The organism is Bradyrhizobium sp. USDA 3397 (assembly GCF_054060965.1).
On sequence record NZ_JBSSDS010000001.1, the window covers coordinates 3145478 to 3201943 of the forward strand.

At 59.7% G+C, this 56466-nt stretch carries 55 protein-coding genes and 1 pseudogene (1 of these 56 running past the window's edge); 26 read left to right on the plus strand and 30 right to left on the minus strand.

What is annotated here, in order from left to right:
* From ACVWYQ_RS14815 to ACVWYQ_RS14835, 5 genes are all read left to right on the plus strand, one after another.
* On the plus strand, positions 1-361 hold the final stretch of the coding sequence (locus tag ACVWYQ_RS14815) for a lipopolysaccharide biosynthesis protein (protein ID WP_456725754.1). 1061 nt of this gene lie to the left of the window's left edge; only the last 361 of its 1422 coding nucleotides appear in the window; its start codon lies off the left edge, out of view; its stop codon occupies positions 359-361.
* Positions 362-398: 37 nt separating this feature from the next.
* Positions 399-1271 (plus strand): glycoside hydrolase family 16 protein, encoded by an 873-nt coding sequence (locus ACVWYQ_RS14820; RefSeq protein ID WP_275497455.1) that lies wholly within the window; start codon positions 399-401, stop codon positions 1269-1271.
* Positions 1272-1343: 72 nt separating this feature from the next.
* Positions 1344-2501: a glycosyltransferase gene (locus ACVWYQ_RS14825; protein WP_456725755.1), complete on the plus strand. Its 1158-nt coding sequence runs from the start codon at positions 1344-1346 to the stop codon at positions 2499-2501.
* Between the two features lie 153 nt (positions 2502-2654).
* A complete protein-coding gene (locus tag ACVWYQ_RS14830) occupies positions 2655-4874 on the plus strand; it encodes an AAA family ATPase (RefSeq protein ID WP_456725756.1) in 2220 nt (739 codons plus the stop codon).
* 226 nt (positions 4875-5100) lie between these two features.
* Positions 5101-5793 carry a sugar transferase gene (locus tag ACVWYQ_RS14835; protein ID WP_456725757.1) on the plus strand — a complete coding sequence of 231 codons (693 nt, stop codon included), beginning with the start codon at positions 5101-5103 and terminating at the stop codon, positions 5791-5793.
* A gap of 530 nt (positions 5794-6323) precedes the next feature.
* On the opposite strand, the gene ACVWYQ_RS14840 is transcribed toward ACVWYQ_RS14835, so the two are convergent.
* The 4 genes and pseudogenes from ACVWYQ_RS14840 to ACVWYQ_RS14855 form a co-directional block, all read right to left on the minus strand.
* Positions 6324-6962, minus strand: a complete 639-nt coding sequence (locus tag ACVWYQ_RS14840) for a hypothetical protein (RefSeq protein WP_456725758.1) — start codon at positions 6960-6962, stop codon at positions 6324-6326.
* Positions 6901-7632, minus strand: coding sequence for an NAD(P)-binding protein (locus tag ACVWYQ_RS14845; RefSeq protein WP_456725759.1), 732 nt, complete (start codon positions 7630-7632; stop codon positions 6901-6903). Before ACVWYQ_RS14845 ends, ACVWYQ_RS14840 begins: the two co-directional genes overlap by 62 nt.
* Positions 7633-8673: 1041 nt before the next feature.
* Positions 8674-9002 (minus strand): annotated as a pseudogene (locus tag ACVWYQ_RS14850) (UDP-glucose 6-dehydrogenase); the annotation flags it as partial.
* 24 nt (positions 9003-9026) lie between these two features.
* Positions 9027-10439, minus strand: coding sequence for a mannose-1-phosphate guanylyltransferase/mannose-6-phosphate isomerase (locus ACVWYQ_RS14855; protein ID WP_456725760.1), 1413 nt, complete (start codon positions 10437-10439; stop codon positions 9027-9029).
* Positions 10440-10660: 221 nt separating this feature from the next.
* Between ACVWYQ_RS14855 and gmd the strand changes: the two genes are divergently transcribed.
* Entirely contained in the window at positions 10661-11752 is a 1092-nt protein-coding gene (gene gmd, locus ACVWYQ_RS14860) for a GDP-mannose 4,6-dehydratase (RefSeq protein ID WP_456725761.1), read from the plus strand.
* 97 nt (positions 11753-11849) lie between these two features.
* On the opposite strand, the gene ACVWYQ_RS14865 is transcribed toward gmd, so the two are convergent.
* The 3 genes from ACVWYQ_RS14865 to ACVWYQ_RS14875 form a co-directional block, all read right to left on the minus strand.
* Positions 11850-13157, minus strand: a complete 1308-nt coding sequence (locus ACVWYQ_RS14865) for a WcaI family glycosyltransferase (protein ID WP_456725762.1) — start codon at positions 13155-13157, stop codon at positions 11850-11852.
* A gap of 58 nt (positions 13158-13215) precedes the next feature.
* A complete protein-coding gene (locus tag ACVWYQ_RS14870) occupies positions 13216-14190 on the minus strand; it encodes a GDP-L-fucose synthase family protein (RefSeq protein ID WP_456725763.1) in 975 nt (324 codons plus the stop codon).
* Between the two features lie 767 nt (positions 14191-14957).
* A complete protein-coding gene (locus ACVWYQ_RS14875) occupies positions 14958-15911 on the minus strand; it encodes an ABC transporter substrate-binding protein (protein WP_456727144.1) in 954 nt (317 codons plus the stop codon).
* Between the two features lie 407 nt (positions 15912-16318).
* Here ACVWYQ_RS14875 and ACVWYQ_RS14880 point away from each other — a divergent pair, with 407 nt between their 5' ends.
* The 8 genes from ACVWYQ_RS14880 to ACVWYQ_RS14915 all read left to right on the plus strand — a co-directional run bounded on the left by ACVWYQ_RS14880 (position 16319) and on the right by ACVWYQ_RS14915 (position 23905).
* The gene (locus ACVWYQ_RS14880) at positions 16319-17704 is read left to right on the plus strand and encodes an undecaprenyl-phosphate glucose phosphotransferase (RefSeq protein WP_456727145.1); all 1386 of its coding nucleotides are present in this window, start codon (positions 16319-16321) and stop codon (positions 17702-17704) included.
* 35 nt (positions 17705-17739) lie between these two features.
* The gene (locus ACVWYQ_RS14885) at positions 17740-18945 is read left to right on the plus strand and encodes a polysaccharide pyruvyl transferase family protein (RefSeq protein ID WP_456725764.1); all 1206 of its coding nucleotides are present in this window, start codon (positions 17740-17742) and stop codon (positions 18943-18945) included.
* A 263-nt stretch (positions 18946-19208) separates the two neighbouring features.
* Positions 19209-19538, plus strand: coding sequence for a hypothetical protein (locus tag ACVWYQ_RS14890; RefSeq protein ID WP_456727146.1), 330 nt, complete (start codon positions 19209-19211; stop codon positions 19536-19538).
* Positions 19539-19548: 10 nt separating this feature from the next.
* Complete coding sequence (locus ACVWYQ_RS14895; protein ID WP_456725765.1) at positions 19549-20670, plus strand: glycosyltransferase; 1122 nt, start codon at positions 19549-19551, stop codon at positions 20668-20670.
* On the plus strand, positions 20667-21125 hold the full coding sequence (locus ACVWYQ_RS14900) for a glycosyltransferase family 2 protein (RefSeq protein WP_456725766.1): 459 nt from the start codon (positions 20667-20669) through the stop codon (positions 21123-21125). The genes ACVWYQ_RS14895 and ACVWYQ_RS14900 overlap by 4 nt, the downstream gene beginning before the upstream one ends.
* A gap of 10 nt (positions 21126-21135) precedes the next feature.
* On the plus strand, positions 21136-21606 hold the full coding sequence (locus ACVWYQ_RS14905; RefSeq protein ID WP_456725767.1) for a hypothetical protein: 471 nt from the start codon (positions 21136-21138) through the stop codon (positions 21604-21606).
* Between the two features lie 287 nt (positions 21607-21893).
* Positions 21894-23093 carry an O-antigen ligase family protein gene (locus ACVWYQ_RS14910; RefSeq protein WP_456725768.1) on the plus strand — a complete coding sequence of 400 codons (1200 nt, stop codon included), beginning with the start codon at positions 21894-21896 and terminating at the stop codon, positions 23091-23093.
* Positions 23087-23905, plus strand: a complete 819-nt coding sequence (locus tag ACVWYQ_RS14915; RefSeq protein ID WP_456725769.1) for a hypothetical protein — start codon at positions 23087-23089, stop codon at positions 23903-23905. Before ACVWYQ_RS14910 ends, ACVWYQ_RS14915 begins: the two co-directional genes overlap by 7 nt.
* A 257-nt stretch (positions 23906-24162) precedes the next feature.
* On the opposite strand, the gene ACVWYQ_RS14920 is transcribed toward ACVWYQ_RS14915, so the two are convergent.
* The 11 genes from ACVWYQ_RS14920 to ACVWYQ_RS14970 form a co-directional block, all read right to left on the minus strand.
* A complete protein-coding gene (locus ACVWYQ_RS14920) occupies positions 24163-25122 on the minus strand; it encodes an aldo/keto reductase (RefSeq protein ID WP_456725770.1) in 960 nt (319 codons plus the stop codon).
* Between the two features lie 17 nt (positions 25123-25139).
* Positions 25140-26720 (minus strand): GMC oxidoreductase, encoded by a 1581-nt coding sequence (locus ACVWYQ_RS14925; protein ID WP_456725771.1) that lies wholly within the window; start codon positions 26718-26720, stop codon positions 25140-25142.
* Positions 26717-27994 carry a lipopolysaccharide biosynthesis protein gene (locus tag ACVWYQ_RS14930; RefSeq protein WP_456725772.1) on the minus strand — a complete coding sequence of 426 codons (1278 nt, stop codon included), beginning with the start codon at positions 27992-27994 and terminating at the stop codon, positions 26717-26719. Before ACVWYQ_RS14930 ends, ACVWYQ_RS14925 begins: the two co-directional genes overlap by 4 nt.
* A 24-nt stretch (positions 27995-28018) precedes the next feature.
* The gene (locus ACVWYQ_RS14935; RefSeq protein ID WP_456725773.1) at positions 28019-28957 is read right to left on the minus strand and encodes a nitroreductase family protein; all 939 of its coding nucleotides are present in this window, start codon (positions 28955-28957) and stop codon (positions 28019-28021) included.
* A gap of 65 nt (positions 28958-29022) precedes the next feature.
* Positions 29023-29439 (minus strand): hypothetical protein, encoded by a 417-nt coding sequence (locus tag ACVWYQ_RS14940; protein WP_456725774.1) that lies wholly within the window; start codon positions 29437-29439, stop codon positions 29023-29025.
* Entirely contained in the window at positions 29436-30167 is a 732-nt protein-coding gene (locus ACVWYQ_RS14945) for a hypothetical protein (protein WP_456725775.1), read from the minus strand. The genes ACVWYQ_RS14940 and ACVWYQ_RS14945 overlap by 4 nt, the downstream gene beginning before the upstream one ends.
* A gap of 25 nt (positions 30168-30192) precedes the next feature.
* Positions 30193-32448, minus strand: a complete 2256-nt coding sequence (locus tag ACVWYQ_RS14950) for a polysaccharide biosynthesis tyrosine autokinase (protein ID WP_456725776.1) — start codon at positions 32446-32448, stop codon at positions 30193-30195.
* Between the two features lie 278 nt (positions 32449-32726).
* Positions 32727-33341, minus strand: coding sequence for a hypothetical protein (locus ACVWYQ_RS14955; RefSeq protein ID WP_456725777.1), 615 nt, complete (start codon positions 33339-33341; stop codon positions 32727-32729).
* Between the two features lie 142 nt (positions 33342-33483).
* Entirely contained in the window at positions 33484-34977 is a 1494-nt protein-coding gene (locus ACVWYQ_RS14960) for an O-antigen ligase family protein (protein ID WP_456725778.1), read from the minus strand.
* A gap of 21 nt (positions 34978-34998) precedes the next feature.
* Positions 34999-35580 carry a hypothetical protein gene (locus tag ACVWYQ_RS14965; protein WP_456725779.1) on the minus strand — a complete coding sequence of 194 codons (582 nt, stop codon included), beginning with the start codon at positions 35578-35580 and terminating at the stop codon, positions 34999-35001.
* Between the two features lie 171 nt (positions 35581-35751).
* Positions 35752-36954, minus strand: a complete 1203-nt coding sequence (locus tag ACVWYQ_RS14970; protein ID WP_128262902.1) for a polysaccharide biosynthesis/export family protein — start codon at positions 36952-36954, stop codon at positions 35752-35754.
* Between the two features lie 244 nt (positions 36955-37198).
* Between ACVWYQ_RS14970 and ACVWYQ_RS14975 the strand changes: the two genes are divergently transcribed.
* The 3 genes from ACVWYQ_RS14975 (at position 37199) to ACVWYQ_RS14985 (ending at position 39467) form a co-directional block, all read left to right on the plus strand.
* Entirely contained in the window at positions 37199-37759 is a 561-nt protein-coding gene (locus ACVWYQ_RS14975; protein ID WP_456725780.1) for a hypothetical protein, read from the plus strand.
* Positions 37760-37834: 75 nt separating this feature from the next.
* The gene (locus tag ACVWYQ_RS14980; RefSeq protein WP_157285491.1) at positions 37835-38110 is read left to right on the plus strand and encodes a hypothetical protein; all 276 of its coding nucleotides are present in this window, start codon (positions 37835-37837) and stop codon (positions 38108-38110) included.
* A gap of 178 nt (positions 38111-38288) precedes the next feature.
* The gene (locus ACVWYQ_RS14985; protein ID WP_456725781.1) at positions 38289-39467 is read left to right on the plus strand and encodes a hypothetical protein; all 1179 of its coding nucleotides are present in this window, start codon (positions 38289-38291) and stop codon (positions 39465-39467) included.
* Between the two features lie 11 nt (positions 39468-39478).
* Here the strand turns inward: ACVWYQ_RS14985 and ACVWYQ_RS14990 are convergent, their stop codons facing one another.
* Positions 39479-40105 (minus strand): transglutaminase-like cysteine peptidase, encoded by a 627-nt coding sequence (locus tag ACVWYQ_RS14990; RefSeq protein ID WP_456725782.1) that lies wholly within the window; start codon positions 40103-40105, stop codon positions 39479-39481.
* Positions 40106-40298: 193 nt separating this feature from the next.
* On the opposite strand from ACVWYQ_RS14990, the gene ACVWYQ_RS14995 reads away from it, so the two are divergent.
* Entirely contained in the window at positions 40299-41036 is a 738-nt protein-coding gene (locus tag ACVWYQ_RS14995; protein WP_275497428.1) for a metallophosphoesterase family protein, read from the plus strand.
* Between the two features lie 20 nt (positions 41037-41056).
* The gene (locus ACVWYQ_RS15000; protein ID WP_456725783.1) at positions 41057-41710 is read left to right on the plus strand and encodes a hypothetical protein; all 654 of its coding nucleotides are present in this window, start codon (positions 41057-41059) and stop codon (positions 41708-41710) included.
* A gap of 1 nt (position 41711) precedes the next feature.
* Here ACVWYQ_RS15000 and ACVWYQ_RS15005 read toward each other — a convergent pair whose 3' ends face one another.
* Positions 41712-42089, minus strand: coding sequence for a hypothetical protein (locus ACVWYQ_RS15005; protein WP_456725784.1), 378 nt, complete (start codon positions 42087-42089; stop codon positions 41712-41714).
* A 413-nt stretch (positions 42090-42502) separates the two neighbouring features.
* Here ACVWYQ_RS15005 and ACVWYQ_RS15010 point away from each other — a divergent pair, with 413 nt between their 5' ends.
* Positions 42503-42880 carry a hypothetical protein gene (locus ACVWYQ_RS15010; protein WP_225142431.1) on the plus strand — a complete coding sequence of 126 codons (378 nt, stop codon included), beginning with the start codon at positions 42503-42505 and terminating at the stop codon, positions 42878-42880.
* Between the two features lie 47 nt (positions 42881-42927).
* Here the strand turns inward: ACVWYQ_RS15010 and ACVWYQ_RS15015 are convergent, their stop codons facing one another.
* Positions 42928-43170: a hypothetical protein gene (locus tag ACVWYQ_RS15015; RefSeq protein ID WP_128262894.1), complete on the minus strand. Its 243-nt coding sequence runs from the start codon at positions 43168-43170 to the stop codon at positions 42928-42930.
* A 77-nt stretch (positions 43171-43247) separates the two neighbouring features.
* Positions 43248-43490: a hypothetical protein gene (locus tag ACVWYQ_RS15020; protein WP_036035522.1), complete on the minus strand. Its 243-nt coding sequence runs from the start codon at positions 43488-43490 to the stop codon at positions 43248-43250.
* Positions 43491-43673: 183 nt separating this feature from the next.
* Here ACVWYQ_RS15020 and ACVWYQ_RS15025 point away from each other — a divergent pair, with 183 nt between their 5' ends.
* Positions 43674-44885 (plus strand): hypothetical protein, encoded by a 1212-nt coding sequence (locus ACVWYQ_RS15025; RefSeq protein WP_456725785.1) that lies wholly within the window; start codon positions 43674-43676, stop codon positions 44883-44885.
* A 15-nt stretch (positions 44886-44900) separates the two neighbouring features.
* Here ACVWYQ_RS15025 and ACVWYQ_RS15030 read toward each other — a convergent pair whose 3' ends face one another.
* The 3 genes from ACVWYQ_RS15030 to ACVWYQ_RS15040 form a co-directional block, all read right to left on the minus strand.
* Positions 44901-45122, minus strand: a complete 222-nt coding sequence (locus ACVWYQ_RS15030) for a hypothetical protein (protein ID WP_404655723.1) — start codon at positions 45120-45122, stop codon at positions 44901-44903.
* A 358-nt stretch (positions 45123-45480) separates the two neighbouring features.
* The gene (locus tag ACVWYQ_RS15035) at positions 45481-45897 is read right to left on the minus strand and encodes a hypothetical protein (RefSeq protein ID WP_036011274.1); all 417 of its coding nucleotides are present in this window, start codon (positions 45895-45897) and stop codon (positions 45481-45483) included.
* Between the two features lie 41 nt (positions 45898-45938).
* Positions 45939-46229, minus strand: coding sequence for a hypothetical protein (locus ACVWYQ_RS15040; protein WP_456725786.1), 291 nt, complete (start codon positions 46227-46229; stop codon positions 45939-45941).
* A gap of 906 nt (positions 46230-47135) precedes the next feature.
* On the opposite strand from ACVWYQ_RS15040, the gene ACVWYQ_RS15045 reads away from it, so the two are divergent.
* The 3 genes from ACVWYQ_RS15045 (at position 47136) to ACVWYQ_RS15055 (ending at position 50190) form a co-directional block, all read left to right on the plus strand.
* Positions 47136-47429 carry a hypothetical protein gene (locus tag ACVWYQ_RS15045; protein WP_456727240.1) on the plus strand — a complete coding sequence of 98 codons (294 nt, stop codon included), beginning with the start codon at positions 47136-47138 and terminating at the stop codon, positions 47427-47429.
* Between the two features lie 712 nt (positions 47430-48141).
* Positions 48142-49734, plus strand: coding sequence for an EAL domain-containing protein (locus ACVWYQ_RS15050; protein ID WP_456725787.1), 1593 nt, complete (start codon positions 48142-48144; stop codon positions 49732-49734).
* Positions 49735-49824: 90 nt separating this feature from the next.
* Positions 49825-50190 (plus strand): VanZ family protein, encoded by a 366-nt coding sequence (locus tag ACVWYQ_RS15055; RefSeq protein ID WP_456725788.1) that lies wholly within the window; start codon positions 49825-49827, stop codon positions 50188-50190.
* A 44-nt stretch (positions 50191-50234) separates the two neighbouring features.
* Here ACVWYQ_RS15055 and ACVWYQ_RS15060 read toward each other — a convergent pair whose 3' ends face one another.
* The 4 genes from ACVWYQ_RS15060 to ACVWYQ_RS15075 all read right to left on the minus strand — a co-directional run bounded on the left by ACVWYQ_RS15060 (position 50235) and on the right by ACVWYQ_RS15075 (position 52098).
* The gene (locus tag ACVWYQ_RS15060) at positions 50235-50681 is read right to left on the minus strand and encodes a CHRD domain-containing protein (RefSeq protein WP_157285483.1); all 447 of its coding nucleotides are present in this window, start codon (positions 50679-50681) and stop codon (positions 50235-50237) included.
* Between the two features lie 134 nt (positions 50682-50815).
* The gene (locus ACVWYQ_RS15065) at positions 50816-51100 is read right to left on the minus strand and encodes a hypothetical protein (RefSeq protein WP_036011293.1); all 285 of its coding nucleotides are present in this window, start codon (positions 51098-51100) and stop codon (positions 50816-50818) included.
* Between the two features lie 158 nt (positions 51101-51258).
* Positions 51259-51702, minus strand: a complete 444-nt coding sequence (locus ACVWYQ_RS15070) for a hypothetical protein (RefSeq protein WP_404653505.1) — start codon at positions 51700-51702, stop codon at positions 51259-51261.
* Between the two features lie 144 nt (positions 51703-51846).
* Complete coding sequence (locus tag ACVWYQ_RS15075; protein WP_271538602.1) at positions 51847-52098, minus strand: hypothetical protein; 252 nt, start codon at positions 52096-52098, stop codon at positions 51847-51849.
* Positions 52099-52353: 255 nt separating this feature from the next.
* Here ACVWYQ_RS15075 and ACVWYQ_RS15080 point away from each other — a divergent pair, with 255 nt between their 5' ends.
* Together ACVWYQ_RS15080 and ACVWYQ_RS15085 are read left to right on the plus strand one after the other, a co-directional pair.
* Positions 52354-53022: a hypothetical protein gene (locus ACVWYQ_RS15080; RefSeq protein WP_456725789.1), complete on the plus strand. Its 669-nt coding sequence runs from the start codon at positions 52354-52356 to the stop codon at positions 53020-53022.
* A gap of 20 nt (positions 53023-53042) precedes the next feature.
* A complete protein-coding gene (locus ACVWYQ_RS15085) occupies positions 53043-55193 on the plus strand; it encodes a CHASE2 domain-containing protein (protein ID WP_456725790.1) in 2151 nt (716 codons plus the stop codon).
* A 57-nt stretch (positions 55194-55250) separates the two neighbouring features.
* Here the strand turns inward: ACVWYQ_RS15085 and pobA are convergent, their stop codons facing one another.
* Positions 55251-56423, minus strand: a complete 1173-nt coding sequence (pobA, locus tag ACVWYQ_RS15090) for a 4-hydroxybenzoate 3-monooxygenase (protein WP_404543571.1) — start codon at positions 56421-56423, stop codon at positions 55251-55253.
* Positions 56424-56466 lie beyond the last annotated feature (43 nt).

Consider the following 56466-nt stretch of genomic DNA (forward strand, 5'->3'; position numbering starts at 1 on the left):
CACCCTGGTCGAGCTGTGCGCCAAGATCGTTCTGATGTGTTTTGGCTTCTACTTCTATTCGATTGCAGGCGTGGTCGCGGCACGAGCCGCGGTTTCGTTCATCATGTTCGTTCTCTCCTTGATGGGAGCCCGGCAACTGGTCGGAACAAGCGTCGCGTCGGAGGCGGCCAATCTTTGGCCAATCGCCGCCGCATCTGCGGTGATGACCCTTCTGGTGATGGGCCTGCGATACAAGCTGCCTGAAATCCAGCTGGCTGCCTTTTTCGAACTGGGAGTGATCTCTCTGTTCGGCGCCAGTGTGTATGTCGGCGCGCTGTACGGCTTTGGTGTTCGGGTCAGCAGCCGCGCAGGGGCGGTGTGATGGTCGAAGTGCACGATGCAGGATCAAGGAGAGCGAGATGACCGAGAAGGGGCATGCAACAAGACGCCCGACCTGGGCAGCCACGTCGGTCGTGCTCACGGTCGGGATTTCACTCGGTTCTGCGATCGCAGCCGAGCAGCCTGCATCCTGTGAACTTCATCCCGTCTTGCTTGAAGACTTCAACGACCTCAGTGTCTCAGCGACCCGCCTGGGCGCTGCCCGTTGGACCGCACACACCCCTTGGTCGGGCGATTTCGGCGACGCGGCATTTGCCAATCCGGGACCGAGGGGGCCATTCAAGGTGGAAGACGGAGTTCTCGCCATCACCGCTTCAAAGGATCGGAACGGCAAGTGGACGTCGGGTCTTCTGGCGGCAGCCGATGCTTCCGGCGCCGGGACCGGAACCCGGTACGGCTATTTCGAAGCACGTATGAAGATGCCGCCCGGTCCGGGAACGTGGCCGGCATTCTGGCTTGCCGCTCTGAAGCCCGCCACGGTGACGGAAGGAAACGTCGAACTCGATGTCATCGAGTATTATGGGCAGTTCACATCCGCTTATCAGGCCGCCACGCACATCTGGTACAAGCAACCGCACAAGACCCGTGGCGAGGCGCACAAGGTCACGGTACCGAACGATGCGCTCGTGCAAGACTTCCACACTTTCGGCGTAGATATCTCGCCGCAAGCCGTTGTGTTCTTCTTCGACAGGACCCCGGTCTGGAGCCAACCCACCCCACCTGAACTCGACGGTCCACTCTACCCTCTTGTGAACCTTGCCCTCGGCGGTGGTTGGCCGATCGATCAGACACCCAATCCTTCCACGCTGTTGATCGACTATGTCCACGTGTACGGGCGCGGGCCTGGTCCGGCCGAAGGCTGTCCGCCTGCCCCTGAAGTCCTACCACGCTGAAGCATAGATGTCCGCTCGATCCCAATGCGCAATCACAGCGCATCTTTGATCAATTCGGGAAGGATTGACTGCATGAAAGTCGCGATCATTCACTATTGGCTTGTGGGGATGCGCGGAGGCGAGAAAGTCCTCGAAGCTCTTTGCGAGATGTATCCCGAGGCGGACATCTATACGCACGTCTATGTTCCGGAGATGGTCTCCGAAACTATTCGCAAACACCGCGTTGTTTCGACCTTTATCAATCGGCTACCGCGCGCTCCACGCATGTACAAGACCTATCTCCCGCTCATGCCGCTCGCTCTGGAGCAGCTAGATTTGCGCGACTATGATCTGATTCTCAGCAGCGAATCCGGACCGGCAAAAGGCGTCATTGCTCCTCCTCACGCCCTCCACGTCTGCTATTGCCACACACCCATGCGCTACATCTGGAATATGTTTCACGATTACCGAGCCAGCGCCGGTTCGCTCGCGCGCCTGGCCATGCCCTCGCTTGCGCACTATCTAAGACTGTGGGATGTCGCTTCCGCCGCACGGGTCGATAGCTTCGTTGCCAATTCCGCAACCGTCGCCGGCCGTATCCGTCGCTACTACGGTCTCAACGCCAACGTGATTCATCCTCCAGTGGATACTGCAGCATTCTCGCCGTGCCCCTCCTCCGAACTCGGCGACTACTATCTGATGGCCGGCGAACTCGTGTCCTACAAGCGGCCCGACCTTGCGGTACGCGCGTTCAACGAATTGAAACTGAAGCTGGTGGTCATCGGCGGCGGCGAGATGTTATCCGAGATTCGCCGCCTCGCCGGCCCGACCGTTTCCGTGCTCGGACCGCAGCCGTTCGAGGCACTCAAGCACCATTACGCGCGCTGTCGCGCGCTCATCTTCCCGGGAGAAGAAGACTTCGGCATGGTCCCGGTAGAGGCCATGGCGAGCGGACGTCCGGTGATCGCTTTCGGGCGGGGGGGCGCTACCGAAACAGTCGCAAACGACCTGACTGGTCTCTTCTTCGACGAGCAGACCATTGATGCCATCAGCAATAGCATTGCCCGATTCGAGCGAATGACCTTTGAGCCCGAGGCTATCGTTGCTCACGCCCAGCAGTTTGGCCGCGAGCCATTCATCCGCAAAATGCGTTCGCATATCGATTTCCTTTTCGCCCAACGCGCCAGATCGGAGACAGCAAAGCAAGGAAGCGCTCGGCATGAGCTCAACCCTCAATTGACTGTTTCTTGAGCACAGCCTGCACGGCATTTGGGCTCTGTAACATCAATTTAATGGGCGATACTGCTTTTTGTTTAAATGCCAATTCTTGTTTGCGCGAGCAGATGCGAGCCGCTCCTTTTGGACTGTACGCGTTCATAAAACGAGTTGAGTTGAGGGCGTGGAATGAACATCGCCGGCGAATTTCGGCCCTACGCGACGGCGACAGAAGCCGCCCCTGATCAGGCAAGATCTCTGCTTCTGCTACGCGACTTCTTACGTCGCGAATGGCGTCTTGTTGCCTTGATGACGGCCGCCTCGTTGGCGCTTGGCTCGCTCTACGTCGGGATGGCGCCTCGCAAGTTCACGGCGCAGGCTGACATGTTCGTTGATACCAAGGGAATTACTTCGCCACGAAGTGAGAATGCCCAGGAACATCAAGGCGTAGACGACGCTGTTGTGGAGAGTGAGATCGAGACCACCAGGTCCGAAAAGGTCGGCAAAGCGGTCATAAACAAGTTGCATCTCACGGATGATCCAGAGTTCGTCGCCTCGGGCAATGCAATCACAAGCCGCTTGGCCCGATGGTTGCGGCTAACGAAACCGTCCGAAGAAAGGCCTTCGTCTGCCGAGCTGGAGCGACGCGCGCTTGGCGTTCTCAAGGACAATCTGCGCGTCACCCGTTTGGGCCGCAGCTACGTCGAGCAGATCGCCTATACTTCGCTTGACCCGGACAAGGCTGCACGGATCGCCAATGCTTTCGCCGATGCCTATATCGAATACCGGCTGCAGGCAAAGTACGAGGCTACCCGACGCGCCAGCGTTTGGTTGGAACAGCGGATCAGCGAACTCCGTCAGCAGGCCAGCAATGCCTACAAAGCCGTGCAGGACTTCAAGGCCGAAAACGGCATTATCATTGGCGTCGAAGGCAAATTGGCGAGCGAGGTTGAGCTCGATCAGCTCGGCGTCGCACTGGCCAAAGCTCGCGCCGACACCAGCCAAGCTCGCGCCAAGCTCGAGCGTATACAACGCATTCTCGAACAACGACCCGAGAAGGAGAACTTCACGATCCCAGATCCGGTTGTCACGGATGCGCTTAACAGTCCGGTGATTACCAAGCTACGTCAGAAATACCTGGAGAACCAAAACAAGCAAGCCGAATGGAGCGCGCGCTATGGGGCCGAGCATGAGGCCGCCAGGAATCTGCGATCCGAAATGGCAGCGCTGCAACGGTCGATGTGGGATGAAATCTCCCGTATCGCGGAGAGCTATAAGAGCGAACTCCAGATTGCGAAGTCGCAGGAGGAGGCGATCGATAGGCGAATGATCGAGATCTTCCAGCAATCCGGGGCGACGCGGCAAGCTCAGGTTCACTTGCGGGAGCTGGAAACCGGCGCGAACACCTATCGCGGCATCTACGAGGCCTTCCTGTCTCGATTCACCCAGTCGGTGCAACAGCAATCGTTTCCGTCGACAGAGGCCCGCGTGGTAACGGAAGCGTCGGCACCTGCAAAGCCAAGCTCGCCCAAGCTCGCACTCGCCTTGGCTTTCGCAGCAATGTGCGGACTCGGCCTGGGCACGCTCGCCGCAATAGCCCGAGAGCAATTCATGTACCGGAGGGTCCACACACGGGACCAGCTCGAGAAGCTGTTGAGCACGCCCTGCCTGGCCGCGTTCCCAGCTGTTTCAAGGCTCCGGACGCGATGGCGCGGCGGTCACGCGAGTGCCTTCCATCGAATCAACCAAGCCGCTCCTTTTTCGGCCACGGCCGAGGCGTTGCGTTACATCAAGGTTGCCATCGACCTGCATCCGGCAAAGCCAAAAGTGATCGGCATTACGTCGGCCCTTCCTGGTGAAGGGAAGACAACCGCCACCGCGGCGCTTGCCGCATTTCTTGCCAGAAGCGGAGCCCGCACGCTTCTGATTGATTCCGATCTGCGTAAACCGGCCTTATCCAAAATGCTTGGCTACGAGCGCCGGTTGGGGCTGCAACGGATGGTGGTCGATCGGTTGCGTCTCAAAGACGTCATCATCAACGACCTCAATTTCAACTTCGATGTCGTCCCCTCGCCATCCGGGGCACCGCCCTCGAACAGCTCGGATGTGCTTTGTGCGTCATCGGTCAGGCTGGGACTGGAGCGAGCTCGCGAGGATTACGACTACATCATTTGCGATTTGCCGCCGATCTTGCCCATCGCTGACGTCAGAGCGGTCGCAAGCCTGTTTGACGCTTTTGTGATGGTGGTTGAATGGGGCACGTCCACCAACGAGGTCCTCAAGGCAATCCAGTCATCGCCGCTTGTTTCGGAGCGATTGCTTGGCACCGTTCTCAACAAAACTGATGAAGCGTTTATGCGTCGCTTTGAGGGTTATTCCGATCGGCGCTACTCCTATTATCAGAACTGAAGGAAGCTAGAGGCGCCGTTGCCGCCTTTTCTCAAAATCGCAAAGTCATCACGAGCTAATTCATACGACGCTGAAAAAATCCGCTGGCTCTGCCGAAACTTTAAACTTGTATTAATTTTGCACCGCGTCAGAATTTAATCTGCTCGCATTGGGGGAATGAGACCGAAAGAAAAGAGGGGACGAGCTCGAAGGCTTTCTAGGTATTTTGTTTTATGGAGTTCCCGCAATGGCCAATGTGGTCGATACACGCGGCGAGTTGCCTTTCATTTCCGCGAAGAGACGTTTTCCCGCCCACGTGGCACCGCGTCCCGTGGGTACAGGCGTAAAGAGATCGATTGATCTTGTATTAGCGGCTTTTGGCATTCTGCTGTTTTCTCCTTTGCTGTTGCTCTGTTGTTTGGCCCTGATCTTGTTTTCGCCAGGACCGCTGCTGTTCCGTCACAGACGGGTGGGCTTTAATGGTCAGACCTTCGACTGTCTGAAGTTCCGCACCATGGCGCCTGACGCAGCGGAGCGGCTGCAACGGTTGTTGGAGTCGGATCCTGCGGCCGCTGCCGAGTGGAAGGCCGCTCGCAAGCTACGCGCAGACCCTCGCGTCACGCCGCTGGGCGCAGCGCTACGTCGATCCAGCCTCGACGAATTGCCTCAGTTGTTCAATGTCATTCGAGGTGACATGAGCATCGTCGGTCCTCGGCCTGTCACTGAAGAAGAACTGGCGCGGTACGCGTACAAGATCGACGCCTACCTCGCCTGCCGTCCTGGCATCACCGGCCTTTGGCAAGTGAGCGGTCGCAGCACAACCACCTACCGCCGGCGCGTTGCCTGCGATGCGTTCTACGCGCGCAATTGGTCCATCATGCTGGACGCAAAGATCATGCTGGCGACCATCCCGGCCGTATTCGAGGATGCAGCATATTGAAACCTGACTCGGCGCCCCGAGCGGACATCTCTGAATAGGAGGTCTGATACGCTCTGCGAGTGCAGCAAACCATTTGAACCGAAGATTTGATCGCCGCTCGATGGGGACCCGACTTTAAGCAGTTGCCACATGCTCGAGTTTCGAGATCGATGGTACCATTGAGGGATGATGATGAGAGCAAGCTCCACGCAGGCCACAGCTTTCGAATCCGTTTGCTCGAACTGCGCGACCTTGGCGGTCACGTTTGAGTGTGCTGACGGAGCCCTCGATGACACACCAGTCTTTTGCAGGAACTGCGGTCGCTTGCGCGGCCTCATTGGCGCGGTCAGGAAGATGGCGCATGAGCCCACCGCCCGCACGCCCACCCTGCTCGACCGCCGCTGAGCGACGCCCATTCCCCGCTTCGAAGGCTACTTTGTTGCCCCAGCACACGTTCACCGCGTCTTCAACAGGCCCTGCACAAAGGGTGGCAATCTACCTGATGAAGTCTAGGGCGCGCTCGCATCTGATCTAGACCAGGTCTCACCTGGCTAATCCGAACGAAGTGCGGCTTCTGCTTTCAACGTGGAGTCGCGGGCGGTGGGTTGATAGTCAAATCGACCCTGCCGCCCAATCGATTCGATTCCCAACTGGCGCAGTGCGGCCACCGCCTTTTCGGCGCGCTCGTCGGCCTGATCGGTGTAGATGGGATAGGCATTGTCAAGCGCATGCGCGCCCTCAAGCCGAAGGTCGCCGATAAACAAACCGTTGTCGCAGGTATGAGTTCTAAAATCACAATCTGCCTTATCCCTATCGTGCGCCACATGCTCGGCATTGATTTCAACCGAGAAGAATTCTCGGCCATGGCACTTGCCGTAGAAGTCGGAGTGCATTGTGAGGCGCTTCCAGGCACCTTCTCTTGAAAAATTGTACAAGATTGATTGCGTAAAGCCCCGCTTACCGGAAAAGCTATAGAACAGCGTCAGCAACGTGACAGTTTTCAGCTCTCGCTGGGTTTGCAAGCCGCACAAATCCTGGATGCGCGCGAGCGGAACGGTGGAGACCAGGCGGCGGCCGGAAATCGCGCGCTCGTTTGCCAGCACAATTGAAAAGTCGCCATTGTTCCTTTCAACGCCAGTTATTTTGGCCCCCAGGACGAAGCGTGCGCCTCGAGCTTCGAGCCGCTCCACTGCATTCTGATAAAGAAATGCGAAGCCCTCCCGCGGTCGTACAAGTTGTCGATTGGTGGGCGCGTCGGGGGCGCGCCGCAACGCGCCGCGCAACGTGATTTCGTAACGTCGCATGCTCTTTGATCCAAAGCATTCTCTTCTCGGCAAACTTGACGTCGACCTGGTGGGCCGGAAATCCGTAGAACCGGCTCAAATAGAAGCCGAGTCCTGTGCGCTCCAATAACCGCTCTCCGATCCAGAACGTTGCAAAGTCCTTAGCGCTCCGGATCTTGCGGCGGAACGTTCGGGCAAAAGCGACCGAGCCCGCCATCCTAAGCCACTCCATCGGACCAGCTGAAAGCAGATCATCCGCAATCGATAGCGGATAGTGGCTTACTGCGCCTTGCGGGGTGAGACGCCCCCACGAGGGGTGGATCTCAATGTAGAGCGGCAACAACTCGGGAAAGTGCGCCAATAATGGGGAATCATCCTGAAAGATGTAACTGCCGACGTCGAACGTGTAGTCACCGATCTTGCAATCGATGTGATTTCCACCGCTCTGCGCGTACTCGTCGATGACAATGACATTGCGGGCGCCGTCGCGGAGCAAGATCGATGTGGCCACCAAGCCGCTGATGCCAGCGCCCAGCACCAATGCATCGTAACGCACGTCATCAACGCTGTTCGTCATGAAAAAAACCGTCAAACGATCCGCTGTATGAATACATTCAACCGCATTTCTGAAAGTGCGACCAGCAAAATTAGAAATCAAGGACTCGCCATCTCGTGCGGCTGCTCGGCGCAGGCGCAGCTTGCTGAGCCTCTGAAGACTTTGAGAGACGCCAGGCCAACTCTTGTGCAATCTGCGCCTAATGACCTGGCGCTTCGATGCGCAGCGCGCTGCGAAGGGTTGCGATGATCAGACAGATATTGTCGAGCCGGTGATGCCGTCGGCAAACGAGCCAGTCGATGCCGAGCCTTGGGCTCCGAAGCAGGCGGTGTGAGTTATTCGAACTCACAAGATCACGAGCACCGATCCCAAACCACTGAAGTTCCGAAAATCGCAAGCAGGAAAACGCGAGCCAATTTTCGGTTTCTGCGAACCGATAGCTTCGGGATGGGCATTCGAGTTCTTGAGGGAAATATCGAAGCGGCGATCTTTCGCGCTTGCGATCTACGGCAACGATCCCATCATCGATTCATAGGCCAAGTCGACTGCGCAAGCTGTCACGCTCCTCCCGCAGTTCTCGGATTCGTTGAGCGTTGTCACATTGTATTTCCTGCCACTCGATGCGATCCTCTGCAGTCCAGAGGTAAGACTCGCGATTGAAACGATCTTTCTCGTTGGCATCAAACTCCATGTATAACTTTAGGTCGCGTTCAACCTGGTCCAGTTGTTCTTGGAGAGTCGTTGGCATCAGCCGTTCCTTCGGCTCGCCTCCAGCCCGCTCCCCATCTACGACGCAATCGGCATGGCGATCAATGGGCGTTGTCCCTCACGGCCGATAAATCCATCTTATTTGAAGTTGTCCGCCTCAAAGTGCCCTCGCGTCGGCGCATTTTTACTAAAGTACGTAACTCAGATTGACTGATCTCCCTCCATCAGATTGCAGACGAGCTAACACCCGAAGGGAGCTCAAGAGCTTGGCCGCAGTCATTGAGTCTTTCGTTATCAATCACGGACGAAGTTTGGGAGCACACGAGTAGCAAGACGCTACAGAAGTCGTTATGTCGTTACCACCAGGGTGACGCCCGTGTACGACTGCGCGATCTCATTGTCTGGCGTAGAGGTAGGCAGATAGGCATACCGGCATGGCGGCGGCAGAGCGTGCGAACCGCGATGAACACTGCATCCGCCGCTGCGATCGGCTTGGTCAGATCAGTCGTGAAATTCATTGCTTGGCTTTGGCATTGTTCGCCACGAGCTCGTCGAGCCCGGGTTAGTAGATCAGGATCTCGCCGCGATCCCCTTCTCGTCGTTGTCGACGCAGATCACATGGTGACCGAAATCCGCGAAGGAGTCGCCGGACACCAGTCCTCTCCCATACCCGCGCCGATCATCGCAATGCGCGCTTCGGGTGTTGCTTAGGTTCTTTGATAGTCGTCTTCAATCCGGATGATGTCGTCTTCCCCGAGATAGGAGCCGGTCTGGACCTCGATCAGCTCCAGCTGGATCTTGCCGGGATTCTCCATCCGGTGGACGGCGCCCATCGGGATGTAGATCGACTCGTTCTCGTGCACCGTCTTCACGGTCTCGTTGACGGTGACCTGCGCCGTGCCGCGGACCACGATCCAGTGCTCGGCACGATGATGGTGCTTCTGCAGCGACAGCCGCCCGCCCGGCTTCACCACGATGCGCTTGACCTGGTGGCGCTCGCCATTGTCGACCGACTGATAGCTGCCCCAGGGCCGGTGCACCTTGAGATGCTCCTCGGTGACCTTCGGCGCGACCGATTTCAATTTCGTCACCAGGCGCTTCAGCCCGTTGGCATCCTTCTGCCGCGAGACCAGCACCGCGTCCGCGGTCGCGACCACGACGAGATCGTCGACGCCTTCGAGCGCGACCAACGCGGAGTCCGTGGTGACGTTGCAGTTGCGGGAATCCTCGAACACGGCGGTGCCGTGCGCGGCATTGCCCTGCGCGTCCTTCTCCGACAGCTCCCATACCGCATGCCAGGAGCCGACGTCGGACCAGCCGCACGACACCGGCACGACGGCGGCGCGCGAGGTCTTCTCCATCACCGCATAGTCGATCGAGATCGCCTTGGCCGCGCCGAACGCCTCGGGCTCCAGCGTGACGAAGCCGAGATCGCGGCCGGCATTGTTGACCGCATTGGTGACGGCCTCGACGCTTGCCGCATCGACCTTGCGGTATTCGTCCAGCAGCACGCTCGCCGGGAACATGAAGTTGCCGCTGTTCCAGAGATAGCCCGAATTGACGTAGTCGGAGGCCTTCACCGCATCCGGCTTCTCGACGAAGCGCGCAACCGCCTGCACCTCGCCCGCGATCACCTCGCCCGGATTGATGTAGCCATATTCGGTCGCCGGCCGCTCCGGCTTGACGCCGAAGGTGACGATGCGCCCGGCATTCGCGGCGGTGAGGCCCTCGCGGCAAGCGGCGACGAAGGCGGCATTATTCTGCACGACGTGATCGGCGGCGAGCGCGAGCACGATCGCCTCGCTGGCGCGGTTCTGCGCGAACACCGCGCCGGCGGCGATGGCAGGGCCGGAATCGCGCCGCATCGGCTCGAGGATCACGTCGGCCTCGATGCCGATCTCGGCGAGCTGCTCCAGCACCATGAAGCGGTAGGAGGCGTTGGTGATGACGATTGGCCGGTCGAACAGGGCAGCGTCGGACACGCGCAGCAGCGTGTCCTGGAACGTCGAGCGCGTGCCGAACAGCGGCAGGAACTGCTTGGGGCGCACTTCGCGCGAGGCGGGCCACAGCCGCGTGCCGGCACCGCCGCACATGATCAGGGGGATTATGCGTTTGTCCAAGATCTGAAGCTCCAGGCCAGATTCAATTCACAAATCGTACAACATTCATAAAGCCAGAATTTCACCGTTGGGAACACAAATTCGAAATAGCCTTAGCAGGACTCTGTTGCCTATTGCGCAGACCTCAACGCTGTTAATCTAAGCTTGCTTTTTTGACCCAGCCCATCTCCCTATTCTCTTCGTTTTCGAGTACGAACGGCCTACCGAACCTAGAGATTATTATGACAAAGAAACGAGCACTTATTACGGGCGTCACCGGGCAGGACGGCGCCTATTTGGCCGAACTGCTTCTGCAGAAGGGATACGAGGTTCACGGCATCAAGCGCCGGACCTCCCTCTTCAATACGGACCGCATTGATCATCTTTATCTCGACCCGCACGAGCCCGACCCGCCCTTCCGGCTTCACTACGGCGATCTGACGGATTCCTCGAGCCTGATCCGCATCGTTGGCCAAGTGCAGCCAGACGAAATCTATAATCTCGCGGCACAGAGCCACGTTGCCGTTTCGTTCGAAGAGCCCGAATACACAGCCAATTCCGACGGTCTCGGCACCCTGCGCATCCTCGAGGCCATGCGTATTACCGGCTTGGAAAGGAAGGCGCGCTTCTATCAAGCGTCAACATCCGAGCTTTACGGATTGGTCCAGGAGATCCCGCAGAAGGAGACCACGCCGTTCTATCCGCGTTCACCATACGCGGTCGCCAAGCTCTATGCCTACTGGATCACGGTCAATTACCGCGAAGCCTATGGGATGTATGCCTGCAACGGCATCCTCTTCAACCACGAATCTCCGGTCCGCGGCGAGACCTTCGTGACCAGAAAGATCACGCGTGCTTTGGCGCGCATCCACTTGGGACTGCAGGAAAGGCTTTATCTGGGTAATCTGGATGCCTTGCGCGATTGGGGACACGCGCGCGACTACGTCGAAATGCAATGGCTGATGCTGCAGCAGGACAAGCCCGAGGATTTCGTGATCGCTACTGGCGTGCAACATTCGGTCCGAGATTTTGTCAATGTCGCTGCCAACGAAGTCGGTATGACGGTCCGCTGGGATGGAAGCGGCGTCGAAGAAAAGGGATATGACGCCAAGACCGGCAAGTGTGTCGTATCGGTCGACCCCCGTTATTTCCGCCCCACTGAGGTCGCGACGCTTCTTGGTGACCCATCAAAGGCCAAGCAGAAACTTGGCTGGGAGCCCAAGACGTCGTTCGAAAGCCTGGTTCGAGAAATGATGAAGGAAGATCTCGAGTCCGCAAAGCGCGACGAGCTCATCAAGCAGCACGGGTTTAGATATTATCCGCGCCACGAGTAGTTCTCATAGATCAGCTACCAAGCAACTCAAGCAAGCAAATGAGCGCCCATTGCGGCGCTCATTCTTTTAGGACCGTATCCAACTGCTGTCGAATGCCTCAGGGCGACCGAACGGCATCCTCCACAGGAAGCCCAATATCGTTGGCAGCGCCCGTCGGGCTGGCACTCGTCTGCCCTGTCGCATTGCCCTGCCCTGTCATGGCCTCCGACCACCGGTGGACGATCGTGCGTCGATCCCAGCGATCAAGAGCTCGCCTTCTTCCTTCTTCGCCGTAGTGCTCGCGCAGGGCGGGCGCGTCGCTGAGCTGGCAAATTGCAAGCTCGAGAGCCGACGAATCTCCCGGTGGAATCACGAGGCCCGCATTCGTGACTTCCGCCGCGAGGCCGGTGCCTTCTTCGGCCATCGCAATGACCGGCCGAGCGGATGCGAAGATCGCACCGAGCTTCGAGGGCAACACGAGATCGGCGGCCTCGGCCTTCTGCGGAATCAGATGGAAATCGGCCGTGGCCATCAATTGATTGAAGCTGTCATTGGGCTGGAGCCCCAGGAAATGGATATTGCGATGCCCGGCCGCAAGCTGCTCGAGCCTCATCTTGTGAGGCCCTTCGCCTGCAAGAATGAAGTGGATATGCGGATGACTTCGCTCCAGGCCAATCGCAGCTTCGATCACGAGCTCAAGGCCCTGCTTGTTGGACATCGTGCCGGAATACAGTCCAACGATATCGCCCTCAGCCAGGTTCAGCTGTTGACGGTATTTGGTCGCTCGAGACCCCGGGCAGATCGCAGTGGTGTCGATCCAGTTTCTCACTTCCGCGGTTTTTTCGGGCCGCAGTCCCTTGATCCTCAACCGCTCCACCATCGCTTGAGAGATGGTTGAAACGTTGTCGAACGATTTGAGGATCGCCGCTTCGATTCGAAGCATCCATTTTCGCAGAGAAGGATTGCGCAGCAAACCAAGATCGAATGCCGCATCCACCTCGAAATCCTGCACGTGAAGCCATGATTTGGCGCCGACGCGACGAGCGACGAAAGAGACGAAGGCTGCCGACATCAGCGATGGCGCGACAGCGATCATGACGTCGGGCCGCCAGGACAGCGCCTCAAGAAGAACCGGGGCCGAACTCGTGAGTGCGAAAGAAGCGTGATGAACCAGCCGTCTGACGCCAGAGGGATGTCCGGGCACATAAATCGGCGTACGCGTTACTCGAACACCGTTGACATCTCTCGATCTGAAGTAAGACGATTTGAATGCAGGGGGGATCTTCCAGGCGGGGTAATAGGGCGGCGCCGTAATCACTTTGACTTCATGGCCCTCGGCTGCCAGACTTTCGCAGAGCTCGGCGTTGTATTTCGCCACACCGATCAGATCGGGAGCATAATTGATGCCGACCAAGAGAACACGCATAAAGCCCGCCCCAATTCAAACTTCAGAAAAAAAATCTCTAGCAATCTAACTAGTCTACTCAGCGCGTTGCGCCGACTTCCAGATGACGTCCGTAGCCATGAAGATAATCTGCGTAGGCGGCTGCAAGGCCGGTCTGCAAGGCAACTTTCGGCTGCCAACCAAGTGCTCGGATTCTCGAGCTATCCAGCAGCTTGCGTGGTGTCCCGTCAGGCTTGGATGTATCGAACGCGAGCTTGCCCCCGTAGCCCACCACCTCCGCGACTGTGGTGGCGAATTCGGCAATCGACAATTCGTCGCCCGTGCCGACATTGATCGGCTGGTCACTCGAATAGTTCTTCAGAAGGAAAACGCAGGCATCCGCAAAATCATCGACATTGAGGAATTCGCGGAGCGGCGTGCCGGTGCCCCACACCGAAACGCTAGGTGCATTGGCGAGCTTGGCTTCGTGGAAACGTCGGATCAATGCGGCCGGCACATGACTATGGTCCGGATGATAATTGTCGCCGCGGCCGTAGAGATTGGTCGGCATCACCGAGATGAAATCGTCGCCATATTGCCGACGATACGCCTGGCACATCTTGAGGCCGGCAATCTTGGCGATCGCATACCACTCGTTCGTCGGCTCGAGCGGTCCTGTCAACAATTCGCTTTCAGCGATCGGCTGCTTGGCGTGCTTTGGATAGATGCAGGACGAGCCGAGGAACAGCAGGCGCCGCACACCAACCGCGTGACTTGCCCGAATCACGCTCAATTCCAGCGCAAGGTTGTCGCAGAGAAAGTCGACCGGGAAATTATTGTTGGCTGCGATACCGCCGACCTTTGCCGCGGCATGAACTACGACGTCCGGGCGATTGGCCTCGAGCCACTTTAGCGTGGGCTCTTCCTTTGTCAGGTCCAGCTCACGCCGGTCGGCCGTCAGCACGGTGCAGTTCTCTGACGCAAGCCTGCGGACGACAGCTGATCCCACCATGCCGCGGTGACCCGCGACGAAGACACGTTTGCCCGTGAGATCGCAGGTTGAAACCCCTGTCATCGTTATCCTCTATCAGTATCCGGTTGGCCGGATCACCATTACTCTTGCAAGATCCGGTGATCCGATCACATTACGCAATCACGCTGCCGATGCAGCCGCGCCAACCTGCTAACACAATCTTCACCATGCGACAGCCTGTGCCGGCCTGACAAAGATATTCATGGTGAACCTGCGTTGCGCGCACAAATGATCAGCACACAATGAAACAAAAAAGAGCAAGGCAGCCGCATCAGCTGTGCGACTGCCTTGAAGGACCGTTGAAAAACGGCAGCCGCCGTTTGGTTTACTTCAACCTCAGTACGCCCGGCGCAGAACGGGCCCGACAGGCGCACAAACCCGGTCCATGTACCACCCATACGGCGTCTCGACGCGCACCAACGGGCAACGGCGCCATGGTACATACCGATATGGATACGGCTGCGCCCAGAACGTAACAGGCGTCACTTGGCTCTCGCCGGTGAGTATGGCTGCCGGCGCCGGCATCTGCATTGCGGCGTTCGCCCCGCTCGCTGCACAGCAGGTAACAGTTGCGGCCAAAAGCCCTGCCCGCATGAAGGTCTTGAACATCCAAAAAGCTCCTCGCCCTGCGGATTGATCCCCGACTCGCGCTTGTCAGACCGCGCCGACCAAAGTGATGGTCAGCCACTCCGCGACTAGCCCAAATAGTGAACCGAACTTTACCAAAGCCACCGGCGGAAATGCAACTGATGCCGGCGCGGCCCAGGGCCTTTTGGGACGATATGGCGCGCAAGTGTGGCTTCTTGGTCCTATTTTTCCTCGCTCCAGGCGCCGGGAGCAGCGAGGTCGGGTGAACGGCGGTAAACGTCCCGGACGAACTGGTAGGTGACCGCCCGGGCCAAAGGCACGTCTTCCTCGCCGAGCTTGGCGAACAGGAGGATGTCCCGAAGCGTCCGCCAGCGACTTTCGTCGTAGTCGCCGATGCGGCCGCCGGTCGGCAGCACCAGCGAGCGCTGCTGCTGCAGCTCAAATTTCAGCCGCTCGGTTGGTAGCCCGGTTGAACCGGCAAGAACGGGCACGCTCTGTGCATAGTCCCGATAGGCAAATTGCCATCCTCGAATGATGCCTTGGAGCACGTCGGCGATCAGGGACGGCCGGTCATGGATGAGATCATTGCTTGCGAAATAGACCAAGCCCGGGACGTGGATGCCGTAGTCCTGCGGTTTGATGACGTTCAGCTTCACGAAGGTCGGATTGGAGGGATCAGGCTGCTCGTCGATGGCGGCGATGATCGCATCCACCTCGCCGGCCTCCAGGGCTTCGAAGCTGCCGCGGTCTGGGAGCTTGGTGATCTGGCTTCGGGGAAGCCCGAGCTGCGCCATCATGGCGTCAAAGACGACGTCTCCTTCACTCGCCCTGCGGTAGCCAACCCGTTTTCCGACCAGATCAGCCGGCCGCCGCAAGCCCGAGCTTTCGAGCATGAAAATCGCGACGGAGGTATCGAGGAAGCTTGCTGCGAAGGCGGTCACGGGGACGCCGCGCCAGCTCGCCAGCAAGAACCTCTGGCCGCTCGTCACGCCTATGGCATGTTGGCGTGCGATGGTTTGAACGAAGTCGGGGTCTTCCGGATGGGCCAACACCTCAATTCGGGAGGAGAAATATCCCTGCCTCGACGCGGAGATTTCGCCGGCGAACCGTGCGCCATATGGCCCGTCCAGGAAGAGCTTGGCCGCGGCGGCCCTGGAAGCTATCGGGGTTGGCATGGAGGCGGTGTCGGGACGAAGCAGGAGAAGCACGCTTCCCACCAAAGCGAGGGCCGCAAGCCCGATGGCGAGAAACCACTTTCCTCTCGGCCGGGTCCGCCGCCGGGACTGGATGCGAGGCAACGAGGACTTCCTAACCGGTTGTGAAATTCAGCATATCAGTCGAGGCGAGATGGGCTACAATACAGCTTGTGAGGTAAGGTTAATTTTTCCTTCTCCTTGTTTTAACAGCGATATTGCCCGATAGCACGGCCTATTCGGGTAAATGAATTTGCGTCAATGGGTTTGGCAGGATGACAATTCTTTCGACTCGACCGGTGCCCGTTCCTGATTCTGCTGCGGAAATTCGCGTGGTCGAGCAGCCCGCCGCGACATCTGGAGGGTTTTCGCGAAGCTGGTTGCGGCCTGTGGTTGTGGAGCGCCTGCTGGCCGTGGTCGATGCGGGACTGATCTTGATCAGCGGAATCGGCTGCACGGTCGGCTATCACGTCGTGACCACGGACACGCTCGGCAAGGTGGATGTCTATGCGGCGGCGAGCATGCTGGTCGCGCTCAACTTCATCCTGCTGACGATCGTTCAGCAGGGTTATCGCCTGAAGACGGTCACTAACCTGCCCCGCACGTTGCGGATGACGCTGACGACGTGGACCGGGCTGTTCGGCGCGTTGCTGGCCATCGCCTTCACGATGAAGGTCAGCGACGAGTTCTCCCGTGGCACCACGATCTCGTTCTATCTGGTCGGCCTCGCCGCCCTGCTCGCCTGGAAGACCGTGGCGGCGCGCTGGACCGCGCATGCCTTGCGCACCGGCGCCTTCGCCAACGGACGGGCGCTTCTGATCGCCGAGTTCGGCCTTGCCACCTCGTCCAACGCGGTCGACGAGCTCGGTCGGCACGGCTACCGCCTGTTGCGGCTGATGGAGATCCCGACCAAGGAGCTGGCTTCGCCGCTGCTGCTGTCTTCGCTCGCGCCGCGCTTCGAGGAGCTGATCGCTTACGCGCGCGAGCACCGGATCGAGCACGTCTTCCTGCTGATCAACTGGAGCCGGCGGCATGCGATCGACAGCATCCTGGACGTGCTGAAGATCCTCCCCCTCCCCGTGCATCTGGTGCCGGACCCCAACACGGCGCGTTTCCTGCGATATCCGCTTGTCGGCACCGGCAATACCTTCACCGCCGAGCTGCGCCGCGCCCCGCTCACCTGGCGCGAACGCGCGCTCAAGCGCGCGCTGGACCTTGCCGGCGCCAGCCTGGCGCTGTTCGTGTTCGCGCCGGTGATGCTGGTGACCGCGCTCCTGATCAAGCTGACCTCGCCGGGGCCGGTGTTCTTCCGCCAGACCCGCCACGGCTTTGGTGGGCGCGCGTTCAAGATCTTCAAGTTTCGAACCATGCGCGTGCTTGAGGACGGCCCGACGATCAGGCAGGCGGAGAAGAACGACCCGCGCGTCACCCCGATCGGCAAATGGCTGCGCAAGACCTCGATCGACGAGCTGCCGCAGCTCCTCAACGTGCTCAAGGGCGACATGTCGCTGGTCGGCCCCCGCCCGCACGCGGCCGCCCACAACACCGAATATGAGCAGATCATCGGCAACTACGCCTTCCGCCACCACGTCAAGCCCGGCATCACCGGCTGGGCCCAGGTTAATGGTTATCGCGGGGAAACCCGCACGCTCGACCTGATGCAGAAGCGCGTGGAGTATGACCTGTGGTACATCAATAACTGGGGCTTGTGGCTGGACGTCTCAATTGCGATCCGCACATTGCTAATCGGATTTGGTCAGCGCTCAGCTTATTAGCGCAACACCTCGGCAAGACAGGGACGAGCAGGCATTTGGACCAGGTTGAGACGTACACGGAGGATCCATCCGCGCGACCAAAGTTGCGGATTGGCATCCTTACCTTTCACTTCAGCGACAATTACGGCGCGCTAATGCAAGCCTATGGGCTGAGGGAATGGCTTTTGCGATCAGGTTTCGCAGCAGAGTTCATCAACTATCATCCGACACATGTCGAGCAAGGCGGAGCATTCATCCTTGGCGCCGATCTCAGGACGTTCAAGGCAAATGCGAAAATTGCCTTCCTCAAATTATCAGCGTTACGTCGCCTTCTTTTTGGAAATAGAAGACAAGATCTTTTGTTTGAGGAGTTCAGAAGAAACATGCTGGGTGTGAAGGGCGCCCCCCTACGCACAAAGGTAGACGTCGAATTCTTCTTAAATTCAATGGAAGGACGTTTCGATCTGATCATTTGTGGAAGCGACCAAATTTGGAGTCCGTCTGCGCAGCGGGGACTAGACCCCACCTACTTCGCTTATTTCCCCTCCTTGGTTAAGTCCACGAGACGCATATCCTACGCAGCAAGCTTCGGTCGAAATCTGGCCGGAGATGCAGCAGAACCCCAGTTCCTGGAGTACCTCAGCGCTCTTGATGCGATCTCGGTTCGAGAAAAGAGCGGCGAAGACTTCGTAGTCAAGATCCTGGGCCGCAAACCCAATCGCGCTCCCGATCCTACAATACTCTTGGCCGACTTCAGTGCGCTGTATGAGAATGTTCCGGTTTCGCGCGAGAGTTATGTCTTCTGCTATGCTCTGCGCACAGGGACAAAGATCCGGAGCGTAGCCACCCTAGTCAGCAACGAGCACGGTTGCGGCATCAAATCTCCATACAATCCGCATCGTCGTTGGCGCGAGATCGGCACCACGATCTACTCGTCCCCTGTCGAGTGGCTGGCTGCCATGCGCGACGCGAAGTTCGTCGTGACCAACTCATTTCATGGCGTTGTCTTCAGCGTGCTCTTAAGAAAGCCCTTCGTTGTGGTTGCACTGCCCGGCAGCAAATCGCCTGCGAACGATCGAGCGATGAACCTGCTACAAGAGCTTGGATTAGGATCTAGGCTCGTGTCTGGCGATGATCCGGCGGCGGTAAAGAAGTTGATTAACGAGCCCATCGACTGGGAAGGATGCGCTGGTAAGCTTCTCGAGTTGAAGCGGGTCGGTGAAGACTACCTGCGGCACCAGATCTCCGCGACAGTAAAATGACGACCTGGGAGCGATACAAGTATCGCGATACAATGCCTCGTAGCCTCAAGCTACGCAGGCTAGTGTGGAACATCGTTTGGACGGTCGTGTTCCGGCCAACTCCTCGGGGTTTTCTGAACGGATGGAGAAGAACACTTCTCCGAATGTTCGGAGCCAAGATAGGTGAGGGATCGTTGATAGCTCCCTCCTGCTTTGTTTGGGCTCCATGGAATCTCGAGATGGGACATTATTCCGTTTTAGGTGACCATGTCGATTGCTACACAATGGCAAAGATATCGATCGGTTCGAAGGTGGCCGTAAGCCAGCGCAGCTTCTTGTGCGCCGGCTCACATGACGTGACGAGCCTATTGAGACCGTTGGTGACAGCTCCGATCTCGATCGGAGATCACAGTTGGATTTCTGCAGAGTGTATGGTTCTCCCCGGCGTCAATATAGCAGATGGCGTTGTGGTCGGTGCTCGTTCCCTCGTCACGAAAGACTTGCCCGCTTGGCACATTTGCGCCGGGAATCCGTGCCGTCCGTTGAAGGTTCGCAACATTGTTCAAGGCGAGGAAGCTGCAGCGCCCTCCACCGGACGACAACTTACTGCTTAGAAAATTGACCATGTCCAAGCACTATACAATCTACCTGTGGGAGCCAGAGACGTCACCACACAAGCTGCCTCTGTTCTATGAGCTCTTAGGTCACGAGCGGGTTTCTAAAGCGACATTCATCGCCCAAAAAGAATTGGGCGAGAAGCGGCAAGCGCAAGGTTGGCAGACCGAGATGCGCCGAGATGCGCCGATCATAGTGGGCCCCACACCCGAAGAGGTACGTGCGCTCGTGGCGAGCTCCCCGACCGACTCCATCCATATATTTTCTGGGCTGCGCCGGATCCCGTGCATTGTCGAAGGCCTGAAAGCGGTTATTGCGCACAAGCGGAGGTTTGGATTTCTGCACGAGCCGCGTGTTTTTGAGGGGTTAGGAGGTATCGCGCGCCTGGCCCAATCCTGGGCCACCGAAAGCAGCTTTCGGAGAAATGCAGCATTCGTGCTTGCAATTGGAGCGCATGGCCCAGACTGGTTTCAAATGTCTGGTTATCCAGCCAAGCGGATTTTCCCTTTTGCCTACTTCCTGCCGCCACCGGCCATTGCGGGAAGCAGCTTTGAAATCGATAGATCCGCCGGCCCCGTAGTTTCCTTCCTGGGCCGTCTCGAGAAACTCAAGGGCATACACCTGTTCGTTGAAGCGATAAAGAACCTGACCCACGGCGCCAGTATCTATGTTGCTGGACACGGAAGCTGCTCCGAGCTGGTCCTCAGCGCCGAGAAATCCCTCGACAATGTTCGATATCTCGGCCCGATCAAAATGAACGAAGTGCCCTACTTTCTATCGATGACGGACATACTGGTTTTGCCCTCCATCACGATGGATGATGGCTGGGGAGCGGTTGTCAGCGAGGCACTTATGGCTGGAGCGGCGGTGGTCACCTCATCAAAGGTGGGCGCCTCAATGTGCCTGGCTGAGGAGACGAGAGGAGCAGTGGTACATAAACTCGACGGCAAGCAATTCGCCAGGACCATAGATGGCATGATAAGCAAGGGGCTTCACGGGTCAGAGTTCAGGAAGGCACGTCACGAATGGGCAATGGGCCATCTCACTCAGAAGAGTGGCGCCGGCTACCTTCTCCAAATCTTCGATCATCTCTTCGACGGCACGCCCCGACCCGCGTCGTTTGTGCAATGAAGCAAGCTCCTGTAACGACCCTCGGCTCGATCGACGTCGTGATCCTCACATACAATGAGGAAGTTCATATTGCACGAGCCATCCAGAATCTCTCGAAGTTAACACGCAACATCTTCGTCATTGATAGCTACTCTTCAGACCGGACGGTCGAGATCGCGCGCTCTCTTGGAGCCACGGTCCTGCAAAACAAGTTTGTCAACCAAGCCAAACAGTTCAACTGGGCTCTAGATAATGCCCCACTGTCTTCTGAGTGGGTCATGCGGCTGGATGCAGATGAAGTTCTCGAACCAGATTTGATCCAGGAAATTCAGTCCAAGCTTCCCCAGCTGGGTCCCGAGATCACAGGCATCAATCTGAAGCGCAAGCATATCTTCATGGCGGCGCTGGATCAAACACGGCGATCGGTATCCGCTCGTGATGCTGAGAATTTGGCGGCGCGGATGTGCTCGAGTTGAAGATCGTTGGATGGACGAGCACGTTGCGGTGCTGCACGGCAAGACGGTGACCCTGGCGGGCAACTTCGCCGATTGGAATCTGCACGACTTAAGTCACTTTATCCAGAAGCACAATGCTTACGCCGCACGGGAAGCGGTCGAGTTGCTGAATACGAAACTGCACTTCCTAGACGAGAACTCGTTTCTAACTACCGAAAACAGTTCCTTCCAAGCCGCGCTCAAGCGGCGCCTGAAAGAACAAGTATACAATAGAATTCCTTTTCCGGTGAGCTCGACAGCCTATTTCCTTTATCGGTACATATTCAGATGCGGCTTCTTGGATGGTAAAGAAGGCTTGGTGTATCACTTTCTGCAAGGCTACTGGTACCGTTTTCTCGTTGGAGCAAAGCAACTAGAGCTGAGCAGAAGGATCTCCGGCGCCTCAAGTAAGCAAGAGATAAGAAAGGCGCTGGGCGAGTTGACAGGTTTGCGGCTTGAATAGCGAGTTCCTGTCGTGACTAGTAAAGGGCACCGAACTGGACGGATGCGAATAGCGAGCAAGATCTACTGGTCGCAAAGGCCAAGCCAACGACTCGCCCGATACGGACGATCAGCGCGCTTGGCACCATCCGGTCAGATTACGCAGCGTCGACAGATTTACCGATGAAAGAGGCGAGAAATCAAATGCGACCACTGCCATCGCGGCGCGCGGTGTTTTCCGGTACGCATGCTCGTGCGAGCCGTTTTGGCCTACGGCATGTATTGCTCTGCGCGTCATTTGTCTCGCTCATGTATTCGAATGATGAGAAGTACGCCGCGGCGGCTCAAATGCTCGGTGTTGGGCTAATGGTCGCCTCGGCTCTGTGCTTCATGGTAGGGAATCATAGGATCAAAGTCGCACTTTCGCTGTTCGACGGGATCATGCTGTTCTCAATCCTGTTATCGTACGGCACTGCAGCAGCGACGCAAGAAACGTACGTTTTCGCATACACGACCGTCTTTCTAATCACCTATTTGGCTATTCTCATCATTACGAACAGTATGCAGGATGATGAGATGATGCATTGTCTTCTTGCATCCATTCTAATCATTCTTGCCCTAGTCTTGATCGTTTTCGGTTCAAAGCTGTTGGTCGCTCTCGCTCCTGGAGCGCTAAGGAGGTGGGAGCTCCGCGAAGCTCCCTTCGGCATGCACCCGAACCTTGCGGGGTTCGTTTATGGCGGCTTCATCATCATCATAGCGAACACCTCGCTTGGATCGGGGAAATGGAGGATACTAATCAAGACAGTCGCAATCGCGTTGTGCTTGGCGGTCATGTTGGCTGCTTCCGCCCGGGGAGGCCTCTTGGCAGTCTCGCTTACGCTGAGCATTTACGTCTTCGGTCAGGTACTTCAGGCTCGCAGTTCGACCCTATATCTTGGCATCGCAGGTATAGCGCTCTTTGCAATCCTCATTCTCTTTTGGGATCATATCGCTGCTTATGCGGCAGAAATGCTTGACCTCAACTCGAAAGAACGAGGCGTCGAATCCGGAGGTACCGGGCGGGTCGATATTTGGCGCCGCGGAATCGAATTTATCGGGAGCCGAAGCTGGGAGATATTTCTGGGGAGTGGCTTGAGGTCGGCCACTATGGACAATGTTGGCTTCCCCACAGAAAGCTCATACATCAATATAACGATAGAGTCCGGGCTGTTCTTCACGTTCGCTCTGCTCTGCTGTTTCCTCTATATGCTGAAGCGTGCTTATGCTTTGCAGCTTAACAGGGGCGGCTTCTTCAGGCTCGCCTTCTACGCGCTGATTTTTGCCCTCTTCCAATCGGTCTTCAACCGATATCTAATCGCCATCGGAAATCCATTCTCCCTTTGTATCCTGCTTTTTTCATCGAGGCTGTCCTCGCGCCTGGCGGCCCGATCCTCTTTTCCGCAACAAAGGAGTTACGCTTCAACGACGCCCTCTCAGCCTAGACTACAACTGAGGAAGCAATGGTAAAATCTCTAGCCATTCTCACTGCTATTTCTTTGTCCATTAATGCGGCAACCGCCTGCGAGCCCAAGCCTGCTCCGAAGGGCGCGACTGAAATGGGATTCAATCGAGTTGCTTTTGACGTTTGTCCAAAAAAATCAGATATTTCTATGAACGGCAAAGGTAACGCTTCCATCCTATACAACGGCGTATGGTGGACACAAAAGACGAGAGATTCCTCCCTGTATTCTGATCGCCCTGACGGGTCATTGTCGATTGCTTTGGGCGGCGCAGTAGCAACCGTGCCTACAAATATGGTGCCGGGTCTTCTCCCTCTGCTCAACGGAGATCAAGGCTTCTTTGTTGAGTTCGAGACCTACCTTTCTGATGATGACCCGGATCACTGGCCCGCGGTCTGGTTGATGCCCATCGAGCACAACGCGCAGCAACAAGACTCATATCCGCCGGATGATAAAGGCTATGAACGCTGGCTCGAGATCGATGTTGACGAAGGAGGATTCACCCCCGGACCGATGGCAACATCTATCGCTTGGGAAGGGAAGTGGCCTAACTATAAGAGAACACGCAGCAATCCGAATCTGAAGAACGCAAAGATCGACCGAACGCAAAGGCATCGATTTGGGGCAGGGTTCGACCCACGCTCTTTGACGATAACATTCTGGCATAACGATACGGTTCAGTACGTTGCCTCTGGTGAATCTGTGCCTGAGATAGCCAGGAAGCAACACTTTTACCTCATAATGAATGCGGCGAGCCGACGAAATGAGCGACCATATTCGATGAACGTCGTACGTTTTAGGGCGTTCGTGCCAAGGTAAGCACGAGCAAGGTATCGCAGCTCGTGACGGATGCGCTATTCATAACGGTACGACAAGCCGGATCCTCTGTTGCACGTCGACTCGCGCAGCGAGTACGACTTCCAGGTATGGCCCTAGGCATCGACCATCGTTTATCTCAGCTCAGTTCAATCCGAGCGCAGGGCGTAGAGTTAGCTTTAATCCGACGCCCATCAAACCAGCAGCAGCTCATTCCGAGAACTCTTTGAGGCGCTGGGTGAGTTATCCGAGCTGTGCCATCACTGGAAACACGACCTGTTGCTCGAAGCTTTCGTTGTCGTGTCCTGCGACCTAAAGAGTTGAACTAGTTTACGTCCGAGTCGATCGGAATCGTACTCCTGAACAAATCGGATGTAGCTTTCGACGCGGGCTGAGCGTCGAGAGCTAAATAGGGTCATGCCGCTCGCATTCGCGGCAAGCGAGGTCGAAAGCAAAATCTTCGCGACGTCTTCCACCGAATTACAACGCATCCCACTCACCTCCTGCACAGACATGCAGAGTGCAGGGTCCTCGCGAAGCCTTGTCGCTATGGCGTCTATAGAACGACCGATTGCCCCATGAAAGATCTGGTACTTGTGAGCGAACGCGTCCTCGTCTGGCACAAATATGGACCACGGACGCTGATACACTTCAAACTGATGACCGCTTTCCTGAATTTCCCTGATCTCGGGGACCCCAGTCCCCAGCCCTAACCTGCGTACTTTGCCCTGGGCAACAACTTCATCAAGGCCCTTTTTCATTTCGTCCGACAGATCAGAAGCTCGAACTTCATGAAGAAGCAGGAGATCGATGTAGTCCGTCCGCAGGTTTCTCAGTGACTTTTCAATCGACTTTTGCATGGAGGGCCATGAAAAGTCTGTCGCCGGCCCTGAGCGATAGATTTGGCTCACCGCCTTCTTGGAAACGGCGGGAAACCATCGACGCAGCGGATGTGCAAGGTATCTGACGATCTGCTTCCTACGCGTCAGCGTTGGATGAGGGATACCAACTTTTGTGGCAATTACGATGCGATGCCTGTCCTCTCGGAAGGCCTGGCCAACGACCTGTTCCGACGTACCGTGACCATACAGAGGCGCGGTATCAAAATAGCGGAGCCCAAGATCATAGGCTGACCGGAGAAGTCTAATATTTGAACGAGTCTCGAATCCACCTGTGACGTGAGAGCATCCGAACCCAAGCCCGTGACCGAAGAGGTTCATTGCATTCTCAGAAGGAATCATTGCGAAATCACTCTCTCTCTAATGACCTCTGCAGTCCGCAAAGCAATGGCCATCGCGGTAAACGTGGGATTTGCAAAGCCCGAAACGGGGAAGGTTGCCGCTCCCATCACGTAGAGATTTTGACTTCCGAAAACGCGAGCTGTCGGGTCGACGACGCCATCTTTCTCCGAAGAGGCCATGCGGACGCCGCCCATGTGATGATAAGTATCAACGAACGAGTCGAGCAGATCTGGGCTTCTCCCCGAAATCTCCTTCGAGGGATCGACTTTTGCAATTCCACGCGACTCAAAATAGTCCTTCACAACCCCGACCGCTTTCTGGATCGTTCTTATTTCTGTCTCGGATGAAACCCGCCAGCATAGTTCCGGAAGGTACATTCCGTGCTGGTCTCTCTCGCGCGTCAAATTGAGCGTGCTTGAGAAGACGGGGGTCTGCTCCAGCATAATGCGCAACTGAATGTCCCCACCTGCGGGAGACAGTATTCTTTGATGCTTGATATAATGCCAGCTCATCGGAACGCCTACGCGAGCCGCCGACCAAAGCTCAGGAATAATCCGCTTGGGGTTAGAGAACCTGCCCTTCAGCAACCCAGACACGAAGATCTTGGCGTTCTGAACGTGCTCCTCCATCTGCGAGTCAAACTTGATGTGGAACGCCGCCCCAAGCAGCCGTTCCTTCCGCTGCAGCTCCTCTGCCAGTTTAAGACGGGGCTGCAATTTCATGCCCTTCAAAAAGACATTGTCGAAAAGCTGGTGGAACAGCTTTCTGTCGACTGGCGTGATCTTAGCCACCGTACCTTCGAGATGGTCCATGAATCCTCGGCCCAGCCAGGGATTCTGAGACCACGGCGCTTCTTCCTCGCTAACAGTTGGATGTTGAAGAAGCCGTACCATCTCAATGGTTCCGTTTGCGAGAACCACAAACCTTGACGACACTTGGGTCGGCCCGCGCGGACCGGAAACTATCACCGAAGCAACACTTCGCCGGCTGCCGTCGAACTTCAGCATCGTCACCGGCGCTCCTGTAACCACAGTGACGTTCGGGTCTGACTTCAACAAATGCGAGAAGCGAAACCTAAAATTCTTCTCTGTTAGCCAGCGGCTGAAGAAGTAGGTGAGGTTGGCATCCAGATGTACGTCTGGGGTTCTGGACAGCTGAAGCAGCTTCTGATCGTCGGTCAACTCAGGTGGCACATCCAGAAGGCTCTCGCAGATCTTATAGAACTGCTCAATTTGATCGTACCCTATGGGCCAAGCGTCGCCTGAGACCCAATCCCGACGAGAAAAAACGAGGGGATCGAAACGAACGAGCTGACCGCCCCAGAAATTGGTCGTTCCGCCGAGCGCCCGGAAGCGGCCCTGGTATATCCCCAGATGTCTTCGACCGCTGGAGCGAGCCGACTCAAAGACGTGCTGTGAGTTCGGGTCCACCTGGAGAGGTCCGGCTTCAAGTACGAGAACTTTGACCTTTCGGCTCGCAAGATACACTGCCGCGATCAGACCAACTGCTCCTCCTCCCACGATCGTTACATCGGGCGTCAGCGAGGAAACATCGATATCTTCTGATGAAATGATCACGGACGTGCCATCTTGAAATGATCGTTCAATATCCAGAACGCAATGAACGTGGCGAATTCTAACGCCAGGAGATTAGTAGCTACCCCTGTCATTCCAAAAAGCTTTACCGAGGGAATTCCAAGAGACGTGAAGGCAAGCGTCAAACCGACCAGGGCCCAACCGAATTTGACGTGCTTGTTGATCGAGACAAGCAAATTGGTTCTGAAGAACCAAAGCCCATGAAAGAGTGCACCAGCCGCAATAATCCAAACAAAGCTTGCGTCAGGAACGATATGTCCATGAGTCCACAGCCCTACCAATTGGACTCCAAACAAACCGAAAGCCGCGCATCCCGGAAAGAGAAGAACAAGCATTAGCACCCGATCAACCCGCTGGATGATATCGAGTGATCTAGCGTTGTTAGTGGCGACGCTGGCCGAGTAGATAGGCATCGCAGCGCGACTGAATATCCCGACGAGTTGTATTATCACGCGGCTTGCCGTGCGAACCGTGGACAAGACCGCCGCCGCAGTCGGCCCGAGCGAGCTGCCTACGATCCAGATCATGCCCTGGAAATTCAATGCGAGCGCGACAGGCATCGCCATGGCTGCAAGCGCGGGAGACAGCAATTCCCTTACCGTTTCCCAACTGCACAGTTCGAGACCCCAACGCAACCAATTCATCCATCCCCGTATCATTCCGATAAGCGCGACTATGTTGATCAACCTCATCAACACGTAGACCAAACTACAGAAGACGAAGGACCTACCGGTGTACGCACATATGAGAAGACCAACACCTTCAAGCGCTTGAAGAGCGTCATACACGAGGGTCGATTCGGCATAGCGACGACCAGCTCGAAGACACGCTAGGAAGAGCTTCGATAAGATTAACAAGGCCGAATAACACACGAACAGAAACGCGGCTCTCAGCGATTCTTCGCCAAAACTTGCCTTTCCGATGGTCAGATGACCTACGAGCAACAATAGAGACCCACTCGCAGCCAGGGCAAAACAGATCGCTCCCGTCAATGCAAATATCGATTGAAAGATTCGGGAAGCCTCGTCCCGGTTTCCCTTCGCCACCTCCATTGTCATTCGCGATGCTGCTGCATCGGCGAACCCAAGATCCGCGACCGAGAGGAGAAGGGGCAAAGAGGTGATAAAGAGCCATTCACCATACCGATCAGCCCCCCACCACGCGATCAGTGAGGGTGGGATAACCAGCTGGACAAGAATTCTCCAGAATATACTGCCCGCGCTAGCAACGTTGTTTGCTAGCAGTTCTCGTTTCATAATCCCTGCCCGCGGTTAAGTTCGTTAATGTTCGACGACCAATACCTCCGAAAGAGGGCGCCTGGGCGAGGCCGCCGCCCGAATTTGTTCGTCGCTGACTGGCTTTCCGAAGGCAATCATCATTATCAGACGTTCTCCCGCGGGTATTCCGCCGACCGATCGAATTTCGTGTTCAACACGATGCCTCACTGCCAGATTGAGCGGGCACGCGACAAATCCTCGCTCCTGGCACGCCAATAGAAACGCCAAGGAAAAAAGCCCGCCGTCGACGTAGGGCTGATTCCTTTGCTGCGCGCCACCCCACGCCGAAAGCTCGGAAGATACGATCGCAAGATTGCTCACCAAGTGACCGAATCCGGCGGCACCTCCCTGCAATGCGAGCAGCCGTTCAATCTTTGGACGGCTCTGGAAGACATACACCTTGGTCGCCTGTCGATTACACTGTGAAGGCGCCCGCTGTGCCAACGAAACGATTTGCTCAATTTCGGCTCGGGGCACCTGATATTGATCAAACATGCGGCAGCTGAATCTCGTCTCCAGCACAGATTGCCCGCTCGGATGCTCCGGAGATATGGTTCGCGTGCCGGAATTCGCAATCAGCTCTTTCTGATGCGTTGTGTCCCGTAAGACGGCTTCTATGTCGACTAGGATTGGATCGGAAACTCCTTGTTCAGCGTGAAGCTGCTTATAGCCCGACAGAGCACCCGCGGCCATTTGCACGGAAAACTTCGAATTGACGCGGGTAGCACGCCTGAGCTCGCCAACGATGTAAGATATTTTTGCTCTACCAAATAGCTTCCTTGGTTTTGGCAGGGACAGCCCCTTTTCAATTGCATGACTTTCTATGACCAGCTTGTACGAACCACTCGCCCCAACGTCCCGGAACGGTGAGACACCACAGTAGCGCGCATAGAGAAGCGCATCCTTCATAAACTCACTGAGAAACAGCGAGATCTTGCTCAACGAGCTCAGCATCAAAGCGGCCTTACTAGAAGAAAAAGCAAATGCATGTGATCGGAAAGTGGTGCTTACTTTCTCGGTGTTACCGAGTATCTGAAGTACTGCCCACCAACCATCGTCCCCAAAATGGTATCGACCCGTTTATAGCTACCCACATCGACATCGTTGCACTGTTCGGATCGATAGTAGCAGATGCGAGCCTTAATCGTTTTGGGGCAGTCGTTACGAACGCTAACAATGTGATCGAGCACAGCTCGGTTTGTGACGTGAGAACGAGCGATCGCTTCGGTGTTCAGGCAGGGCTTACCAAATGCATCGCGCGGCACCGCAGAATCGCTCGCTTCTGCGGGCCCTTGGACGGTAAACCCTCGCAGCGATTGCCCAATCGCGGAGCTGTGCCCACTGTCAAAGCCGACAGCTGCAAAGGCAAGGCACAAGCCTGAAACCACACGAACACCTTTCTTGGAAAAGTACCAATTCATCATCGTCCGAACCGCTCTTCGATAACAATCCCTGGCACGTTCACCTTCACCCCATCGCGGGCAAGTCTCTTGGCAAATTGCTCGCGCGAGATGACGTCCGCCCGCTCGAGGCTCACGAGCAATCGATCTCTCTGCTCCCAACCAACGCTGGTGAAGTTGATTACAGCCTGTTCAACGAGGCCCGAGTCTACCATAGCAGCGAACTCAATCTCCGCCTTCTGCTGTGTCGCTTCACTCAACATCGGAAATGCAGCGAGCGCGAAGCGATTGCGTCGAAGCGCGATCCAACCTTCTAAGGGACCATTAACGTAGGATTGGTCGAGGTAATCGATGTTTCGAACATCAAAGCCGTTTAAGGTACTGGAGAGGGAATACAGCATGAGCCAGAGGAAGCTGTCCGCCGGGTTCAATGTCAGCGAATGTCGCACCTTCTTTTCGGACACGATTATTCCCAAGTCGGCCTTGTCCGAGCCGCTGCGTACCATCGCTTCTTCGGTCCCACGAACGCGCAGGAGTGCCTCGGCCCGAACGACAACGTGAGATACGAGAGGCAACTTAGGCGAGCGATCGATGCTTGCAAGCAAGCCATCGATCATTCCTGGCTTGAAGCGATCACCGGCCAAAATGCGCGAGGCGATCTCGCGCGCTGGAGTCGACGCGCGGAATACTGGCAGCACGGTAGAAGCCCAAAATACGGCGGCAACGCCGGTCAACCCGAATGCTACGCGCATTGCCGCTAGGCTCATTGCGGGGCTGCTACTCCAAATAGCCATAGCGGGCATAGTATTTCTGATAGTAATAACGACCATGGTAGGATTCGTAACGGGCGAGAAGCCTCGTGTCCGCCTTATTCAAAACCACACCAAGCAGCTTGTCCTGGATCTCCGGCGCGGAGCGAAGATTGTGCCGTACGACATCAATATTCGTTTTTCCCCACTCGACGACAAATACATAGGAGTCGACGAAAGGCGAGGTTACGCGCACGTCGACCACCGGAGCCATCGGCGGCATGTCTATCACGACGTAATCGTACTTAGAGCGAAGCAGGTCCACGACCGATTGCATAGCCTTAGAGGCCAGAATTTCATTCGTGTGCAGCAGCTTATTTGTGGCGCCGGCCGACAGAATGGCAAGCCCGGTAATCGGATCGACGACCAACACGTCTTCCAGCGACGCTTTCTGTGCAATGACCTCTATCAAGCCGACAGCTGCGTCGGGCACGAGGGCGCGCGACAGCGAGGGATTGCGCAGGTCCGCATCCACGAGCACTACGCGGGCGCCGCCGTGCGCCATCAGCTGTGCAAGGTTGGTAGAAAGCGTGCTCTTGCCCTCATTGGGTAGTGCAGAAGTAATCGCCAGAACACGATTTTCTCGAACCGTGGAGTTGAGGTCCACCGCCACCTTCAAAGATCGGACAGCTTCCGAGAAACGGGATAATGGATTTTCGATCACGTATCGAAGCAAGTCTGGCGATCTCTCGTCCTTCTTCTTACCGAACTTGCCGCCGAGCGGCCCCGACGGAGTTGCAGCGCCTAGGGCGGGCAAGATCGCAACGCAGTTCGCACCCAAAGTATCCTCCACCTGCCCTGTGGTGCGGAATACCCGATCCGTCAGCTCGCGCGCCATTGCCGCACCAAAGCTCAGCATTAACCCGCCGAGCAGCCCTGCGGCCAAGATGATGAGCGTCTTGGGATAAGTCTTCACCAGCGGTTTGGACGCCGGACTGATCACCCGCGCCTCGGTGATTGGAAAGGATTGCTGCTGCACCGATTCCATGTAGCGCTGAAGGAAATTGTCGTACATAGCTTGGTAAGATTGAGCGCTGCTCTCCAGCTCGCGGAGCTGCACCTGCGCATGGTTCGTGAGCTGAGATTCAGAGACGGCGTTGTTCAAGCTGGCCTTAATGCTGTCCCCGCGCGTGATGGCAATATCGTAGTCACTCTTGTAGGACTCTTGGATGCGCTTTAACTCGTCAACGATATTCCTCTTAATCTCCGCCATTTGCTTGCGCAGGTTTACCGCAGCAAGATGATCGGGACCGTACTTCGCCGACCAAATGGCTTCCTTTGAGGCCATGTCGACATACTGGCCCCGCAGTTTCACGATCGTTTCGTTCTTCAGCGCGTCGGCGACATTGGCATCTGGGATTTCCTGCTTGAGAATGTCATTTATACGATCAAGCCGCGCTTTGGCCTCCGCGGTGGACGCATGCGCTAGGATAAGCTGACTGTTCACCTCGGCGAGCTGTTGCTCGTTCATCAACCGGCCGCCGGTGTCGATGATGTTATTCTGCGTCTTGAAATCCACCACGGCCCGTTGCGCGGCTGAGGCCTGCGTGCGCAGTTCCTTGATACGATCCTGAAGCCAGACGCTCGCTCGACGCGTGGCCTGATACTTCGCCTCAAGCTGATCGACGATGTAGGCATCAGCGATTGCGTTGGCGACTCTGGCCGCCTTCCCTGGATCCTTAGAGGTGAACCCAATCTCCATTACGTAGGTCTGGCCGAGGCGTTTTACCGTACGGTTCTTCTCAAAACGTTGTAGCGCCTTCCGCGTCAGTTCGTACTCAGAGAGCGAGCGGCTCTCGGAAAAAACACCGATGACAGCGCCCGCGATTGCGCCGAGAAGGCCGCCGCCGGAGCCGGTGAACTCAGGGTCTTCAATCAGATGCAAGTCGCGGATCACAGCGAGGCTGATATTTTCTGACTTCAGAATCTCGACCTGCGTCTCGACCGTCGCCGAATCGATCGCGATATCGCCCAGCGCAGACTGCTGCTGGAAAAGCTGCAACTTGCGAGTGTCGATCACCATAGAGGCGGTCGACGTGAACTCCGGCGCAGCCGTGAAGAGATAAAGCAGCGCAAGAATCACGCAGCTCGACAAGATGGCGAGCATTGCCGGAAACTGACGACGAATGATCTCAATGTATGAGGCGAGTGACTGCGAGGAGTTGCTTTCAAAATCGACAATCTCCCGATTGATTTCCGAGGCCCTCTTGTTCACCTGCAACATCTATCGATTCCTGAAATCAATCCGCGATCTGCATCTTTAGGAATAGAGGCTTGATTGGAGGCTTGGCCATTGCCTCCCGGCCTCGGAAGCAAGCCCCCTGCTCCGTCGCTGTACGTAAAGTAGCACAGGGTCATCTGAACTTGAACGCCGTTGATGCAGCGCAACGCGGCTTTCACCGGACAATTCGCGTGAGCGTTAACGACCCCGAACGTAAAAGCGGCGCTCGATGGCGCCGCTCTGCTACAGGAAGGTTCACAAGGACTTCACTGATCCACGGCTCAGAATGGACTTACCTGATTGACAGTGGTGCCGCTAACGGACCCACTGCCGATGCCGGAGCCGTTGTTGGGCGTCGTGTTGTTGCCGAACACGACAATACCGCCGCCCCCACCGCCGGTGGGGAAGCCGTTGCCCGTCGGTCCGCCTGAACCGCTGCCACCGCCCGCGCCGCCGCCGGCTGCGGCGATTGCGACGTCGCCGGTCGCTGCTTGGTAGGCGGCGATCACGTCGGGGTTGCCGGTGCCGGCGATCGCCGTTTGGATCTCGTTGGCGTAGGCCTGATCCTGCTGCGCGGCCATGCGCGCGACCTGGGCGAGGCCGGCGACGATCGCGTTCATCTGGTCCTTGGTGGTCGCGGGATCCTTCAGGAGCGCGATCAGGCCAGGCAGCGTGGTCGGATCGGAGGCGCCGAGGTCGCGCACGCGCGAGATCAGCTGCGGGCCGCCGGTCGGATATTGCTGCAGCAGGCTGTTGGGGGAAGCCTTGAACTCGGAGATGACGGTGGCCGGCAGCTGGCGCTGCGGCGGGTAAATCGCGGCGTTGGCGGCCGATGTGATCGTGGCGGCGAGAGCCGCGGCGGCAGCCATGCGAAGCGCGCTTCTGATAACGCTCATAAAACAACCTCCAAAAAATCAGCTGCCCCGATTCTCGTCCTCGGCCCGGGCAAAATGGCTGTGCAGTCCAAGAACCTAGCGAAAGAAAGAGGGGCTGTCCATTTATACTGAAAACTTCGTAAACGGCGCAACTGCTTCAAATCTAGACAGTTTTGTGAAGCTCGGGCCGAGCGCGCGAAGCTGGAGGCGCGGTTACAAGGCGGCCCTCGCCTCGCGGTGCGGTGGCGCCGGCGCCCGCGCTCGCGCGGCCCTCCCGACTCGAAAAGGACTGGGCCAGGCCGGCGCCGAAAAGTGCAAAGAACGGAATGCTGTAGCCGGGCATTTGGAGCGTGAAGTCGAGACAGGAATGCAATAGCGACAGCATCGCGGTCGCAGCCGCCGCCAGCGGGATGATGGCGTCGCGCCGCCGCCCGAACACGCCCCGCGCCAGCACCAGCAGCATGATCGCCCAGCCGAGCGCCACCACGAGCGCCATGGGAATGCCCACCTCGGAGGCAAGCTCCAGCGGCGTCGAATGCGCGGCATCCCAGACGCCGCGAATCGAGATGTTCGGGCTGCGGTAGGGCGGGAAGGCCCATCGGAAGGTGCCCATGCCGGTGCCGAACCAGGGATTGTCGCCAATGATCCGAAGCGTGGATTTCCAGGTCTCGACGCGGCCCTCGTCGACCAGGCCCTGGCTGTCGAAGCGGCTGGAGATGCGATCGCCGAGCAGCTGCAAGAGGCCGAGCGCAACGGCGAGACCCGAGCCCAGCGAGATCCAAATGCCGGTGCGGGGCGGCAGGTCTTTCCTCAGGAAGAGCGTGAACGCGACGATCATGGCGAGCAGCGACAGGCCGACGCCGGCGCGTGAGGTCGTCATGAACATTGCCATCAGGCAGATCAAGAGGCAGCTAAGCTGCGGCAGGATCTCTTTCGGCGGGATCGCGCGCAGGTCGAGCGACAGGCGCCGCCATTCGATGTGCCGCTCCGGCAGGCGGCGGCGGACGTCCTCCAGGATCAGCAGCATCCAGATCACCGCGGCTGAGCCGAAATAGGCCGCCGCCGTGTTGCGGTTGATGAAGGTGCCGGTGACGCTGCCGAGATACGCCGTCTTGTCCCGCCACAGGATCATGGTCGGCTCGATTAGGAACGAGGCGACGCCGTAGAGCGCGTAAGCCGCGCCCGATATCGCAATCATCCACAGCAGTCGGCGCGCGCGCATCCGATCGGCACCGACGGTGATGCCGAGCACGATCGCGAGGATGTTGGCGAGCGGCGCGCCGAGCGCGAAGAACGCCTCGTTCTTGACGGTCGAAGCGGACGGGGCGATCGGCACGCCGAGCAGATCCGAGGCCTGCTTCCAGATCGGCTGAAACGGCGCGACCCAGGGATGATCGGAAAGCTGCTCGTGCAGCACGAAAGCGTAAGCAGCAACGATCACGCCGATGCCGGCGAGCAGCCAGAGATGCGGCGGGCGCAAATCGCGCGTCGGCGCGAAGATCACCGCGATGCCGAGACACAGGCACCAGAACGCGATCGACAGATCATTGGTCGAGCCGAACGGAAACGGCGCGCCGGCGGCCACGAAGAACAGGATGAAGGCCGCGGGCAGGCTCCACGACCAGCGAATCTTGGGAAGCCAAAGGCGCATCGTCATGTCTTGCGAGCCTTGCTCGCGCTAGAGGAAGCAATCGATCGGATAGATCTTCAGATCGACGTTGAGCCGGCTGTTCCGGCTCTGCGCGCGGAACGCATAGAATAATCCAAAGCTATCACTCCCCTGATCCAGTTTTATTCCGGGAGTTAATTCGTCGGGCGGCACCAGGACGCCGATGTGCCGGTTGATGGCGGAAATCTCGATCCGCCCCTCCCCTTGCGCAAAATGCCCGCCGAGCTGGGTCACCGTGGCCTTCGGCAGGCCGCGGCGCTGATGGCAGACATCCTCCTCCCAGAGTTTGGTCTGCTGCACCAGCGGCTTGCCCGGGCCGTCGGGCACGACGATGTCGGGGAAGGACGGGCGCAGCATGCCGAAGAACTTGCTCTCCTTGGAGTTCGCCGAGAGGCGGACGGTGAAGGATAGCTCGCCCCTGGCGCCCTTGAGGCGCGACAGGACGGGAGCATCAGGCTCGGCGGAAACCATGACATCGATGCGATGGCGGACGCCCATCTCTGCGGCAGCGCCGAGCACCGGCCCGACCGGTGCAAGCGCGAAGGTAAGCGGGACGAGAGCCAGAAGACGGCAAAATGTTCGAAAGCGCATGAAGCCCCTTGCAAAGCCGCGGGGTGACCGATGACCGGCGCGCCCGTGCCGAGTGGCGCCTTGATCCAGATCCCGGGCTTGTCGGCGCAGCAGAACCGCCTCGATTGCTAAACGAAAATGGCACCGGGACAAAGCCCCGGTGCCATCGATTTGGTCGATCAAGTCGGCGTCTTACGGCGCCAGCTTGATGTTGTTGCGGAAGATCAGGGCGTCGTTGGCGAGATTGATGCTGTCGCTGCCGGTCGCCATGATCACACGCAGGTAGTTCAGGAACTTGGCAACTTCGACGTTGCGCGAGTTCGAGACATAGATGATGTCGCCGTTCTTCATCATGACCTTGGTGGCGAGGAAGAAGCCGCCGGGATCGCGGAAGTTCACGTTGAAGATGACCGGGATCGTCTCCGAGGTGTACTTGCTCACGTCGATGCCAAGCTGGGCCGCAACCTCGCGCGGCTCGCGGCGATAGAGATAAACGGCCGCCGGATCGGCCTGGCCATCCAGGAGACCGCCAGCCTTGCCGACCGCTTCGCCGAGGTTAATGCGCCAGGCGTCGAAGTTGAACTCGCCGCTCTGGCCGCTGGCGCCGAACGCCAGGAACTTCTGCTGCTCGCGATAGACGTAAATGCTGTCGTCGGGACGCACATAGACGTTGTTCTCGGGCGCCATCACGAGATTCTCAAACGGCACGGTGGCACGCCGTCCGCCACGCTCCAGCATGACCCAGGTCTCGAAGCCCTGGCCCTTGATGCCGCCGGCGCGGGTGATCGCATCGAGCACGCGATCCTTCGCACCCGCCGCGCTCGCCGGATAACGCGCCGGCGAATTGACCTCGCCGAGCACGCTGATCAGCTGAGTGCGCTGCGAGGACATCGCCACGACCGCCTGCGGCTCGATGGCGCGGTTGCCGATCCTCTCGACGATCGCGCGCTGGATTTGGACCGCCGTCAGGCCCGCGGCCTTGATCTGACCCGCATAGGGCACGGTGATGAAGCCATCATTGTCGACCGACTGATCCGGGATGGTCACGTAGTTACCCGGACGGACGCCGGCTTCCGCCGGGATGAACAGACCGCCCGCCGCGGCTTCGAAGATGGTGACGCTGACGACGTCGCCGATGCCGAACACGATGCTGGCGGGCGGACGGCGGTCGGTGAACACGCCGGCAAGGCCCTTGGGCTCGTGGGTGTGCAGGATCTTCACGGTCGCCGGATTGAGCGGCACCAGCTCGTAGGCCGGCGCGTTTTCGGTCTGGATCTTGTTGTTGACGTCGTCGGTGAGCGGTCCCGATCCGGGATTGGTCGAGCAGGCCCCGAGCGCTAGAGCGGCCAGCAGAAAAGCTGGCTTCAACACATAGGTCTTGGCAATAGATGACATGAATCGCGCCCGTGGGTCCCCAAGTGACGTAAATTGGTACGGCCTAGGGGGTGGTGCGACAAGGGTTCCCGGTGGTTAACGGAGCGATCCGTCGGCCAGTGTTGCGTGCAGGCCACTCTTTGGGGCTTGGTTTAAGTCTTTGTGACCATTTGTTGTATTTCGTGTGCCCGGTCAGAGGGCAATGAGCCCCTGTCGAGGCGTAGTGTGTCGAGTGCAAGGCTTTTGTTAAGGATAGGAACTCCCGGTGTCTGGCCTCCTTCTGATCCCGCTGTTGGCGGGCTCCCTCTTTGGCGCCGCCGATCGCGCCGCTACCCCCTGCCTTGGCAGCGCCGGGGCGTGGTGTCGCGGCGCCGTTGTTGAGGTGGCCGGCCCTGCGTCCACTTCCGTCTGGAAATTCACCCGGACCCAAGGGGCCAAGGACGGCGAAAGCTTCGCGGCCATCATGAAGACCGCCGACACCACCCAATCGGACCCGGACTTCGCCGGCCTGATCGTCCGCTGCGCTCCGAAGGGCAAGGTCGACGTGCTGGTGGCCTTGATCCGGCCCTTTCCGCCCCGGAGCCGCCCCAAGCTGACCATCGCGGCGAGCGGCGGCGGCACCCTGAGCTTCGAGGGCAGCATGGCGGCCGCGGGAGCGGCCGTGCTGCTCCCTGACGAGGTCTCGGCCTTTGCCGCCGGGAAGTGGCAGACGACGGCCTCTCTGTCCGTGGTGGTCAGGGAAGGCGACACCGAGATCAAGGGGATGGTAGCGCTCAACGGGCTGCGGGAGGCCTATCATTCGCTGCTGGCAAATTGCGGCCAATAGGCCAAATTTAGCCATACAACTTAAGGGTCTTTTTAGGCGGGAAACCTAGGGTCCGGAGCACGGAGAGTGTTTCGGATGACCGCCTTTTTGATTTTCAGCTTTCTCACAGGTGCCGTGCTGGGCCAACGCTTTCGCGTCTTCGTGCTCCTGCCGGTCACATTTGCGCTGGTGCTCACCATGCTGCCGGTCAGCATGATGACGAGCCTTGGCTTCCTTGGAGGCATGAAGGCCGCGGCATTTGCCGCCATCGCCCTCCAGGGCGGTTACCTCTTCGGTTCGGGGGCGCGCTTTGCCCTTGCCGCCGCACGCGCCACCCGCGTCTTCGGCCGGCCGGTCAAGGCCACGCGCTGATCGCAACGCAGGCCTCTGTTTGAAAACGCATCGCACGCTTGTATGGTGACCTGACTCGTTTCAGGATTCCCTTCGAGCGCGCCGTTTGTCCCTCGCTTATTTTGCCCTCATCGTTTCCATCGTTTCCGCTACCGCTCTCGAAATCGCCGGCGCCACGTTGGGGGCGCAGCTCGGGACGATGGCCACTGCGCTAAGTCTGCTGGCCGCGGCCTCGAGCGCGCGAAAGGCCGACTACGAGCACTATGTCCGTGCGACCTCCTGGGGCCGCTGGATCCTGGTCGCCATTCCGCTGTGCATCGCGGCCCAGCTCGCTCCGCTTCCGCTGCGCTTTGCGCATCCGATCTGGGCCAGCGCCCACGAGGTGATCGGTGGCCTGTCGCTCGGGCCGATCACGGCCGATATCGGCTTGACGGTGAACGCGCTGCTGCTGGCGCTGGCTGCAATCTCATTGCTCGGCGTCGCGATCCTGGTGGTCCGCAACCGCGGCCGTGCCGAGCTGGTTCTGTTCGTGCTGAGCGGCGTAACCGCGATCTCCGCCTTGATGTTGGACCTGCATCGGCTCTCGCCGGCGCTTGCCGGATCCGTCCCCCATGACCTCACGACGAGCCTGGCCGGGCTCGGCCTCATGCTCAATCTGGCGGTGATGCAGCTCGCCGCTGAACGGGCGGAGACGCATCATTCGATCGTTCGCTCGGTCGTGATCGGGCTTTGCGGTCTGGTCGGAGCCTTGGTCAGTGCCGTCGCGATCTTTGGGCTGTCCGGGACCAACAGCGCCATGGCAGCGGCCTTTGGCGTCGTGCTGATCCTGCTGGTCCTCGTGATCCGCAGACTGGATCTGTCGCCATTGGCCGCGAGCGCGTTGTCGGTGGCAGCCCTGATCGGCGCGGCGATCGTGCTGACCTTCCTGTTCGAAAAGAATTCCGGACCGATCGTCCTGCGGCTCGTTCCGGAGATGGGGACCGAGACCAAGGCCGCCCTCGAGCGCATGCTGGCCGATACCCGCTGGTTCGGTGCCGGCGCGGGGACCTTTTCTGCGGTGGGCAGGATCTATCAGAGCGATGCCGGCGCCGTCCTGACGGCGCCCTCGGCGGCCACATCCGTGTTCGCGGGGATGGGTTGGCTCGGCTTGGTCGCCATGATCGCGGTGAGCCTGCTCGCTTTGGTTCGCCTGTTCGTCGGCGCCCTGCAGCGCGGACGTGACTCGTTCTTTCCCGCTTCGGCTGCGGCCTGCGTCCTGTTTGCGCTGGTTCAGAGCTTTGCCGGTCCCGGATTGCTGCACCCGGCAGCAATCCTTTGCCTTTCGGTGATCTTGGGACTGGGGCTGTCGCAGAGCGTCAGCCAATCCGGATCACGATAGCGCGCGGGTGATCAGACCGCGCGGTCGCCGAGCGAGGCCCAGTAGTTCGGATTCTTGGGCGACTGGATGCGGACCCAGCGATAGGGCTTCTTCGACCACGACATGATGTGGCCGGAGAGATTGTCCAGCACGAGATCGCCGGAGAAGGTGCGCACCACGACCACGAGATGATGCTCGCCCCAGCTGGTCACGACCTCGCTCAGCAGCACCGAGCGCGCCGGAAAGCCCTTGGCGATCAGATCGTGGCGTTTTGTCACGGCATAGTCGTTGCAGTCGCCGCTCGCCGGATGCAGCAGCCACTTCTCGCCGCGCAGCCCTTCGAGATTGGCCTCGGGGCGGATCGCGGCATTGACCCGCTGGTTGACCTCCTGCATCTGCGCCATGCGCTCGGCCGTCAGCTTCAGACGTCCGCCGCGGAAGACGATCCGCTGCGGACGCGGTTTGCACTCCTCCTTGTACTTCAGGCAGAAGAGCGTGAACGCCATCGGCGGCAGCGTCGGCTGGTCGAACTTGATGTAGTGGATGGCACCGCGCAGCCCCAGGGGCGCCCCGACGAAGGCGGCTTCCGCTTTCTGCTGCACCCCCGCAGCAACGACGATGGCGGCGACGGCCGCCAGGAACTTCACAACTTTGCGCATGTCGCGCTCCCCGTTCTTGTTGGGGAGACGCTACGCGAGACCTCTTGAAATACGGCTCAAAGGCCACGCGAGGCTTTAATCAAAATGCGGGCTCATCGGTCGGAAACAATTAAGAATACCGATGTGTGACTTGTTCTGCTAAGAGCGGTCACGACGTTCCGCTCGTGACGCTGGAAGCGATTCGACCGACCTGATGGGCCTTTCCTCCCGCTTTCGAAAGAAGACCAAGCCGCGGCTTCCCGACGGCGTCCGCGTCTATGCGATCGGCGACGTGCATGGCCGCGCCGACTTGCTTCAATCGCTGTTAACCGTGATCGACGCCGACTTGGCCCGCTCGGCGCCGCAACGCGCCATTCAGGTCTTTCTCGGTGACTATGTCGACCGCGGCCCGGACTCACGCGCCGTTCTTGATCTCTTGATCGAACGCTCGAAGTCGCACGAGACGGTATGTCTGAAGGGCAATCACGAGGTCTTCCTGCTCGAGGTGCTCAAGGACCCGGCCCGCCTGCAGGAGTGGCGCCACTATGGCGGTCTGCTGACGCTGGTCTCCTACGGCGTCATGCCGACGATGAACCCTTCCGCCGAGCAGCAGGTCGAACTGATCGAGGGACTGAGACGTGCGCTCCCGCCGGAGCACCTCGCCTTCCTCCAGCAATTGCCCTCGTCCTTTACCTGCGGCGACTTCTTCTTCGTCCATGCCGGCGTCAAACCGGGCGTCCCGCTCGATCGCCAGAAGGATGAGGATCTGCTCTGGATCCGCGAGGAATTCCTCGCCTCCGAGGAGCGCTTCGGCAAATATATCGTACACGGCCATACGCCGGTCAGCGCGCCCGATATCCGCTCGAACCGCATCAACATCGACACCGGCGCTTATGCGACCGGCAACTTGACCCTATTGACGATCCAAGGCGATAGTCTCCTAGCAATTTGAAAGCTTAGGCCGCAACTTCGGTGATCACGCTTCGCGCCATTGGTATCTTGACCGCGATCGCGCTGGCGCTCCACGCCGGCATGACGTTCTATGGCGATCTCGTACGGCCGAACTTTCGCGCCCGCGACTTGTTCTCGGGCGAGATTCCGCCGGACAAGGCCAAGCTCGCGGCGGCAGGCAGCCTGGCATCCTTTTCGTGGGATGGCGACCTCCTGGCAAATCATGCGGCAGCGATGGCCGCCGACGTTCTGCACCGTCCGTCGGCCGAGGCAGGCGGAAGGGCCAGCGAGAACAAGACGGCCCAAGCCGCTGTCGTGGCAGCCTTGAAAGTCTCGCCGATCAGGCCGGCGCTCTGGCTCACGCTCGGCACGCTACAGGCCCAGGCCGGCGAGGCGGTCACGCCTGCGGTGAAGATGTCGTACTTGACCGGGTCGGTGCCGATCGACGTTGCCTTCTCACGCGTCCGCACCGTGACCTCGAGCGCCGCGGCAACCGACGACGAGATCAAGCTGCTGGCGCAATCCGACATCCGGTCGGCGCTGGCCAACCGCTCGCGTTACGAGCCGCTGCTGATCGCGGCCTATGTGCAGGCAACGCCGCAAGGCAAGTCGCTGCTGCTGGAGACGACGAAAGTGACCGATCCCAGGTTCAACGAGATCTTGCGGCGGTACTAAATCAGCGGACCGATTTCGGGTTCACCGGCACGAAGTCCTGATCGCGGCGCGGCTGATCGGATCGCCCCTGGTAGACGAACATGCCCTTCTTGGTGGCGACGATGTCGCCTCGCTGCAGGCTGTCGTCGCGAAGCAGACGTTCGGTCGCGACGAGGTCCGGATCTTCCGGAATCGGCTTGTAGAGGTCCGGATGCTCGCGCCGCTCGCGCGCAACCCCCTTGGCACGGCGCCGCGCATCCTCGATGCGCCGCCGCCATTCGTCGCGCGAGACTTCCGGCTCGCTCGGCGGAAGATAGTCGTTGATGGACGGCTCCGGCTCGGTCTGAGCACGGCACGAGAGCGGGCAGGCGTAAAGAGCCAATCCGACAGCGGCCGCCACGGCCGCATGAACCGGCGCGCGCGCCGGTCTCCGGCGGTCTGACAGGGACTTGCAGCGGACGGGTCGCACTCCGATGACTCCAATGGGGCCGAGCGGCAGCCGCAACTTCAGCTGATACGGCTGCCAATTGCAACATTTTCGGGACGCGGCGGCCGTCCCTTCAAAAAGCGAAAAACAACCCCATGCACAGTAGCCGGCACCAACCGAATCAATGACTTACGCATTTTCCGAAGTCTGGCTTGATCCGTCGGGCAAAACAGGTCTAGTATGGCATGATCCGGAGAGAGGCCGACCGATGATCGACCTATCTGCGATCGGCATCGGATGAGCGCCGCAAGGACAATAGCGTCGTTCTAAGGCCTCGTTAGACCATCGCTGCTAGACTTCGGCATCCGTCGATGGAGTTGCCGAGAATGCGTGCAAGCCTGGTATCGTTGTTGCGTGTTGCCGTTGCGGCGTATGCCATGTCCGCCCTCACGGCTCACGCCAGCCCCATCTGCATCAAGGAGCGGACACCGTTCGCGCTGTCGCACGACACCGTGAAATGGACGATGTCGATCGCGCCTGGAGCCGACTGCATTCAGGGACTGCGTTGGTCTTATATGCAGATCTTCAGCGTGTCGGTCGTGAGCGGGCCATCGCGGGGACAATTGGCGGTGGTCGGGTCCGGCTTTCGCTATTCTGCAGAAAGGGAAGCGCGAGGCGCTGACAAGTTCACGCTGCTGATTTCGGGCAAGAACCGTCATGATCCCGGGACGTCGACTCTGGAGGTCGAAGTCAACCCGCAATAGGCAGGCCCACGACGCGCGAAGCGGTATCTACTTCGCCCGAAAACGCTTCAGTAACGGCGGCTCGACCCGCTGCCCCGGGTTGTATTCCCGTGATAGGGCCGGGCCCGTCCGTAAGTCGTCACGGGAGGCTCGATCCGGCTCGGGATATTCGGCGTCGCGTTGGGACGCGCGGGCTGCGACGGGTTGACGATGATCACATTGCGGTTGGGCGTCGACGGATCGCTGACGCCCTGGGCCCAGGCGCCCGCAGGCACCACAAGGGCGAGTGTGATCAAGACTATTCGTTTCATGCGATATCTCCCGAGCAAGAACGTCAGGGAGGCGAAGACCGTTCCTTCACGACGGCATCACGGTTCGTTGCGCGACCTCACCGCGGCACGGCGATCAGCTTGCCATTCCTCCAGACACCTTGGGCCGCCTGTCCGGTAGAACCGCTACCCACGTTCCGGACAGCCGTGGGCCGCGAGGCAGCCTGGGTGGTCTGCTTCTTTTTGTCGGTCGTCGTCACGATGCTGGAGCTCGTCGTGTTGGCCTGATCCTTGGTCCCTTGTGCAGAAGCAGACTGAACCAGAAAGGCCAAAAACATGATTGCTGTCAAAATGCCGCGCATGGTCACACACCGGAAGAAGGAGCCGGTCGAAATGTCACAGGTTTCCGCCCAAAAGCAAGCGCTACGAAAAGAACGCGCAGGACCTTTGCGGCCGGAGCATCAGCGTGTTTCACCGCAACCGACGCGATCCGGGGTGAAAAAACCTAGCGAAACGGCACTATCCGGGCTAGTTGATCGCTCTTGATGACCGAGACCGGCGACACCGCAGCCAACGCCTCGCAGGCGCAAGAGATCAAGGCCGGGCTCGTCCGCCTGTTGTCAGAGCGGATCCGCGAAGTCTCCGGCGACCCCAGGCAGATGCGGGATGTCGTCTACGAGCTGGCTCGCGTCAAGCTTCTGGAACAATTCACCCACGCCGATGCGCGGGAAGCGCGAGAGCTCCAGCAAGTCCTCGAACGCGCCATTCGGGAGGTCGAACGCGCCTTTGAGCGAAGCGAGAAGTCTGCACCGACCAGGGATGCCTCGGTCCCCGTGCCGAATTCTCCACCGGCGAACGTCCCCGTCCCCCCGCCCATTCCGACGCTCGCTGCCTCGGCGTCATCAGCCATTCCGATGGCTGCCGAGACGGCGCGGCGTCCTGCCGCACCGCCAGGATCGCCCGACCAACCCAAACGGAGCGGCGCTTTCAAGTCTCTCGTTCGATTGACCGCGATCCTCCTGCTCATTGCGGGCGCCGGCACCGCGGTCGTGTATTGGCCGCGGCTGAAGGCACAACTGACGGCATCGTCGCAGATGGCGCAGCCCGAACGTTCGGCCAAGAGCCCGGAGCCTCAGCTGACCGCGATTCCGACTCCCTCGGCCAGCGAGACCGCTGAACGAACCCCGGAGAGCGCAAAGGAGCCGGCGCCGGCGGCGCACCCCTCGATGCCCCTGCCGACGACGTTCGGCGTCTACGCCTTGAGCGAGGGCCAGCTCCATGAGCTCAAGCCAGTGCCGGGAAAGATTCCGGACCGGCGCGTCGCGATCTCGGCCGCCATCAACACGCCGAGCGCGACCACTTTGATGGACGGCGACGTCAAATTCATCGTGTTCAGGCCCGACGGGGGTGTCGATGCGGCCGGGACCGAAGTTCGGGTGATCGCGAAAGTGTCCCGGTCGATGGGCATCGATGCCACCGGCAAGGCCGCCATGGTCAGCGCCGGCGATTCCTGGGTCATCCGCAGCATGTCCTACCCCTACAAGGTAGGTCCGATCGACGACCAGTCGAGAATGCTGTTGCTGCAACCGGAGCAAGACGGCTTCACGCTCGCGCCCGGCCGCTACGTCGTGGTGGTCAGGGGCATGGGCTATGACTTCACCATCGCTGGGACGATCACCGATCCCAACCAATGCGTCGAGCGCATCAATGCGGCGAACGGCGCGTTCTACTCGCCCTGCCCGCCGCCGCGGCGATAACGCAGCCTTTGTTTCCTATTTGGCCGGCTTGCTGTCCTTTGGCGCATCCGCCGGCATGTCGTCGACCTTGCCGTTGTTGGCGACGCATTTCTGGAAGTACTCGCGCTGGTCTTTGCCCGTTCCCTTGGCACTCCCCGCTGCGGGGTTGCCGATCTGCCTGGGCGGAAAGGCCTTGGCCACCGCGGCGTCGCATGCCCGCGCCACTTCGGCGGTGATGGCCGACGCCGTCCCCGGCACGGCCAATGTCAAAGCACCTGCCAATCCAACCAACGTCCGCAAATTTTTGACTGGCACCTCTTACGCTCCTTCAATCCATGAATGATTTTCGTAATCATATCAAAAAGGATCGAAGCACCAAAACGGCAAACCGGTGAAGTGTCGTGCGATCTGCCGTACGTGCCGGGAGGGCTACCGCGGCGCCTCCTGACGGCGACTATGTTCACGCCTCGTCCTTCGAGACGGCGCTTGCGCGCCTCCTCAGGATGAGGCCATTTGGCGTCGGTGCTCGTTGACATTGCTGCTGCCGCGCATTCCCTCCTCATCCTGAGGAGCACGCTGAAAGCGGGCGTCTCGAAGGATGGCCGCAGACGCGTGACTAGCTGTTCAGCTGCGGCGGTTTGAAATCCGGAAAGCGCGTGAGCATTGCCGTCTTGACGAACTTCAAGTGGGCGATGCTGCTCGCCAATTCCTTGAGCCGGCGCTGGCCGTTCGAGATGTCGGCCGCGAAGAGATCCTGATGATGATTGTCGAGCGGCTCCCGCTCGAGATACTCATCGGTGCCGTTTCCGAAGGTGACGGAGGCACGGGCAAGCGCATCGTCGACACGCCGGTTGAGCCCGGCCTGCTCCCTCTCCGCCTCCTGCAAGGCGGTTTCGATCGCGGCCAAAACGGCACCGATCCGCCCGCGGTCGGTCTCCGCGTCACGCTCGGCCGAGCGGGCCTTGAAGGTTTTGTCCTCGCGGCGGGAGCCGAGAAGATTGTGTGCGCGCGCTCTCAGGAACAGCTGAAACATCCGGGCCATCCCACATACGAGATCCAGGCGGGTACCATCGGTCAGACGTAGTTAACAAATCCTGAATCCGGCACCCGTGCGGTCTGGCTTTGTGCAATCCATGCCCGCCAAGCTCCCGCGTGCTTGGAATAGAGCTCGTGCCAGCGGATCTCGCCGTCGGCAGCGGCTCCTTTTCGCACGCGGACCTCGGATGTAAATTGCCCTGTCTCGTTCGATGCAAGATCCAGCGCTTCGAACTCCGCCGTCTCTTCCGGAGACACGCCGATCAGAACGCGATGCCCTTGGGCATCGACGAAGTATCTGCGCGGCGCGTTGTGCCTTTGATCAGTCATTCGCAGGGCCCTCGTTCATGATCCAAGGCCCCGGACGATCCTTCAGCCGCCGCTCAAAGCCACGAACAAACGCGATCAAAACGAGGACGCAAGTCGCGCCCAGCAAAGCAATCAAATACGCCATTCACGCCCACCTATGCGAGCCGCGAAAATCCAGGCGGCTAAACTCTCACCATGAATTGCTACGTTCTAGGTTGCCTTTCCAAAGCTCTCAAGCGCCGCACCACGTTAACCTAACTGCGCATGGTTATCCGACCCGGTCGCACGGCAGGATCAGTGTGCGCTCACATGGCTGTGCGCCTACGATGGATGCTCACTCTGCTTGGCGCCCATCGCTGCCGGCGTGTAGGGCGCATAGAGACGATATCGTGCCGATCGCCTGCGCGAGCGCCATGCCCGCACGCCGTAGCCGCAGCAAAAGCCAGCTGCAAAAATCGAAATCAGAACCAGAATTGCAAACATTTGGAATGTTCCCAATGATCGGAACGCTCCTCCCGGTACATTTCATCGCGATGTTCTGACGACTTCAAGATCATCGGCGCTGAAAGTTTTGTCAGAGGAAGATGAAGTTTGTGCAACGCGGTGCTTGAATTTTGGCCGTCGCGAGAACCACGAGCCCAGAGGATGACGAAATCTCTCATCGTTCGAGGGCGATATCCAGCCCGCGATGTTAACCCGTGTTCACTGCGGCAGCAGCCTCGAACGAAGCGGCCGGATGCGCTGCCTTCGGGCACAGCTGCGATATGCACGAGAAGCCGATATGTTTCTCGAACGTTTCTGGCGGCCGTCGCAGACAGCAATTCTGACGAAGCATCCGTGCTTCTACGGAGCGTCATGCACCAACTTCATCGCGGTAAGGTTGAGAGGTTAGCTTAACCCGCGTTGTTTGTTGCGAACTTTCGGCGATTGCTTATCCATCTCGCACCGGGCTCCCCCAAGCCCGGCCCCACCCAAGCAAAGCCGTCGAGCGAACATGGGTCCGCTTGGCGGCTTTGTCGTTGTGTCGACGAGAGGATCATTTCGGTTATGGCGCGCAGGCCCTGGTCGTTCAAGGAAGATCGCCGGCTCATCGAGCTGGCCAAGTCTTCAACCTCGCTGGAGCAGGCAGCGAAAGCTCTCGGGCGCTCGCCCGATGCGATCAAGCGCATGGCGTTGCGGCTTGGTCTTTCGCTGAAGTCGAAGGCGGCCAAGAAAAGCTGATTGCGCGAGCGCGGCACAGCATCGCCGAAGCGAAACGGAACCAAATCAACCTTGGGCTGTTGGTCCCGGATTCTCAGCGAGGTCTGGCAGTGCTCCACTTTGCCATTTCCGCAGTTTTGGTCTGGCTGGCGCTCAACATCGCGTTCGTGGTGCTCCGGCTGCGGGCCACCCGGGATGCCGCGGCGCCCCGCATCGACAGGGCCAGCCGCCCTTATCCCGGGGTCATTCCCGTCCGCCATCGTCTCGGACAATAAGGGTTGATCGAGCGGGTTGCCTGCGCCGGCCCGCCCAGCCGTTCCAACCTAATTGGGCGTCCGCTTCTGGGACCCCATCCCGGGGCTGGTTCCGTAGCTGGGCGTCCCCGTTCCTTTGAAGGCTCCGCCCATCGTGTCCGATCCGGAATTCGTGCCCGTGCCGCTGCGCGTCGCGGAGGTGGGTTGCGTGCCCGATGGCGTGTCTTTGGTTCCCTGCGCCGAGGCCACAGAGCTCCCGATTGCCAATGCCATCACGAGGCTTAACGTCCTGATCATACTGCTCAACTTTCCATGCTCGTTTCTGACCTCGAGCCGCCAGACCATTGGCCGGGCACTGCTCGGGCGGGGCCCTTCGGGCCGGTCTTTCCGTTAAACCCTATCTTAGCCCCGGCTGGCTAGGATCAATCTCCACGCCTTGCTTGAATTTTCCACCCCGCCCTGTTTTTCGCCTGAGCCGGATGAGAGTGCTGCGACCAGACCTCCCGTTTGTGGCACTCGTGCTTGCGAGCACGATGGCGTTCGCCTTGGCGGGTCATTTCGCCGCTGGCGCCGTCATTCGCCAGCACCAGGCGCATCAGCTCAATGAGCTCACCGAGGTGGTTCTGCGCCGATCGGAGCTTGCAGTCGATTTCGCTGCAGGCAGCCTGGACGAGCTCGCGCGGCGCAATTTCGCCAGCTGCGAGCCGGCGGCGCTGCAAGCCATCCGCCTGCATGTCTACCAGCGCTCGGCGATCAAGGACGTCCGCCTCGTCAAGCCGGACGGCTCGGTGATCTGCTCGGCCTATTCCGAAACGCTCGAATTCGACAAGGGATGGGTGGATCGCCGCGACATGCTGCCTTCGCGCGACAAGACGCTTTCCCTGTTCCGCGTGGAGCAGTTCGGCGGCGACGCCCTGGGCGTGCTCAGGGACGTCAATGGCAACTCCGCCCTGGTCGCCATTGTCGGTGTCAATGCCAGCCTGTTCGACATCATGCCGGCCGAGCTGCGCGCGCACAGCCAGGTGATCCTCGCCTTGAGCAATGGCGAGAAGCTTGGCGAATTCCAGAGCGAGGCCGGCAAGTCTCTGCCGGCGCCGATCGGCTTCGAGCGAGCGTCCGCTCGGCTCCCGCTTCATGCCAAGATCCGGCTCGAGCACGCGGTGCTGTCGAGCTGGAACAACGAGGCCTATTGGCCAACGCTCGCAGTGGCCCTCGGACTTGGCGCGATCTTCGGCATCCTGCTGGCACGCAACCGCCGCATGGAGGGGCCAGTGGCCGATCTCGACCGGGCGCTGACAGCCGGCGAATTCAAGCCATATTACCAACCGATCTTCGACCTCCGGACAGGTCGGATCAAGGGCTGCGAGATTCTGGCGCGCTGGCTGCGCCGCGATGGCTCGGTGGTCCCGCCGATGAATTTCATTCCGCTCGCCGAATCCAGCGGACGCATCCAGGCGATGACCTGGCAGATCCTGGGATCGGCGCTCACCGAGCTCAGGCCATTGCTCAGGGCCGACAAGAATTTCAAGCTGTCGCTGAACGTCGTGCCCAAGCACCTCCTGAGCGCCGGCTTCGTCGAGACACTGCGGCGCACGGTTCTGACGGCACGCGTCTCCGCGCGCCAGATCGTGGTCGAGATCACCGAGCGCGACGAATTGGATGATCTCGCGCGCGCCGCTTCGGTCGTGGCCGAGCTGCGGGACCGCGGCTTCCGCGTCGCCATCGACGATGTCGGCGTCGGCCATAGCGGTTTGTCGCGGCTGAAGGGCCTCGGCGCCGATACGATCAAGATCGACAAGTTCTTCGTGGACACGATCACGGTGGACGCATCGACGACCACGATCGTGGAGATGCTGGTGGCGCTCGCGAAAGACCTCAATATGAGCGTGGTCGCCGAAGGCATCGAGACCGAGGAGCAGCTCCGCGCATTGCTCGCCTCCGGCGTCGAGGAAGGCCAAGGCTATCTGGTTGCGCCGCCCCTGCCCGCCGCCAAATTCCATGAGCTGATCGAGTCGCGTCAGGTTGCGCAGCCGGGCGCGGCGACATCCGGTACGACGGCTTTGGTGGCCTGACTGGCCGGCCCACAGAGGCCTTAACGATACTTTCTAACGATGTTTTCGGCTTTCGAACCGGAGCGGCGACCAACCTTGTATGTTGGCGCCATGCGCAGGAACCACCTCATAGCAGCCGCAGGCATCTGTCTGGCGCTGATCGCCTATGCCACGCTGGCGAAGCTGTCGGGCCGGCCTGCGCTCATGGGTCACCACGAGGCCTATTGGATCGTCGTGATCGAGCGCTTCAGCGCCTATGGCCTGCTCGGCTTCCTGCTGTCGTTCCTGCTGCCCGGACGGTTTAGCCTGGCTTGCTCGCTCGTCATCGCAGTCGCCATGGGGCTGGAGCTGATGCAAGCGTTCATACCCGATCGCGATCCGGGCTTTCTCGACGTGCTGCAGAAGGCGGCGGGCGGCACCGTGGGCGTCATGCTCGCCCAGATGATCCTGGCGTTCCTGCCCAGACCACCTGCCTGAAACGGCGAGCACGGCCTCGGCGGAATGACCGGGCGACGCGGTCCTTACTTCATCATCTGACCGCGCAACTCACCGCCTGGGTTGGCGGCCGTGTGAATGTTCGCGTACCATTTTCCGCCCAGCAGATCCGCCGCCTGCGCCTCGGTGAGGGTGGCACTGCCTTCGATCGGGCTTTGCGCCGTCTTGAACGGCAAGGCAATGCCGGCATTCTTCCCGGCCTCGCCGGGGCCGTGAAAATGCGCGCCTATCGCCGGTCCCGTCAGCCCGGTAAAGGTGACGACGTAGGTCAGGACCTTCGTTTCGGTGTCGTAGCTCGCCTCCGCCTTGCCCGACCCGGTCGAGCTGTTCGGCGGCACTTCATTGCTTCCCTTGAGCTCCGCTCGCAGCTTCACGACCTCCGCGCCTGCCGTTCCGCTCGTCGCGCTGAGGCCTCCGACCAGCGCCAATGCCCCCAACAGTGCCACGGACCGTCGACACACGGCTTTGCTCATGCACTTCCTCCTGCGGATTTCGTTGGCCCCCGCGATGAAAACACCGAGGGCTGCCGGACATTCCACCGCAAAGCTTATGCTGATTCGGGACAACGCTCGCAGGAATTAGCCTTCGCAAGCGAAACACGCGCCGCTCAAGCCGCCCCGCGCCTCGTGTGACGCTCGGAGGGAACCAGGAGCTCGGCCATCTTCCGGTGGGTGTCGTGCAGCGCTTCAATGGCGCAGTCGAGATCGAAATCCGCCTCGCGGACGGATGCAAAGAACTTGGCCGTCAGCGCCAGATCGAGTTTGACGCGCGTTGCACCGTCGCGACTCCTGCGACGATCGAGCGACAAATGGATGGCGCGGTCCCTCGCCTCCACAGCATCGCAGCCGCAGAGCGCGCCGAGTTCGTCATATGTCATCCAGATTTGAGGCATGTTCTTCCACCACGCTTGATCTATCGCAGACTAGATAGCTCTCGCTTCTGAAGGCGGAGTTGCTGCAGCGCGAATTCGAGCCAACAACGTCAACGCAATGCTAAGCGCGGCGCAGACGCGAGCCGGGTGGACCGGCGCAGCTTGTTGCCGATCCACTGTCACTTGGGCGCGCCCGTCGTGAACGGATGCCGCGGCCGTGAACGGCCGTCGAGCCCCTTAGGCAGCTTGTCGGCCTTGAGCTTCACGACCGCGCCCCGGGGGTCGGGAGCCGGCGCCTCTTCCTGGCTGAAGATCAGAGTCGCTTCGAACCTCACATCGGGCGCCTGCCGGGCCGTTCCCGAACAGGTCGCCATCGCCCCGCTATAAACGCCGGAGAGCTCGACCTCGACCTCGTCGAGCCCGAACACGGTCGGCGGCCCGTCGGCATGTCGCCGCGTGGTCAGGACGGCCGTGAAATGCCGGTCGTTGTCGAACTGATAGGAGCCGCCATAGTTGAAGAAGCTGTCGCTGCCCGAGATACGTCCTTGGGCCAGATGCACGATACCGGTGCCTTGCGCGTGCGCGGTCCTGAACCACGCCGCGTATTTGCCCTCTTTCAGCATGGAGACATCCACCCGTAATTTCCACGTGTATTTGCAACGAAGCTTGAGGCGCGACAATGACCGACACGGCGAGCATTCCGCCACGGTTAATGCCCTGCAAAATCATCCGTTAAATTTCTGCGGCCGCGCCCGGCGGCAGGGACGTCAAAACAATTCGATGCCGTCGTCAGCCGTCTCCACCACTTCGACGCGGCGCGTGGTGGCGGCGGAGCTCAGCCCGAGTGTCTGCAGGAACTGGCGATGGACATCCCGCTCCCGCTCCATCGTGTAACGCGCAAATAGCTCGTCCAGCATCGCCTCGTCCTGCGCCTGCGGCTTCTGGGCGCCCGCGCTCGCCGTCTCAAGCCGCGCGGCGACCGCGGGCAACGCCGCGGAGCCGTCGTCGAGCGTGCTCATCCACCGCGTAAATCTCGTCCTTCGTCTTGAGACACCACTGCGCAGCTTTGCGATCTCCGCGATGAACCTGACCCGATCGATCCGCCAACATCTTGCCGCGGCACCATTTTTCTCCGGTCGCCGGTTTGAACCTGTTCCTGCTAAAGTGGCACCAAGACCTGAGAGTGATTCTGGTCACACTTGCCCCGGCGCCCTGCTGCTAGGCATCGAACCAGGACGGGCACCAGAGCATCGTCGAATTGGATGAGAATTCCCATGAAAAGCCTGATCGGCGCCTGTGTCGGCGCATTCTGCCTTGCGGCCCCCACTTGGGCGGAGACTCCCGCTGCGATCGTCGAGGACGTCCAGGGCAAGGTCGACGGCATCGCGTTCATGGACTACGTGGCGCCGGGCAAGATCATCAAACTCGGGCCCAAGGCCAGCATCACGCTCAGCTACCTGAAATCCTGCCAGCGCGAGACCATCAGTGAAGGTGTCGTCCTGGTCGGCGCCGAGCAGAGCACCGTGCAGCTGGGCGAGGTCAAGCGGGAAAAGGTGCCCTGCGACACCAATGCGGCAAAACTGTCCGAGCGCGAAGCGAACCAGAGCGCCGCGACGACCTTCCGCACCATGCGCTCGGACGCCAAGGGCGGGCCCGCCAAGCTGCCGACGCTCTACGGCGTCTCGCCACTGGTGCAGGCCAAAGTCGGCAGCACGCTGGTGATCGAACGCACCGACGGCAAGGAGCCCACGATCAGCGTCCCGCTCAAGCGCGATGCCATGGTCGGCGGCAAGTTCTATGATTTTGCCAAGGCCGGAAAGACACTGACCCCGGGCGGCAGCTACCTCGCCATTCTCGGTGCCAAACGCTACACCTTCCAGATCGACGCCAGCGCCACCTCCTCGCCGACCCCGATCATCGGCCGCCTGCTGCGGCTCGAATAGGCGGACCTGGCGACGGGGCGATGCGGCGGATCGGGGGACGGGACATCGTTGCGGCAATCCTGATCGCGCTCCTTGCGGGCGCGATCTTCACGTCCCCGCCGCTGCAGACACTGCAAGGCCTCTCGCTCGACATCCTCACCGCGCTACGCGGGAAGATCATCGGCGAGCGTCGCGATCCCGCGACGTCGCCGGTCGTCGTCGTGGCAATCGACGGCGAAACCTACGAGACCCCGCCCTTCAAGGGATCGCCGACGCAGACCTGGACGCGCGAGATCGGCCGGGTGCTCGGCAGTATCAGCGACGGCGGCGCCAAGGTGATCGGCTTCGACGTCATCTTCAAAAACTCGATCGAGCAATCCGAGATTCCCTTTGGTGACGCGCCGCTCGGCGCCCGCATGCGCGGATTTGACCGGGACTATCTGATCGCGCTGCGGCAGATCTCCGACAACGGCAAGCTGGTGCTCGGCGAGATCCTGAGCAATGACCATGCGGAAGTGCCCTACCGTGCGCAGCGACTGGCGGTGCGAAACAACGTCCGCGCGCTCAATGTCCACACCGACGCCGACGATGTCATCCGGCGGATGCCGCTCAGCTTCTCGATCGACGGCAAGCCGGTGCCCACAATGGCGGTCGAGCTCGTCGCCCGCGCGCTCGGCGCGAAGGTCGAGATGGCGCCATCCGGCGCGGCCGGGCTGTCCGGCTACGCAATCCCGAGCACTGTACCGAACACGCTGACGCTCAACTTCCGCGGCCTCGGCCGCGACGTTCCGACCTTCTCCTTTGCCGATCTGCGCGCCTGCGTCGAGAAAGGCGACCGCGATTTCTTCCGGCGCGCCTTCGAGGGCAAGGTCGTGCTGCTCGGGACCGTCCTCAACTTCGAGGACCGCAAGCTCACCTCGATGCGCCTGTCCGGCGGCTATGACGGAACGCCGTCGGCGCGATGTGCCCTGCCCGCGGCTGCGGACACCGCGCAAAGGGCCCGCAGCGACGTCGCCGGTGTGTTCGTGCACGCCGCTGCGGTCCGAAACCTGATCGAGCGCGATGCCGTGACCGAGCTCGGCTTTCCCTCGCGCACCCTTCTCACGATCGCGTTCGCGGCCGTCATCGCCTGCGCAGCCGGCGTGTTTGCGCCGAGTGGCGCCCTGATCGCCTGGCTCGGTCTCACGATCGTCTACGCGGTCGTTGCCGTCGGCGCATTCGTCCATGCCCTGGCGCTGCCGCTGACCGAGCCGGCGCTCGCCGGCCTTGCCGCGCTCGCGATCATGATCGGCTATCGCTTCGTGCTGGCCGACCGCGACGAGCGCTTCCTGCGCAAGAGCTTTGCCTTTTACCTCGCGCCCGAGGTGATCGAGACCATGGTCGCCTCCGGCAAGATGCCGGCGCTCGGCGGCGAGATGCGCAATGTCACCATGTTCTTCTCCGACCTCAGCGGCTTCTCGTCGATCGCCGAGACGATGACGCCGGTCGAGCTGGTGACGCTCATGAACGAATATCTGTCCGCCATGACCGACATCATCGAAGGCCATGGCGGTTACGTCGACAAATATATCGGCGATTCCATCGTCGCCATGTTCGGCGCCCCGGCCGACGATCCCGCCCACGCGCGCAATGCGGTGCGTGCTGCGCTGAAGTGCCACGAAACGCTGGCCGAGCTCAATGAAGGCCATCCCGCCTTCGCCGGTCACGGCCTGTCGCACCGTATCGGGCTCAACAGTGGCGAAGCCGTGGTCGGCAATATCGGCTCGCGCCGCCGCTTCAACTACACCGTGATGAGCGACACCGTGAACGTCGCCTCGCGGCTCGAAGGCGCCAACAAATATTACGGCACCGCGATCATGGCCTCGGAAACCACGATGGCGCAGGCCGGCGATAGCTTCACCTGGCGCGAGCTCGATGCGATCAGGGTGCAGGGCCGCGGCGAGGCGATCAGGGTGTTCGAGCCGCTGGCGGAAACCGGCGCGGAAAGCGCCGAACAGGCGAAGGTCGCCGCAGCCTATGCGGAAGGGTTGGCGTGCTGGCGGGCGAGGGAGTTTGCCAAGGCGGCCGACGCGTTCGAGGGCGTCGCGAAGATCGATCCTGCGTCAGCCCGGTTCGCCAAGCGTGCGAAAGTGCTGACGCAGACTCCGCCGCCGCCGGACTGGATTCCGGTCAATACGCTGGAAGGAAAGTAGCGGCCTCTTACCCTCCCCTGGAGGGGCCCTCCAGGGGAGGGTGAGAGTGATGATCGCCTAAAACGGCAGCCCCGTATAGTTCTCCGCGAGCAGCCGCTGCGCCGTCTCGGACGAGAGCAGGTAGTCGAGCTCCGTCTGCTGCAGCCGATCCTCATATTCGATCCGGTCGGGGAAGCGGTGCAGCATCATCGTCATCCACCAGGAGAAGCGTTGCGCCTTCCAGATTCGCGCGAGCGCCTTGGCGGAATAGCCCTTGAGACCGGCATCGTCGCCGCTCTGATAATGCGCGAGCAGCGCGTGATAGAGATAGTAGATGTCCGATGCGGCGCTGTTCAATCCGCGCGCGCCGGTCGGCGGCACGATGTGCGCGGCATCGCCGGCGAGGAACAGGCGGCCATAGCTCATCGGCTCGGCGACGAAGCTGCGCAAGGGCGCGATGCTCTTTTCGATCGACGGACCCGTGATCAGGCGGCCGGCGACCTCGTCCGGCAGGCGGCGCTTCAGCTCGGCCCAGAACGCATCGTCGCTCCAGTCCTCCACCTTGTCGGTCAAAGGCACCTGGATGTAATAGCGGCTCAGCACCTGCGAGCGCAGCGAGCAGAGCGCAAAGCCGCGCTCGTGCTTCACGTAGATCAGCTCGGGCGATACCGGCTTCGTGCGCGACAGCACGCCGAGCCAGCCGAACGGATAGACTTTCTCATATTCGCGCAGCACGTCCTTCGGGATCGACTTGCGGCTGACGCCATGGAAGCCGTCGGCGCCGACGATGTAGTCGCAATCGACGCGGATCGTCTGCCCGTTCGAGCGATACGTCACATAGGGCCGATCCGACGTCAGATCGTGCGGCGTGACGTCCTCGGCATTGTGCACGACCTTGCCGCCGGCCCGGTCGCGCGCCTCGTAGAGGTCGCGCGTCAGCTCGGTCTGACCGTAGACCAGGACCGAATTGCCGCCGGAATGCTTGTGCAGGTCGATATGGGACAGCACGCCGTCATGGGCGATCTCGAACCCGTTGTGGATCTCGCCCTCGCGGTCCATCCGCTCGCCGCATTGCGCCTCGCGCATCAGCTTCGCAAAGCCGTGCTCGAGCACGCCGGCGCGGATCCGGGCCAGCACGTGGTCGCGGCTGTATTTCTCCAGCACGATGGTGTCGATGCCCTTGAGGTGCAGGAGCTGGGACAGCAACAGCCCGGACGGCCCCCCGCCGATGATACAGACCTGAACTTTCATTTTTGCGTCCTCCGTCGGCATTTTTTTGCATACGTTAAGCCTC

Excerpts from the sequence above, each read along its gene's own strand:
- ACVWYQ_RS14820 (WP_275497455.1), top strand. The coding sequence starts at position 399 with ATGACCGAGAAGGGGCATGCAACAAGACGCCCGACCTGGGCAGCCACG.
- ACVWYQ_RS14825 (WP_456725755.1), top strand. The coding sequence starts at position 1,344 with ATGAAAGTCGCGATCATTCACTATTGGCTTGTGGGGATGCGCGGAGGC.
- ACVWYQ_RS14830 (WP_456725756.1), top strand. The coding sequence starts at position 2,655 with ATGAACATCGCCGGCGAATTTCGGCCCTACGCGACGGCGACAGAAGCC.
- ACVWYQ_RS14835 (WP_456725757.1), top strand. The coding sequence starts at position 5,101 with ATGGCCAATGTGGTCGATACACGCGGCGAGTTGCCTTTCATTTCCGCG.
- ACVWYQ_RS14845 (WP_456725759.1), bottom strand. The coding sequence starts at position 7,632 with ATGACGAACAGCGTTGATGACGTGCGTTACGATGCATTGGTGCTGGGC.
- gmd (WP_456725761.1), top strand. The coding sequence starts at position 10,661 with ATGACAAAGAAACGAGCACTTATTACGGGCGTCACCGGGCAGGACGGC.
- ACVWYQ_RS14865 (WP_456725762.1), bottom strand. The coding sequence starts at position 13,157 with ATGCGTGTTCTCTTGGTCGGCATCAATTATGCTCCCGATCTGATCGGT.
- ACVWYQ_RS14870 (WP_456725763.1), bottom strand. The coding sequence starts at position 14,190 with ATGACAGGGGTTTCAACCTGCGATCTCACGGGCAAACGTGTCTTCGTC.
- ACVWYQ_RS14875 (WP_456727144.1), bottom strand. The coding sequence starts at position 15,911 with ATGCCAACCCCGATAGCTTCCAGGGCCGCCGCGGCCAAGCTCTTCCTG.
- ACVWYQ_RS14890 (WP_456727146.1), top strand. The coding sequence starts at position 19,209 with ATGGCAAAGATATCGATCGGTTCGAAGGTGGCCGTAAGCCAGCGCAGC.
- ACVWYQ_RS14895 (WP_456725765.1), top strand. The coding sequence starts at position 19,549 with ATGTCCAAGCACTATACAATCTACCTGTGGGAGCCAGAGACGTCACCA.
- ACVWYQ_RS14900 (WP_456725766.1), top strand. The coding sequence starts at position 20,667 with ATGAAGCAAGCTCCTGTAACGACCCTCGGCTCGATCGACGTCGTGATC.
- ACVWYQ_RS14905 (WP_456725767.1), top strand. The coding sequence starts at position 21,136 with ATGGACGAGCACGTTGCGGTGCTGCACGGCAAGACGGTGACCCTGGCG.
- ACVWYQ_RS14910 (WP_456725768.1), top strand. The coding sequence starts at position 21,894 with ATGTATTCGAATGATGAGAAGTACGCCGCGGCGGCTCAAATGCTCGGT.
- ACVWYQ_RS14915 (WP_456725769.1), top strand. The coding sequence starts at position 23,087 with ATGGTAAAATCTCTAGCCATTCTCACTGCTATTTCTTTGTCCATTAAT.
- ACVWYQ_RS14920 (WP_456725770.1), bottom strand. The coding sequence starts at position 25,122 with ATGAACCTCTTCGGTCACGGGCTTGGGTTCGGATGCTCTCACGTCACA.
- ACVWYQ_RS14930 (WP_456725772.1), bottom strand. The coding sequence starts at position 27,994 with ATGAAACGAGAACTGCTAGCAAACAACGTTGCTAGCGCGGGCAGTATA.
- ACVWYQ_RS14940 (WP_456725774.1), bottom strand. The coding sequence starts at position 29,439 with ATGATGAATTGGTACTTTTCCAAGAAAGGTGTTCGTGTGGTTTCAGGC.
- ACVWYQ_RS14945 (WP_456725775.1), bottom strand. The coding sequence starts at position 30,167 with ATGCGCGTAGCATTCGGGTTGACCGGCGTTGCCGCCGTATTTTGGGCT.
- ACVWYQ_RS14950 (WP_456725776.1), bottom strand. The coding sequence starts at position 32,448 with ATGTTGCAGGTGAACAAGAGGGCCTCGGAAATCAATCGGGAGATTGTC.
- ACVWYQ_RS14955 (WP_456725777.1), bottom strand. The coding sequence starts at position 33,341 with ATGAGCGTTATCAGAAGCGCGCTTCGCATGGCTGCCGCCGCGGCTCTC.
- ACVWYQ_RS14960 (WP_456725778.1), bottom strand. The coding sequence starts at position 34,977 with ATGACGATGCGCCTTTGGCTTCCCAAGATTCGCTGGTCGTGGAGCCTG.
- ACVWYQ_RS14965 (WP_456725779.1), bottom strand. The coding sequence starts at position 35,580 with ATGCGCTTTCGAACATTTTGCCGTCTTCTGGCTCTCGTCCCGCTTACC.
- ACVWYQ_RS14970 (WP_128262902.1), bottom strand. The coding sequence starts at position 36,954 with ATGTCATCTATTGCCAAGACCTATGTGTTGAAGCCAGCTTTTCTGCTG.
- ACVWYQ_RS14980 (WP_157285491.1), top strand. The coding sequence starts at position 37,835 with ATGACCGCCTTTTTGATTTTCAGCTTTCTCACAGGTGCCGTGCTGGGC.
- ACVWYQ_RS14985 (WP_456725781.1), top strand. The coding sequence starts at position 38,289 with ATGGCCACTGCGCTAAGTCTGCTGGCCGCGGCCTCGAGCGCGCGAAAG.
- ACVWYQ_RS14990 (WP_456725782.1), bottom strand. The coding sequence starts at position 40,105 with ATGCGCAAAGTTGTGAAGTTCCTGGCGGCCGTCGCCGCCATCGTCGTT.
- ACVWYQ_RS14995 (WP_275497428.1), top strand. The coding sequence starts at position 40,299 with ATGGGCCTTTCCTCCCGCTTTCGAAAGAAGACCAAGCCGCGGCTTCCC.
- ACVWYQ_RS15010 (WP_225142431.1), top strand. The coding sequence starts at position 42,503 with ATGCGTGCAAGCCTGGTATCGTTGTTGCGTGTTGCCGTTGCGGCGTAT.
- ACVWYQ_RS15015 (WP_128262894.1), bottom strand. The coding sequence starts at position 43,170 with ATGAAACGAATAGTCTTGATCACACTCGCCCTTGTGGTGCCTGCGGGC.
- ACVWYQ_RS15020 (WP_036035522.1), bottom strand. The coding sequence starts at position 43,490 with ATGCGCGGCATTTTGACAGCAATCATGTTTTTGGCCTTTCTGGTTCAG.
- ACVWYQ_RS15025 (WP_456725785.1), top strand. The coding sequence starts at position 43,674 with ATGACCGAGACCGGCGACACCGCAGCCAACGCCTCGCAGGCGCAAGAG.
- ACVWYQ_RS15035 (WP_036011274.1), bottom strand. The coding sequence starts at position 45,897 with ATGTTTCAGCTGTTCCTGAGAGCGCGCGCACACAATCTTCTCGGCTCC.
- ACVWYQ_RS15040 (WP_456725786.1), bottom strand. The coding sequence starts at position 46,229 with ATGACTGATCAAAGGCACAACGCGCCGCGCAGATACTTCGTCGATGCC.
- ACVWYQ_RS15050 (WP_456725787.1), top strand. The coding sequence starts at position 48,142 with ATGAGAGTGCTGCGACCAGACCTCCCGTTTGTGGCACTCGTGCTTGCG.
- ACVWYQ_RS15055 (WP_456725788.1), top strand. The coding sequence starts at position 49,825 with ATGCGCAGGAACCACCTCATAGCAGCCGCAGGCATCTGTCTGGCGCTG.
- ACVWYQ_RS15060 (WP_157285483.1), bottom strand. The coding sequence starts at position 50,681 with ATGAGCAAAGCCGTGTGTCGACGGTCCGTGGCACTGTTGGGGGCATTG.
- ACVWYQ_RS15065 (WP_036011293.1), bottom strand. The coding sequence starts at position 51,100 with ATGCCTCAAATCTGGATGACATATGACGAACTCGGCGCGCTCTGCGGC.
- ACVWYQ_RS15070 (WP_404653505.1), bottom strand. The coding sequence starts at position 51,702 with ATGCTGAAAGAGGGCAAATACGCGGCGTGGTTCAGGACCGCGCACGCG.
- ACVWYQ_RS15075 (WP_271538602.1), bottom strand. The coding sequence starts at position 52,098 with ATGAGCACGCTCGACGACGGCTCCGCGGCGTTGCCCGCGGTCGCCGCG.
- ACVWYQ_RS15080 (WP_456725789.1), top strand. The coding sequence starts at position 52,354 with ATGAAAAGCCTGATCGGCGCCTGTGTCGGCGCATTCTGCCTTGCGGCC.
- ACVWYQ_RS15085 (WP_456725790.1), top strand. The coding sequence starts at position 53,043 with ATGCGGCGGATCGGGGGACGGGACATCGTTGCGGCAATCCTGATCGCG.
- pobA (WP_404543571.1), bottom strand. The coding sequence starts at position 56,423 with ATGAAAGTTCAGGTCTGTATCATCGGCGGGGGGCCGTCCGGGCTGTTG.